Consider the following 55,201-nt stretch of genomic DNA (forward strand, 5'->3'; position numbering starts at 1 on the left):
GGCTACCGCAAGGTGGCCGTGCGCAGACTCCGCAGAGCGGCGATGAACTCCGCCGCCCGCTGGATCATCGAGCGGCAGGAGAACGACGGCTGCTGGGGCGGCATCCAGCCCCCGGCCGTCTACTCGGTCATCGCCCTGCACCTGCTCGGCTACGACCTTCAGCATCCGGTGCTGCGCGAGGGCCTCGCCTCGCTGGACCGTTTCGCCGTCTGGCGCGAGGACGGCGCCCGGATGATCGAGGCCTGCCAGTCCCCGGTCTGGGACACCTGCCTCGCCACCATCGCGCTCGCCGACGCGGGGCTGCCCGCCGACCATCCGCAGCTGGTCAAGGCGGCCGACTGGATGCTCGGCGAGGAGATCGTCCGCCCCGGCGACTGGGCGGTGCGCCGTCCCCAGCTCCCGCCGGGCGGCTGGGCGTTCGAGTTCCACAACGACAACTACCCCGACATCGACGACACCGCCGAGGTCTCCCTCGCGCTGCGCCGGGTCAGGCACCACGACCCCGAGCGCGTGGACAAGGCCATCGGGCGGGCGGTGCGCTGGAACCTGGGGATGCAGTCGAAGAACGGCGCGTGGGGCGCCTTCGACGCCGACAACACCAGCCCGTTCCCCAACCGGCTGCCGTTCTGCGACTTCGGCGAGGTCATCGACCCGCCGTCCGCCGACGTCACCGCGCACGTGGTGGAGATGCTCGCCGCCGAGGGGCTCGCCCACGATCCGCGCACCCGGCGCGGCATCGACTGGCTGCTGTCCGAACAGGAGCCGGACGGCTCGTGGTTCGGGCGCTGGGGCGTCAACTACGTCTACGGCACCGGCTCGGTGGTCCCGGCGCTCACCGCGGCCGGGCTGCCCGGCTCGCACCCGGCGATCCGGCGCGCCGTGGCCTGGCTGGAGAGCGTGCAGAACGACGACGGCGGCTGGGGCGAGGACCTGCGCTCCTACAAGTACGTCAAGGAGTGGAGCGGCCGGGGCGCCTCCACCGCCTCGCAGACCGCGTGGGCGCTGATGGCGCTGCTCGCGGCGGGGGAGAAGGACTCCAAGGCCGTCGAGCGCGGCATCCAGTGGCTGGCCGACACGCAGCGCGAGGACGGCAGCTGGGACGAGCCGTACTTCACCGGGACCGGCTTCCCCTGGGACTTCTCCATCAACTACCACCTGTACCGGCAGGTCTTCCCGCTCACCGCGCTCGGCCGCTACCTGCACGGCGACCCCTTCGAACGCGGGCTCCTCGCCCGCACGCCCCTGCCCGGGGCGAAGGGGAGCTGACATGACCCCCCGGCCCGCCCCCGTCCCGCTGCTGGTCGCCTGCGCGCTCGGCATCGAGCACCTCGCCCTGCGCAGCGGGGACAGGAGCGGGGCGGACGGGCCGGTCACCTTCCTCCGCACGGGCATGGGCCCCCGGGCGGCGGAACGCTCCGTCGTCCGGCGGCTCGCGGACCCGGCGCTCGCCGACGCGGCCGTGCTGGCCACCGGTTTCTGCGCCGGGCTCGCCCCCGGCATGCACCCCGGCGACCTGGTGGTCGCCGAGCAGACCCGGGACCCGCGCGGCAGCGTCGCCTGCGTGGGCACCGAACTGCTGGTCAAGGAACTCGTGCGCATCCTGCCCGGACGCACGGTCCACACCGGCCCGCTCACCGGCTCCGACCACGTCGTGCGGGGCCATGAGCGGTCCGACCTGCTCGCGACCGGTGCGATCGCGGTCGACATGGAGTCGGCGGCCACGCTTCTGACGGCCGTCCGCGACGGGGAGCGCCCCGTCGCCGCCGTACGGGTGGTCGTGGACGCTCCCGAACACGAACTCGTCCGGATCGGCACCCTACGCGGCGGAATATCGGCTTTCCGCGTTCTTCGTTCTGTTCTTCCCGCATTTTTCGAATGGCACCGTTCTTTGCCGCTCCCCCGGAGGTGAGCCAGATGGCCATGCCGTTGCGTCAGTCCATCAAGGTCGCTACATACCTGGCCGAACAGAAGCTGCGCAGGCGGGACAAGTTTCCGCTCATTGTCGAGCTGGAACCGCTCTTCGCCTGCAACCTCAAGTGCGAGGGCTGCGGCAAGATCCAGCACCCGGCGGGCGTGCTCAAGCAGCGCATGCCGGTCGCCCAGGCCGTGGGCGCGGTGCTGGAGTCCGGTGCGCCGATGGTCTCCATCGCCGGCGGCGAACCGTTGATGCACCCTCAGATCGACGAGATCGTGCGCCAGTTGGTGGCCAAGCGGAAGTACGTCTTCCTGTGCACCAACGCGATGCTGCTGCGCAAGAAGATCGACCAATTCAAGCCCTCTCCCTACTTCGCCTTCGCCGTGCACATCGACGGGCTGCGCGAGCGGCACGACGAGTCCGTTGCGAAGGAGGGCGTGTTCGACGAGGCCGTGGAGGCCATCAAGGAGGCCAAGCGGCGCGGCTTCCGGGTGACCACCAACTCGACCTTCTTCAACACCGACACCCCGCAGACCGTCATCGAGGTGCTCAACTTCCTCAACGACGACCTCAAGGTCGACGAGATGATGATCTCGCCCGCCTACGCCTACGAGAAGGCCCCCGACCAGGAGCACTTCCTCGGTGTGGAGCAGACCCGCGAGCTGTTCAAGAAGGCCTTCGCGGGCGGCAACCGCAGGAAGTGGCGGCTCAACCACTCCCCGCTCTTCCTGGACTTCCTCGAGGGCAAGGTCGACTTCCCGTGCACCGCGTGGGCGATCCCGAACTACTCGCTCTTCGGCTGGCAGCGCCCCTGCTACCTGATGAGCGACGGGTACGTGCCGACGTACCGCGAACTCGTCGAGGACACCGACTGGGACAAGTACGGCCGCGGCAAGGACCCGCGCTGCGCCAACTGCATGGCGCACTGCGGTTACGAGCCCACCGCCGTCCTCGCCACGATGGGCTCGCTGAAGGAGTCGCTGCGGGCCATGCGCGAGACCGTCTCCGGAAACCGGGAGTGACGCGATGACCGCCGTACCCCTGGGCGTCCCCGAGGTACCGGCCCGGCCGGTCGCACCGCGCCGGCGGTCGCGGCAGATCCACGTCGGGCCGGTGCCGGTCGGGGGCGGGGCTCCCGTGTCGGTGCAGTCGATGACGACGACCCGGACGTCGGACATCGGCGCCACCCTGCAGCAGATCGCGGAACTCACCGCGTCCGGCTGCCAGATAGTCCGCGTCGCCTGCCCCACGCAGGACGACGCGGACGCGCTCGCGACCATCGCGAAGAAGTCGCAGATCCCGGTGATCGCGGACATCCACTTCCAGCCGAAGTACGTGTTCGCGGCGATCGAGGCCGGCTGTGCGGCCGTACGCGTCAATCCCGGCAACATCAAGAAGTTCGACGACCAGGTGAAGGAGATCGCGCGGGCCGCCAAGGACCACGGCACGCCGATCCGGATCGGGGTCAACGCGGGCTCGCTGGACAAGCGCCTGCTGCAGAAGTACGGCAAGGCGACGCCGGAGGCGCTGGTCGAGTCCGCGCTGTGGGAGGCGTCCCTCTTCGAGGAGCACGACTTCCGGGACATCAAGATCTCCGTCAAGCACAACGACCCGGTCGTGATGATCGAGGCCTACCGTCAGCTCGCCGAGCAGTGCGAGTACCCGCTGCACCTGGGCGTGACGGAGGCGGGCCCGGCGTTCCAGGGCACGATCAAGTCGGCGGTGGCCTTCGGCGCGCTGCTGAGCCAGGGCATCGGCGACACGATCCGTGTGTCCCTGTCGGCCCCGCCCGTCGAGGAGGTCAAGGTAGGCATCCAGATCCTGCAGGCCCTGGGCCTCAGGCAGCGGCGCCTGGAGATCGTCTCCTGCCCGTCCTGCGGCCGCGCCCAGGTCGACGTCTACAAGCTCGCCGAGGAGGTCACCGCGGGCCTCGACGGGATGGAAGTGCCGCTCAGGGTCGCGGTGATGGGGTGTGTGGTGAACGGTCCGGGCGAGGCCCGCGAGGCCGACCTCGGAGTTGCCTCAGGCAACGGAAAGGGGCAGATCTTCGTCAAGGGCGAGGTCATCAAGACCGTCCCCGAATCGAAGATCGTGGAGACCCTCATCGAGGAGGCCATGAAGCTCGCCGAGTCGACGAGCCCCGCAGACGAGTGAATCGAGACAGCACGGCACGGACCGAGAGGGGGCCCAGCGTGACCATTCTGGAGAACATCCGGGGACCACGCGACCTGAAGGCGCTGTCGGAGGCGCAACTCGGCGAACTGTCCGAGGAGATACGCGAGTTCCTGGTGCAAGCGGTGTCGAGGACCGGCGGTCACCTCGGGCCCAACCTGGGAGTGGTGGAACTGTCCATCGCCCTGCACCGGGTCTTCGAGTCGCCGGTCGACCGCATCCTGTGGGACACCGGCCATCAGTCCTATGTACACAAGCTTCTGACGGGTCGTCAGGACTTCTCCAAGCTGCGCGGCAAGGGCGGACTGTCCGGCTACCCCTCGCGCGAGGAGTCCGAGCACGACGTCATCGAGAACAGCCACGCCTCCACCTCGCTCGGCTGGGCCGACGGCCTGGCCAAGGCCAACCAGGTGCTCGGGGAGAAGGGCCACGTGGTCGCGGTCATCGGCGACGGCGCGCTGACCGGCGGCATGGCCTGGGAGGCGCTGAACAACATCGCGGCCGCCAAGGACCGCCCGCTGATCATCGTCGTCAACGACAACGAACGCTCCTACGCCCCGACCATCGGCGGCCTCGCCAACCACCTGGCCACCCTGCGCACCACCGACAGCTACGAGAAGATCCTCGCCTGGGGCAAGGACGTACTGCTGCGCACCCCGATCGTCGGGAACACCCTGTACGAGTCCCTGCACGGTGCGAAGAAGGGCTTCAAGGACGCCTTCGCGCCGCAGGGCATGTTCGAGGACCTGGGCCTGAAGTACGTCGGCCCGATCGACGGCCACGACATCAAGGCCGTCGAGTCCGCGCTGCGCCGCGCCAAGCGCTTCCACGGCCCGGTCCTGGTCCACTGCCTCACCGTCAAGGGCCGCGGCTACGAACCCGCCCTCGCCCACGAGGAGGACCACTTCCACACCGTCGGCGTGATGGACCCGCGCACCTGCGAGCCCCTGGCGCCCGCCAACGGGCCCTCGTGGACCTCGGTGTTCGGCGACGAGATGGTGAAGATCGGCGAGGAACGGGACGACGTCGTCGCCATCACGGCGGCCATGCTGCATCCGGTGGGCCTGGGCGGGTTCGCCGAGCGCTTCCCCCACCGGGTGTGGGACGTCGGCATCGCCGAACAGCACGCGGCGGTGTCGGCGGCCGGCCTCGCCACCGGCGGGCTGCACCCGGTCGTCGCCGTCTACGCCACCTTCCTCAACCGCGCCTTCGACCAGCTGCTCATGGACGTCGCCCTGCACCGCTGCGGGGTCACCTTCGTGCTCGACCGGGCCGGCGTCACCGGCTCCGACGGGCCCTCCCACAACGGCATGTGGGACATGTCGGTCCTCCAGGTCGTGCCCGGCCTGAGAATCGCCGCACCGCGCGACGCGGGCCAGCTGCGCGCCCAGTTGCGCGAGGCCGTCGCCGTCGACGACGCGCCCACCCTGGTCCGCTTTCCGAAGGAGTCGGCCGGCCCGGACATCCCGGCGGTCGGCAGGGTCGGCGGGATGGACGTGCTGCACCGCGCCGAGCACCCCGAGGTGCTGCTGGTCGCCGTCGGCGTGATGGCCCCGGTGTGCCTCCAGGCGGCCGACCTGCTGCAGGCCCGCGGCATCGACTGCACGGTGGTGGACCCGCGGTGGGTCAAGCCCGTCGACCCCGCGCTGCCGGGCCTCGCCGCCGAGCACCGGCTGGTGGCCGTGGTGGAGGACAACAGCCGCTCCGCGGGCGTCGGTTCGGCCGTGGCCCTCGCCCTCGGCGACGCCGACGTGGACGTGCCGGTACGGCGCTTCGGCATCCCGGAGCAGTTCCTCGCGCACGCCAAACGCAGCGAGGTGCTCGCCGACATCGGCCTCACGCCCGTCGAGATCGCCGGGCGGATCAGTGGGAGCCTGGCCGTCAGGGACGCGGACGGCACAGCCAAGGAGAGTGAATGAGCACGGAGTTCGACCTCGGCGCACTGCTCGCCGAGCGCGGAGCCGAACGCTACGAGCTGCACACCAAGTACCTCAACCCGCAGCTCGCGCGCATGCTGCACACCATCGGCTTCGACAAGGTCTACGAGCGGGCCGAGGGGGCCCACTTCTTCGACGCGGACGGCAACGACTACCTGGACATGCTCGCCGGGTTCGGGGTGATGGGCCTGGGCCGCCACCACCCGGTCGTCCGCAAGGCGCTGCACGACGTGCTCGACCTGGACCTCGCCGACCTCACCCGGTTCGACTGCCAGCCGCTGCCCGGACTGCTCGCCGAGCGCCTGCTCACCCACAGCCCGCACCTGGACCGGGTGTTCTTCGGCAACAGCGGCACCGAGGCCGTCGAGACGGCCCTGAAGTTCGCCCGGTACGCCACCGGCAAGCCCCGCGTCCTGTACTGCGACCACGCCTTCCACGGCCTGACCACCGGCTCCCTGTCGGTCAACGGCGAGCGCGGCTTCCGCGACGGCTTCGCCCCGCTGCTGCCCGACACCGCCGTACCCCTCGGCGATCTCGACGCCCTGGCCCGGGAGCTGAGGAAGGGCGACGTGGCCGCGCTGATCGTGGAGCCGATCCAGGGCAAGGGTGTGCACGAGGCCCCGCCCGGCTATCTGCGCGCCGCCCAGGACCTCCTGCACCGGCACAAGGCGCTGCTCATCGCCGACGAGGTGCAGACCGGCCTCGGCCGCACCGGCGACTTCTACGCCTACCAGCACGAGGACGGCGTCGAACCCGACCTGGTGTGCGTGGCCAAGGCGCTGTCCGGCGGATACGTCCCGGTCGGCGCCACGCTCGGCAAGGACTGGATCTTCAAGAAGGTCTACTCGTCCATGGACCGGGTCCTCGTCCACTCGGCGAGCTTCGGCTCCAACGCCCAGGCCATGGCATGCGGCCTCGCGGTGCTGTCCGTCATGGAGAACGAGCAGATCGTGGCGGGCGTGCGCAGGACGGGCGAGCTGCTGAAGTCCCGGCTGACGGCACTGATCGACACGTACGAGCTGCTGGCGGACGTCCGCGGCCGGGGCCTGATGATCGGCATCGAGTTCGGCCGGCCCACCTCGCTGAAGCTGCGCAGCCGCTGGACCATGCTCCAGGCGGCCCGCAAGGGCCTGTTCGCGCAGATGGTGGTCGTGCCGCTGCTGCAGCGGCACCGGATCCTCACCCAGGTCTCCGGCGACCACCTGGAGGTGATCAAGCTGATCCCGCCGCTGATCATCGACGAGGCGGACGTCGACCGCTTCGTGGACGCGTTCACGGCCGTGATGGACGACGCGCACAGCGGCGGCGGCCTGATGTGGGACTTCGGCAAGACCCTGATCAAGCAGGCCGTGGCCAACCGCTGACCGGCCCACCTCGGCCTTTGCCCGTGAGGCAAGAAAATTGCCCTGCGGGCAAGGCTGGGGCTCAATGGAGGCATGAACGCCTCAGACTCCGGGCCACCGGCGGGCCCGGGCGACGAGCTGCCCGCCGTCGCACCTCAGCTGCGCGGACTGCGCCGGCGCGCCGGTCTCACCCTGGAGGCCGCCGCCCGCGCCGCCGGGCTCTCCCCGGCGCATCTGTCCCGGCTGGAGACCGGACAGCGGCAGCCCTCCCTGCCGATGCTGCTGGCCCTCGCCCGCATCTACGGTACGACCGTCTCCGGACTGCTCGGCGAGAGGGCCGCCGACCCGGACGCGATCGTGCGGGCCGGGGACATGGAGCCGGCCCGGGCCGGCGGCTGGACGTACGTCCAGGCCGGTGCTCCCGGCCGCGCCATGCAGGCGCTGCGCGTGCGCGTGCCGTACGGCTCGCAGGGCGACATCGTGCGCGTCCACCCCGGCGAGGAGTGGCTCCACGTCCTGCGGGGGCGGCTGCGGCTGCGGCTCGGTGACACCGCGCACCTGCTCGCGCCCGGCGACAGCGCCCACTTCGACTCGCTCACCCCGCACCGGCTCGCCGCCGAGGACCACGACGGGGTCGAGCTGCTGTTCGTCCACACCCTGCTGCAGAGCCCCACGGCCACGCTGTGCCTGGGGCCGTTGACCGGAGACCTGCCGTGAGCGACTTCGAGACCAAGTTCCCCCGTTCCCTGTGGATCCGCCTGATCATCTACATCGCCGCCGGCCATGTCCTGGCCGCGTTCCTCTTCCTGCTGTTCGCCCTGGGGGCGAAGAACTGACACGGGCGGGTGATGTTCACCGCAGTGGGCGGCGCCGCCCGTGGTCAGTCCAGCAGGCGCTCGCGCAGGCGGTCGCGGGACGCCGGGGTGAGGCCGAGGCCCCGCTCCAGGTAGGCGTCGACCCCGCCCCAGGTCTCCTCGATGGTCTCGAACGCCGCTTCCAGGTACTCGGCGCGGGCGTCGAAGAGGGGGCTGAGCAGCTCCATGACCTCCGGGGTGTACGCGGACTCCGCGCTGCCGCTGCGGCGGACCTTGTAGCGCCGGTGCTTGGCGTTGGACTCCAGATAGTCGGCGACGATCGCCTCGCGCTCCACTCCGAGGGCGAGGAGCGTCACGGCTATGGAGATGCCCGCGCGGTCCTTGCCCGCCGCACAGTGCATCAGGGCGGGCACGCTGTCCTCGGCGAGCGCACGCAGCACCCGGGAGTGCTCGGCGGTGCGCTCCTTGACGATCGTCCGGTAGGAGGCGATCATCCGGGCCGCCCCCTTGCCGCCGGCCAGGATCCCGCGCAGTTGCTCCAGGTCGCCGTCGCGGACCATCTTCCAGAACTCGGCGCCGTCCGCCGGGTCGCTCAGCGGCAGGTTCACATTGCGCACACCGGGCAGCTCGACGTCCGGGCCTTCCAGCTTGTGGTCGGCCGCGTTGCGGAAGTCGAAGACCGTGTGCAGGCCCAGGGAGGCGAGGAAGGCCGCGTCCTCCTCGGTGGCGTGCGCCAGGTGGCCGCTGCGGAACAGCACGCCGTACCGCACCCGGCGCCCGTCGACGGTCGGCAGTCCGCCCACGTCGCGGAAATTACGCACTCCGGCCCGCTCCGGCTCGGTCGACGGGACCTGCTGCGTCACGGGGGCTCCTCCCGGCTCGGGGCCCGCCGCCGCGTCTCGCCGGCGGGCGCTCTGACGACCATACGACATCGGTTTCCTGGGGCAAGGAGTTGTCCACAGGCATTGTCACCAGGGCTCCGGGGCCCAATGATGTTGGCACTTGAGCGGATCTGTTGACACCTGTGAGGTCATACGTGGTGGACATCGCCGACGACGGTCGTACCTGGCTCCTTACGGGGCCCACCAGCAGCTACGCCTTGCATCTCACCGATGCGGACGAGCTGCTCCACCTGCACTGGGGGCCGCGCATCGCGCTCGCGGACGCCGAGGCCCTCGCCGCGGACCCGCTGCCCGGCTACCGGCCCTTCGAGTCCCCGCTCGACGGCCGCGAGGAGTACCCCGTCGAGGGCGGCCCGCGCTTCGTCCGCCCCGCCCTGTCCGTGCGCACCGGCGAACGCCGCGGCACCGAGTGGCGTTTCGTGGCGTACGACACGGAGGGCGACGAGCTGCGGCTGCGCTTCGACGACGACGGCCTCGCGATCACGCTGCACTACCGGATGCGCGGCGACGTCGTCGAGCGATGGGTCACCGTGGGCAACGGCACGCGCGCGCGCGTGGAGCTGCTGCGCGCCGACGCCGCCACCTGGACCCTGCCCGACCGCGACGGCTGGCGGCTCTCCCAGCTGCACGGCCGCTGGGCCGCCGAGTCCCTCCTCACCAGCGCGCCCCTCACGTACGGCGAGAAGATCATCGGCAGCCGCCGCGGCCACACCGGCCACCAGCACCTGCCCTGGGTGGCGCTCGACACCGACGCCACCGAGGAGCACGGCGAGGTCTACGGCTGCGCGCTGGGCTGGTCCGGCTCCTGGCGCATCACGGTCGCCCAACTCCCCGACACGCGCGTGCAGATCACCGGCGGCGCCGGTTACGACGACTCGGGGCTGCTGCTCCTGGAGCCGGGGGAGTCGTACACCACGCCCGTCTTCGCGGGCCTGTGGAGCGACGGCGGCTTCGGCGGCGCGAGCCGCACCTGGCACGCCTACCAGCGCGCGTACGTCATCCCGGACGCCGGGCGGGACCGGCCGGTGCTGTTCAACTCCTGGGAGGCGACGTACTTCGACATCTCCGAGGAGCAGCAGCTCGCGCTCGCCCGGCGGGCCGCCGAGATCGGGGTCGAGCTGTTCGTCGTGGACGACGGCTGGTTCGGCGCCCGCACCAGCGACCGCGCGGGCCTCGGCGACTGGACACCCAACCCCGACCGCTTCCCGCACGGCCTGAAGCCTCTCGCCGACCAGGTGCACGGCCTCGGCATGCAGTTCGGCATCTGGGTCGAACCCGAGATGGTCAACCCGGACAGCGAGCTGTACCGCGCCCATCCCGACTGGGTGCAGTACCAACCGGGGCGAAAGCGGACGGAACTGCGCAACCAGCTCGTCCTCAACCTCGCCCGTGAGGACGTCCAGGAGTACCTGTGGGAGCAGCTCGACACCCTGCTCTCCAGCGCGCCGATCGACTATGTGAAGTGGGACTTCAACCGCTGCTTCACCGACGCCGGCTGGCCCGGCGAGCCGTACCCGCAGCGTCTGTGGGTGGACCACGTCCGCGCGCTGTACGCCCTGTTGGACCGGCTGCGCGCGGCTCACCCGCGGGTCGCCTTCGAGTCCTGCTCGGGCGGCGGCGGCCGGATCGACCTCGGGGTGCTGAGCCGCACCGACCAGGTGTGGACCTCCGACAACACCGACCCGCTCGACCGCCTGGCCATCCAGCACGGCTTCAGCCAGATCCATCCCGCCCGGGTGATGGCCGCCTGGGTCACCGACAGCCCGAACACCCAGCTCAACGGCCGGGTCAGCTCCCTGCGCTTCCGCTTCGTCAGCGCCATGGCGGGCGTCCTCGGTGTCGGCGGCGACCTGACCGAGTGGACGCCCGAGGAACTGGCCGAGGCCCGGCGCTGGGTGGAGCTCTACAAGGAGATCCGCCCGGTCGTCCAGCAGGGCGACCTGTACCGGCTGCGGCCTCCGGCCGGCGGTCTGAGCGCCGTCCAGTACGTCCTCGGGGAGGAGACGGTGGTCCTCGCCTGGCTCCAGGCGCAGAGCTACGGCGAGCCGGTGCCGGCGCTGCGGCTGCGCGGACTCGACCCGACCGCGTCGTACGAATGCCGCGAAACGGGCGAGGTCCACCGGGGTGCCGTGCTGCTGCACCACGGGCTGCGCACGGGGCTCAAGGGCGACCTGGACGCCACGGTTCTCCGGCTGCGCCGCATCTGACCTTTCTGCCCGGCCGTATTCCCGAATCGCACACGATTTAAGGGTGTCTCATCTCACGGGTAGTCAACCCTTCCTTACGGTCGCGTAGGTCACATCCGAAGGTGAATCATGGTCCGATGTGGCAGACGATTCGAAGAGTGACAACAGATCAGTGATCGGGTCGTACGTGGCGGTGGGGGACAGCTTCACCGAGGGCGTCGGCGACCCCGGGCCCGACGGGGCGTTCGTGGGCTGGGCCGACCGGTTCGCGGTACTGCTCGCCGACCGGCGGCCCGAGGGCGACTTCACCTACACCAATCTCGCGGTGCGCGGGAAACTCCTCGACCAGATCGTGCGGGACCAGGTCCCCAAGGCCGTCGAACTGGCCCCGGACCTGGTCTCCTTCTGCGCCGGCGGCAACGACATCATCCGTCCCGGCACCGACCCGGACGAGGTGGCCGAGCGCTTCGAACGCGCCGTGGCCCGGCTGGCCGAGGCGGCCGGCACGGTCATGGTGACGACCGGGTTCGACACCCGCGGCGTCCCCGTGCTCAAGCATCTGCGCGGCAAGATCGCCACCTACAACGGGCATGTGCGCGCCATCGCCGACCGGTACGGCTGCCCCGTGCTCGACCTGTGGTCCCTGAAGTCCGTGCAGGACCGCAGGGCCTGGGACAGCGACCGGCTGCACCTCTCGCCCGAGGGGCACACGCGCGTGGCGCTGCGCGCCGGCCAGGTCCTCGGCCTGGAGATCCCGGCCGACCCGGAGCAGCCGTGGCCTCCGCTGCCGCCCCGGGGCACCCTGGAGGTCCGCCGCGACGACGTCCACTGGGCCCGCGAGTACCTCGTCCCCTGGATCGGCCGCCGCCTGCGCGGCGAGTCCTCCGGCGACCACGTCACCGCGAAGGGCACCCTGTCGCCCGACGACATCAAGATGCGTATCGCCTCGGTGGCGTGACCGACACCGGCCGCCCCGCACCGTACGCCTCGCGGCGCGGGGCGGGGCCGGTCGCCGAAGGGGTCCCCAGCGTTCCGCCAACGCCGCCCGCTCCGGGCCTGCTTCGCGCGCGAGTGCGTCGTCCGCCCACTCCTGTGCGCGCGTTCGCGGACCGCAAGGGCGGCGCCGCGCGGGATCACACCGAGCGCCGCGGCCACGGCGGCGATCCTGGCCGCCGCCACACGCCGTGCCTCGATCTGCCCGAGGGCGCCGGGGGCAGGGGCACCCGGCGCGGCCGGGTTTGTTACAGGGGCCGACCATAATGGGGAGCCTCACCCACTTCACCGGGAGGTACCGTGACCGGACTGCGTTCCCCGAGCTCCGCGCTCCGTGCGCTGCGGCCCGCGGCCTTCGGCGCGGACCCGGGTGGTGAGCGCATGGCACGCATCCGCCGCTCCCCCCACTTCAAGGACGGCGTCTTCCAGAACCCGGGCGGCGCCGCACGCACCCGGCCCTCCGGTTCCGCGCTGGACTTCGCGAAGGTCTTCTTCGACAAGGAGACCCGGCCGCTGCGCGCCCCGAAGGGCACCGTCCCGGTGCACCCCACCACCTTCGCCGACCTGGCCGGACCGCCCGCCACGGGACTGCGGCTGACCTGGATGGGCCACTCCAGCGTGCTCGCGGAGATCGACGGCCACCGGGTGCTGTTCGACCCGGTCTGGGGCGAGCGCTGCTCCCCGTTCCCCTTCGCCGGACCCAAGCGGCTGCACCCCGTGCCCCTGCCGCTGGCCGCGCTCGGCGAGGTCGACGTGGTCGTCATCTCCCACGACCACTACGACCACCTGGACCTGCCCACCATCAAGGCGCTGGCCGGCACGGACACCCTGTTCGCCGTGCCGCTCGGCGTCGGCGCCCATCTGGAGCACTGGGGCGTCTCCCCGGACCGGCTGCGCGAGCTGGACTGGCACGAGTCGACGCGGGTCGGCGGCCTCACCCTCACCGCGACCCCCGCCCGCCACTTCTGCGGCCGCGGCCTGCGCAACACCCAGCACACCCTGTGGGCGTCCTGGGCCGTCGCCGGCGAGGAGCACCGGATCTACCACAGCGGCGACACGGGCTATTTCGAGGGCTTCGAGGACATCGGCGCGGCCCACGGCCCGTTCGACGCCACGATGATCCAGATCGGCGCCTACAGCGCGTTCTGGCCCGACATCCACATGACTCCCGAGGAGGGCCTGCGCGCCCACCTCGACCTCCAGGGCGGAGCGCCGCACGGCGTGCTGCTGCCGATCCACTGGGGCACCTTCAACCTGGCCCCGCACCCGTGGGCGGAGCCCGGCGAGTGGACGAAGGAGGCGGCCGAGGAGAGCGGCCAGGCGGTGGCCCTGCCCCGGCCGGGCGAGCCCTTCGAGCCGGCGGGCAAGCTTCCGGCGGAGGCGTGGTGGCGCGGTGTGTCGGGAGAGCTCCGGCGCACCTGGCGCTCGGTCGGCGCGTTCGTGGCGGAGCCGCCGGCACGGGCCTGAGACATCCGGCCGGCCAGGGCCAAGGCTGCAACGCTCCGTTACCTCGGTGGCGGTGGCCATGGGCGCTCGGAATCGCTTCTCCGGAGCGGCGGGTGGGTGGCCGGCCGAGAGTGGGCGCCTGAAGGGGTGGTGGACCGACGAGGTCCACCACCCCTCGTCTTTTCCTTCCCGACCGCTTTTGATCAGGTCTTATCGCTCCCTTTCGGCTTCAGGAGAGGCGTGCGGCCGGGTTATCGGTCTGTCGTACGAGGCTTCATACCAGAGCGGGACGCTCCTCGGGTGACTTTGTCAACTGCCCACCGCACATGATGCTGAGGCAACTACTGTGAGTGTCCGTCGCGTCGCGAGGCCGGATCCGCCGGCCCGCGGGCCGACACCGCGATGACCCATGCCCGCCTCGCGCACCGCGCGAGGAACAGGCCCGACGGACCAGTACGAGGACGCAGATGTCTGACCTGCGAGCACCGGCCACCCCTGCCGACCGCCGAGAGGGCGGCCGGCACGGGCGACCGGTCGCCCGGCCCGCTCCCGCACTGCCCGAGACGCCGATACGGCCCCAGCTCATGCGGCTCGCCGTGCTGCCGCCCCTCGCGGTGGCGCTCAGCGCCACCGCCGCGGTCCTCGTCAGCATCCGATCCGCAGGCGCCCGCACCGGCCCCACCCTCTGGGCCGTGCTCGCCGGGGCGGCCACCGTGGCCGTCGCCGGAATCCTCATCGCCGCCGTCGCCGCCGACCGGGCCGCCCGCTCGGTCTCCGACCGCGTCGACGCGCTGCGCCGCACCGCCGCACGCGGCGAGGCCGACCTGCACGCCCTGGTCGACGCGCTGCGCCAGGGCGAGGCCCCGCCCCCGCGCGCACCGCGCCGCCGGCCGCCCGCGGACGCCGACGACTTCGACCTGCTCGCCGCCGACCTGGCCCGCGCGCACGACGGCGCCGTCACCGCCGTCGTACGCGCCGCCCAGCTCTCCAGCCAGGCGGGCAGCGAGCAGAAGCTGGAGGTGTTCGTCAACCTCGCGCGCCGGCTGCAGTCCCTCGTGCACCGGGAGATCTCGATCCTCGACGAACTCGAGAACGAGATCGAGGACCCCAACCTGCTCAAGGGCCTCTTCCACGTGGACCACCTGGCCACCCGCATCCGGCGGCACGCCGAGAACCTCGCCGTGCTCGGCGGCGCCGTCTCCCGGCGCCAGTGGAGCAACCCGGTCAGCATGACCGAGGTGCTGCGCTCCGCCATCGCCGAGGTCGAGCAGTACTCCCGGGCCAAGCTGGTGCCCCCCATCGACGGCGAACTGCGCGGCCACGCCGTCGCCGACGTCATCCATCTGCTCGCCGAACTCATCGAGAACGCCTCGGTGTTCTCCGCGCCGCACACACAAGTGCTGCTCCGCGCGGGCCTCGTCACCTCCGGGCTCGCCGTGGAGGTCGAGGACCGCGGCCTCGGCATGCCCGTCGGCGAGCAGAACCGGATGAACGCCCTGCTCGCCGATCCCGACCAGGTCAACGTCGCCAGCCTGCTGGCCGACGGGCGCATCGGCCTCTACGTCGTCTCCCAGCTCGCCCGGCGGCACGGCATCCACGTCCGGCTCCAGACCAACATCTACGGCGGCGTGCAGGCCGTACTCGTCGTCCCGCAGGTGTTGCTGGGCACGGCGCCCGGTCCGAACGGCACGGTCGCCGGGGCGGGCGCGGGGACGGGCGTACACCGGCCGCAGGGGCCGGCGGACATCTGGCACGGGGCGGGGCAGGCGCGGGGGTCCGTGCCGGAGTCGCCTTCCGCGCCCGCCACGGGAGTGCGGGCGGGAGAGGTGAGCTCGGCGTACGGCGGTACCGGGCCCGGTGCCGAGATCCCGGCGGAACCGGGGCCCGAGGCCGGGGGAGGGGCCGTGGTGGCGTCATGGCATGCGGCCGGCCCCGGCGGCGAGGCCGGCGCCGGTGGCGGGCAGGCACGGGCGACCGGGCGCCGGCGGCACGCCCAGCGGGGCAGCGCACGCCACGGCGTCGAGAGCGGGACCGGGCAGCACGGTGAGAGTGGCGCCGGTCAGCATGGCGAAAACGACCCCGGGCGGCACGGTGCGGAGAGCGGTGACGGCGGTCGGAGCGGAGGCGAGCTCGCGCCGCTTCCCGTGCGCGGCGCCCGGCAGGACCGGCCCACCCCCGCCGAGGCCCTGCCCGGCATCGGCGCCGAGGACCGGGCGGCGGTCGAGGCGCACGCGGGCATCCTGCCCACGCCGCGCTCCGGCACCATGGGCAAGCCCCGGCTGCCCCGCCGCCGTGCCCAGGAGCACATCGTCCCCCAGCTGCGCGGCGGCCCCCTGCCCCGCCAGGACGGCGACACCGTACCGGGCCACGACCCCGGACTGATGGCGGCGTTCCAGCGCGGGATCGGACTCGCCGAGACGCAGCAGCACTTGGAGAGCGAGGAGCAGCCCGCCGCCCACCGGTACGCCGGCCAGCCGGAATCGGGCCACTCATGGCAGCCCGCACAGCCGGACACCACCCACACCACCACCTTCATGACGGGCCATCAGCTCCAGCCAGCTGCCCGGGAATTCACCGAGCCACAGCGCGTACAGCCGGACCACACGGGTTCGGAGCACATGGACCGCACCTCCATATCCCCAGGGCGCCGCCATGCGCCCGCCTCCGACGGTGCCCGTGGCGCCGGCCGGCCCGACGGGAGCGCCCCGGCCGGCTGACGCCCGCACCGTACCCACCCCCACCCCCGACCACGTGCCCCCCATCCCAGCGCTCCCGCAGACCTTCGTACCCCAAGGAGTCGATCCACCATGGCGAGCGATGCGCCGACCACCGCCCACGCCGACCTCGACTGGCTGCTGAGCGGCCTTGTGCAGCGCGTACCGCACACGTCCAGCGCGGTGCTGCTGTCCTGCGACGGGCTGGTGAAGTCCGTGCACGGCCTGGACATCGACAGCGCCGACCACATGGCGGCCCTGGCCTCGGGCCTGTACTCCCTCGGCCGCAGCGCGGGCGTCCGGTTCGGCGACGGCGGGGACGTCCGCCAGGTCGTCGTCGAACTCGACTCGACCCTGCTGTTCGTCACCACCGCCGGCTCCGGCACCTGTCTCGCCGTGCTCGCCGGACGTGAGGCCGACGCCGCCGTGCTCGGCTACGAGATGGCGATGCTCGTCAAGAGCGTCCGGCCGTACCTGGTGACCGCCCCCCGGCAGCACGCCGTCGAACCCACGGCGACGAGGCCTTGAGCGTGGCCGCAGCCGGCGACGGGCCCTGGCTGGACGACGCGGCCGGACGGCTGGTGCGCCCGTTCACGGTCAGCAACGGACGCACCGAGCCCAGCGTCGCCCTGGACCTGATGTCGCAGGTGATGGCCACCGGCGTCACCCCGCTCGGCTATCTCGGCCCCGAGCACGCCCAGGCGCTCGAGCTGTGCCGGGCGCCCGTCTCGGTCGCCGAGATCGCCGCGCATCTCAAACTGCCCGCCGTGGTCACCAAGGTGCTCCTCTCGGACCTCGTCGACTGCGGGGCGCTGACCACCAAACCCCCCGCCTTCCACCACACACCCACTGACCGGTCTCTGCTGGAGGCAGTGCTCGATGGACTACGACGACAGCTCTGACCCGTTCCCGACCGCGCTGAAGATCCTGGTGGCGGGCGGGTTCGGGGTCGGCAAGACGACCTTCGTGGGCGCGGTCAGCGAGATCGCGCCGCTCAGCACGGAGGAGCTGCTCACCACGGTCAGCGTCGGCACGGACAGTCTCGACGGCGTCGAGAACAAGATGGAGACGACGGTCGCCATGGACTTCGGCCGGATCACCCTCGATCCGGACCATGTGCTGTACCTGTTCGGCACGCCGGGGCAGGAGCGGTTCTGGTTCATGTGGGACGAGCTGTCCGAGGGCGCGCTCGGCGCGGTGATCCTGGCCGACACCCGGCGGCTGCAGGACTGCTTCGCGGCCGTGGACTTCTTCGAGGAACGCGGACTCGGCTTCATCGTCGCCGTCAACGAGTTCGACGGCGGATACCGGTACGAGACCGAGGAGGTGCGCGCCGCCATCGACCTCGACCCCGAGGTCCCCGTGGTCCGCTGCGACGCCCGGATCTCCAGCTCCGGGGTCCAGACCCTGCTCACCCTCGTACGCCATCTGCTCGCCCACGCCCCGGCGCCCGCGCCGAGCCACGGCGCCCACAGGTGACATCGCCCTACCGCCCACGGAGTTCCCCTATGAGGTACGCCCACAGCGACGCAGCCCGGCCAGGAGCACGGCCATGACCTACGAGCCGCCCCGGCCGGTCCGGGGTCTGCTGCTCACCCCCGAGGACAAGGAGGCCCCCGCCCGCGTCCACCGGCTGCGCCTGCTCGGCCTGGCCGACCGCCCCGACCCGGCGCTGGACGCCTTCGCGGAGCATCTCGCCCACCTCACCGGCGCGCCGTACGCCATGGTCAACTTCGTCGGCGAGGAGCACCAGTTCTTCGCGGGCCTGTGCGCCCCCGCCGTACCGCCGTTCCTGAGGGACGACGGCACCCGGCCGGAGTTCGGCCGGGTCCTGTCGCGCCGGCACGGGTTCTGCCCCCATGTGGTGGTGCGCCGCAAGGCACTCGTGCTGGAGGACGTCCGCGACTATCCGCGGTTCGCCGGGAATCCGGTCGTGGACGAGTACGGCATCCACTCCTACCTCGGCGCCCCGCTCATCGACAGCTCCGGCATGGCGCTCGGCACCGTGTGCGCGGCCGGCACCGAGCCGCGCGCCTGGGGCCGCTCGGGCCTGGAGACCATCAAGGCGTTCGCCGCCGACCTCGTCGTACGCCTCGAACGGAGCGCCGAGGACGGGTTGCCCCTGTGACGTGCCGGGCATGCCCGCGCCCGCGGCACCTGCGGCGTGAAGGAAAGCTGAGGCGGCGGTTAAGAAAAGCTCGATGGACCCGTGACCCGCGCGTACGGCAGATTGCAGGGTGATTCCACCCCTCTGACCCGGTGCGGGCTCCGTACGTCTGCCCGCGGGCCGGGACTCACCCACAGGAGCCGCACGCGTGAAGGCGCTGGTCAAGGAGAAGGCGGAGCCGGGACTCCGGCTGACGGACGTCCCGGAGCCCGAGATCGGTCCGGGCGACGTGCTGATCAAGGTCATGCGCACCGGTATCTGCGGCACCGACCTGCACATCCGGGCGTGGGACGGCTGGGCGCAGCAGGCGATCCGCACGCCGCTCGTGCTCGGGCACGAGTTCGTCGGGCAGGTCGTCGAGACGGGCCGGGACGTGACCGAGATCCGCATCGGGGACCGGGTCAGCGGCGAGGGGCATCTGGTGTGCGGCAAGTGCCGCAACTGCCTGGCAGGGCGCCGCCATCTGTGCCGGGCCACCGTCGGCCTCGGCGTCGGCCGGGACGGCGCGTTCGCCGAGTACGTCGCCCTTCCCGCGACCAATGTGTGGGTCCACCGGGTGCCCGTCGACCTGGACGTCGCCGCGATCTTCGACCCGTTCGGCAACGCCGTGCACACCGCGCTGTCCTTCCCGCTGGTCGGCGAGGACGTGCTGATCACCGGCGCCGGACCGATCGGCCTGATGGCCGCCGCCGTCGCCCGGCACGCCGGCGCCCGCAACGTCGTCATCACCGACGTCAGCGAGGAGCGCCTGGAACTGGCCCGCAAGATCGGCGTGAGCCGCGCCCTGAACGTCGCCGAGACCACCATCGCCGAGGGACAGCGCGAACTGGGACTGCGCGAGGGCTTCGACATCGGCCTGGAGATGTCCGGCCGCCCCGAGGCCATGCGGGACATGATCGCCAACATGACGCACGGCGGCCGAATCGCCATGCTCGGCCTGCCCGCGCAGGAGTTCCCGGTCGACTGGGCCCGGATCGTCACCTCGATGATCACCATCAAGGGCATCTACGGCCGCGAGATGTTCGAGACCTGGTACGCGATGTCGGTGCTGCTGGAGGGCGGCCTCGACCTCGCGCCCGTGATCACCGGCCGGTACGGCTACCGCGACTTCGAGGCCGCGTTCGAGGACGCGGCGAGCGGCAGGGGCGGCAAGGTCATCCTCGACTGGACCGCGTAACTCCCGTCATCCGCAAGCACCTTCAGGAGAGCACCCCCATGTTCGACACCGTCCGCGACGACCTGCGCGCCACCCTCGACGAGATCCGCGCCGCCGGCCTGCACAAGCCCGAGCGGGTCATCGGCACCCCGCAGTCCGCGACCGTCAACGTCACCGCCGGCGGCCGCCCCGGCGAGGTCCTCAACTTCTGCGCCAACAACTACCTGGGCCTCGCCGACCACCCCGAGGTGATCGCCGCCGCCCACGCCGCGCTGGACCGCTGGGGCTACGGCATGGCCTCCGTCCGCTTCATCTGCGGCACCCAGGAGGTCCACAAGGAACTGGAGGCGCGCCTTTCGGCGTTCCTCGGCCAGGAGGACACGATCCTGTACTCCTCCTGCTTCGACGCCAACGGCGGTGTCTTCGAGACGCTGCTCGGCGAGGAGGACGCGGTGATCTCCGACGCCCTCAACCACGCCTCCATCATCGACGGCATCCGCCTGTCCAAGGCCCGCCGTTACCGCTACGCCAACCGGGACCTCGCCGACCTGGAGGCGAAGCTGAAGGAGGCGTCCGACGCCCGGCGCCGGCTGATCGTCACCGACGGCGTCTTCTCCATGGACGGCTATGTGGCGCCGCTGCGCGAGATCTGCGACCTCGCCGACCGCTACGACGCGATGGTCATGGTCGACGACTCGCACGCCGTCGGCTTCGTCGGCCCCACCGGCCGCGGCACCCCCGAACTGCACGGCGTCATGGACCGCGTCGACATCATCACCGGCACCCTCGGCAAGGCCCTCGGCGGCGCCTCCGGCGGCTATGTCGCCGCCCGCGCCGAGATCGTCGCCCTGCTGCGCCAGCGCTCCCGCCCGTACCTGTTCTCCAACACCCTCGCCCCGGTGATCGCCGCCGCCTCCCTGAAGGTCCTCGACCTGCTGGAGTCCGCCGACGACCTTCGGGTCCGGCTGAACGAGAACACCGCCCTCTTCCGCCGCCGGATGTCCGAGGAGGGCTTCGACGTCCTGCCCGGCGAGCACGCCATCGCGCCGGTGATGATCGGCGACGCGGCCACGGCGGGCCGCATGGCCGAGCTGCTGCTGGAGCGCGGCGTGTACGTGATCGGCTTCTCCTACCCGGTCGTCCCGCAGGGCCAGGCCCGCATCCGCGTCCAGCTGTCCGCCGCGCACTCCACCGAGGACGTGAACCGCGTGGTGGACGCGTTCGTCGCCGCCCGCGCCGAGCTGGAGGGCTGAGCAGCGCGGATCCCCGGGGATAATGGAGGACATGATCGAGGCACGGCGGCTCCACATCCTCCGTGCGGTGGCCGACCACCGCACGGTCACCGCGGCGGCCGCCGCGCTCTACCTCACCCCCTCGGCCGTCTCCCAGCAGCTGACGGCCCTGGAGCAGGAGACCGGCCACCGGCTGGTCGAGCGCAGCGCCAAGGGCGTACGGCTCACCCCGGCCGGCGAGATCCTGCTCAGCCACACCAACGCCGTCCTCGCCCAGCTGGAGCGGGCCGAGGCCGAGCTGGCCGCCTACAGCTCGGGCGAGGCGGGCACGGTCACCGTGGCCGCCTTCGCCACCGGCATCGCCCAGGTCGTGGCGCCCGCCGTGGCCCGGCTGGCCCACACCGCGCCCGGCATCCGGATCCGCGTCCAGGACGCCGAGGGCGACGCGAGCCTGCCCATGGTGCTGGACCGGCAGGTCGACGTGGCCGTCGCCGTGGAGTACCGGGGCGCCCCGCCCGCCGACGACCCCCGGCTCACGCATGTCCCGCTCTACGCCGAGCCGTTCGACGCCGTCGTCCCCGTCGGGCACCGCCTCGCGGACACCGCCGAGGTCCCCCTCGCCGAGCTGGCCAAGGACCCCTGGATCGGCCCCTACCCCGGCAACCCCTGCCACGACGTGGTCGTCCTCGCCTGCGAGAGCGCCGGTTTCCAGCCCCGCCTGGAGCACTCCTCCGACGACTTCCGCGCCGTCGTCGCCCTCGCCTCGGCCGACGCGGGTGTGGCGCTCGTACCGCGCTCGGCGCTGAGCGGCATGGACCTCACCGGCGTCGTCGTACGCCCCGTCGACGGCGTGGCCCCCACCCGCCGCGTCTTCGCCGCCGTGCGGCGCGGCGCCGAGGCGCATCCGCTGATCCGCCCGGTGCTGGAGGCGTTGGGACGGGCCGCGCAGGAGGCGTGAGCTTTCCGTAACGCGCTCGTCTCGAATCAGGGATAACGTCCCGGATGTGAGAAGCGACGAGGAAGCCCTCGACACGCGGCTCGGCGCCCGGCTCGCCGAACTGCGCGCCCGGCACGGCTGGTCCCTGGGCGAGCTGGCCGAACGCAGCGGAGTGAGCCGGTCGACCCTGTCCCGGGCCGAACGCGCCGAGGTCAGCCCCACCGCCGCCCAGCTGAACCGGCTCTGCCAGGTCTACGGGCGCACCATGTCCCAGCTGCTCAGCGAGGTCGAGGCGGCGCCCGCGGCGCTGGTCAGGGCCGCCGACCAGCGGACCTGGCAGGACCCGGGCTCCGGGTTCGTCCGCCGGTCGGTGTCCCCGCCGCACGCCGGGCTGCGCGGCGAACTGGTGGAAGGCCGTCTGGCGCCCGGCGCCGACATCGCCTACGACCGCCCTCCGGTGGCCGGTCTGGAACAGCATCTGTGGGTGCTCGACGGCGCCCTGGAGGTGACCGACGCCGACCAGGTGCACCACCTGGACACCGGCGACTGCCTGCGGATGCGGGTCTTCGGCCCGACCCGGTTCCGCTGCGCCGGCCCGGTCGAGACGCGGTACGCGCTGGCGGTGGTACGACCGTGAGGATCGAGCGCTGGAACGGGGCGCGGGTACGGCAGCGGGCGGGGGAGCTGGCGGAGCTGCTGGCCGACACGGTGGCCGGCGGCGCCTCGGTCGGCTTCCTCGCCCCGCTCGGCCACGAGGAGGCCGCCGCCTGGTGGCGGGAGCGGGCGGAGGCGGCCGCGGCGGGCCGGCTCGCGGTCTGGGCGGCCCTCGACGACACCGGGCGGCCGGCCGGCACGGTGAGCCTGGCCCACCCCGACAAGCCGAACAGCCGCCACCGCGCGGAACTGGTCAAGCTGATGGTGCACCGCTCCGCGCGCGGGCGGGGACTCGGCCGCCGCCTGCTCACCACCGCCGAGGACGCCGCCGCTGCCGCCGGCATCACCCTGCTCCACCTCGACACCGAGACCGGCAGCCCCGCCGAGCGTCTGTACCGCTCGGCCGGCTGGACCCGGGCCGGCGTCATCCCCGACTACGCGGCGTCCCCCACGGGCGAGTTGCGGCCGACGACGCTGTACTTCAAGCGGCTCGGCGGGTGACTGTCAGTGGCAGCAGCTACGGTGCGTGGCATGCCGGACGCCGAAGACGTACGCCGTATCGCCCTGTCCCTGCCGGACACCACGGAGAAGACCGCCTGGAGCATGCCCACGTTCCGGGTGGCCGGGAAGATGTTCGCGACGCTGCCCGAGGACGAGACGTCCATCGCCGTGCGCTGCCCCAAGGAGGAGCGCGACGAACTGGTGCTGGCCGAACCGGAGAAGTTCTGGATCGCCGGCCACGAAGCCCAGTTCGCCTGGGTGAGAGCGAGACTCGCCGCCCTGGACGACGAGGCGGAACTGCGGGACATCCTCACCGACTCCTGGCGGCAGGCCGCCCCGCCCCGACTCCTCGACGCCCACCCCGAGTTGGGGCTGCCGCCCGGGGAGTGAAAATGCCCCGTGCGCGGGGGCCGGGCGTGGCATGATCCCGCGCGGCGCAGACCGGGGTACGGCGACGGGGAGGGAGCATCCGATGACGGGAACGGACGCACGGCACGACATCACCACGCGCGGGGCGAGCGGCGCCGGGGCCGGCGGCCGGGCCGTGTGGTCCCGGGACTTCGCCCTCTTCTTCGTCGCCCGTGCCGTCGCCCGCCTCGGCGACACCATGCTGCCCGTGGCCCTCGCCGCCGGCCTGCTGGAACACGGGTACGGCGCGGGCGCGGTCGGCCTCGCCATGGCCTCGACGGCGGCCGCGTTCGCCGGGCTCGTCGTCTTCGGCGGGGTCATCGCCGACCGGTTCAGCACCCGCAGGCTGATGATCGGCGCCGATCTCGTCCGGCTCGTCACCCAGTCCCTCGCCGCGGGCCTGTTCTTCGCCGGGCACGTGGTGCTGTGGCAGATCTGCGCGATCGGGTTCGTCAACGGCGTGGCGGGCGCGGTGTTCCAGCCGGGCGTGGCCAGTACGGTGCCCCGGCTGGCCGCCGACATCCAGGGCGCGAACGGCGCCATCCGCATCGCCGAGTCCGCCGCCCAGCTCGCCGGCCCGGCCGTCGCCGGTGTGCTCGTCGGCCTCGCCTCGCCCGGCGGGGTGTTCGCCGCGCACGCCGGCACCTACGCGACCAGCGCGCTGTGCCTGCTGCTGCTCCGGCTGCCCCCGCTGCCCGAGGGCGCCCGCGCCGCGACCGGCCGCGGGATGCGGGCCTTCAGGGCCGATCTGGTCCAGGGCTGGCGGGAGTTCAGGGCCCGGACCTGGCTGTGGGGCGTGATCGCCGTCTGGTGCCTCTACATGATCGCCGTCTGGGGTCCGACCGTCCCGCTGGTGGCCACCGAGGTCGTCCAGCGGCACGGTCCCGGCGCCTACGGCCTGGTCAACTCCGCCCTCGGCGCGGGCACCGTCGTCGGCGGCGTGCTCGCCCTGCGGCTGCGGCCCCGCCGCATGCTCCGCGCCGGTGCGCTGTCCCTGTTCGCCTTCTTCGGCTTCCCCGCGGCCGTCGGCGCCGGTCTCGGGGTGCCGGCGATGTCGGCCGGGGCGGCCGTGGCGGGCGCCGGGATGTCGTTCTGGGGCGTGATGTGGGCGACCAGCGTGCAGACCCAGGTGCCGCCCGACGTCCTCAACCGCATCCACGCCTACGACGTGGCCGGCTCCCTCGCCATGATGCCGGTCGGCCAGGCCCTCGCGGGCCCGGCCGCGGGTGCGCTCGGCGCCGGGCACGTGCTGCTGATCTCCGCCGTGACCAGCGTGGGGGTGGCGGTGGCGCTGCTCGCGGTTCCGGCGATACGGGACTTGGTGCGAGCGGATGCGGGTGCGCGGTGACTGGGGGCGCGCCCCGAAGGGGCGCGGGGAACTGCGCGACCAGCCCCACACCCGCAGTCGCGTGTGACGCTCAACCGGCCCGGCGGGCAGGCGCCACGAACCGCCCGATCCGTTCCCGCAAGCCCGCCGGGTCCAGCCCGTGCGCGGCCACGTGCTCCTCGATCGTGCCGTAGCGGCGCAGCTCGCGGCGGCCCACGCCGAGGCCCAGGATCCGGTGCGGCACGTCCGCGAGGGCCTCGCTCACCGCGCGCGTCGACGTGCCCGCGAGATACGGCTCGACCAGGACGACGTCGGTGCCGGCCGTCTCCGTGGCCCGGCGCAGACCGGCCGCGTCGAAGGGCCGTACGGTCGTGGCGTACAGGACGGTCACGTCCAGCCCCTCCGTCGCGGCGAGGACCGAGTCCAGCACCGGTCCCACGGCGACGACGACGCCCCCGCGGCCCTCGCGGACCGTGACGAGGTGCTCGCCGTCGATCGGCCGGCCCTGCCGGTTGGCCTGCACGGACAGCCGTACGTACACCTTGTCGTCACCCGCGGCGACGGCGTGGCGCAGCAGTGTCTCGGCCTCGTCCGGATGCCCCGGCACCTGCACGGTCCAGCCGTCCAGCGTGTCGAGGAGCGCCACATCGCCGGGGGCCATGTGCGTGTAGCCGCCGGCCGGCCAGTCGAAGGAGGCCGCCGCGCTCACCAGCACGGCCCCGGTGTCCTGGTGCCCGAGGTCCAGTTTGACCTGCTCGAACGGCCGCTCCACGAGGAAGCTGGCGAAGGTGTGCACCACGGGCCGCAGCCCGGTCAGCGCCAGCCCCGCCGCCGCCCCGACGAGCAGTTGCTCGCGGATGCCGACGTTGATCACCCGGTCCGGATGCCGGGCCATGGCCTCGCGGAAGGCGTCCTTGCCGATCTCGGCGAGGACCACCGCGACGCGCGGGTCCTCGTCCAGCAGCCGGGAGACGACGGGGGCGAAACGGTCACGCATGGTGTCCATGAAGGTGTGCCCTTTCCGATGAGCGGGGAGAGTCAGGCGTTCTTCGGTTCGACGCGGGCCACGACCACGTGCGGCCGCCCGGGATGCGCCACGGTGAACGCGGCGTACAGCGCGTCGTGATCGCGTCCGTCGACGCTCACCGCCGACCAGCCGGCCGCCTCGAAGCGAGCGGTGATCCCGCCGGGCCGGGAGTGGCTGGCGGAGGAGTTGTCGACCACCACCGTGTGCAGCCGCTCCAGCCCCGCGGGCCCGGCGAAGGCGATCGCCTCGTGGTTGCTGCCCTCGTCCAGCTCGGCGTCCCCGATCAGCACCCAGACCGCCGGATCGTGCAGCCCCTGCGCCCGCAGCCCCAGCGCGCTGCCCACCGCGATCGGCAGCCCGTGCCCGAGCGAGCCGCTGCCGATCTCGGCGCCGGGCACCAGCAGCCGGTCCGGGTGATGCCCGAGCGGGGAGTCGTACGAGCCGAAGCCGGGCAGCCAGTCCACCGGCACGAAGCCCTTCGCGGCCAGCACCGCGTAGTACGCCATGGGCCCGTGCCCCTTGCTCAGCAGGAACCGGTCCCGGGCCGGATCGTCCTGCCGCTCCGGTGTCACCCGGAGCACCCGGTCGTAGAGCACCCACAGCACGTCGAGGGTGGAGGTGGCCGCCGGCCCGTGCTTCTCGTCGCCGGTCATCAGGCTCATCAGGCCGGGCAGGTCGTCGTAGCCGTGTGCGTGGCGTGCGTCGCTTGCGATCTTCATGTCCCCGAGCGTGCAACCTCAACCAAACTTGAGGTCAAGCCGAGAAAGTGATGCGCGGCCACGGAGCCGAGTGCGGTATTGTTTCCCTGCGCGTTTCGACCGGGGAAACCCCAGGTCAAACGGCACCGGGACGTGGCGCAGCTTGGTAGCGCACTTGACTGGGGGTCAAGGGGTCGCAGGTTCAAATCCTGTCGTCCCGACCAGCTTCACAGCGGTCGGAGGCCGTCTTCTCGGGATGAGGAGACGGCCTTTTCGCATCTCCGGCCGGGTCAGAGCGCGGGCTCGGTGTCCCGTCGCGACACCGCCAGGAACGCCACGAACCCGACGATCGCCACCGTCCAGGACAGGGTCACCGGGCCCAGGCCCCAGCCGAGGCCGCCGCGCCTGCCCGGCAGGGCCATCCAGTCCGCGAGGGACGCGCCGAGCGGGCGCGTGATGACGTAGGCCGTCCAGAACGCGGTCACCGCGCCCAGCAGGCCGGCGCGGTGGGCGACGGCCGGAACGCAGATCGCCACGGCGAACAGGACGACCGAGCCCAGGTAGCCGAGGCCGACCGTCGCGGTGAGGTCGCCCGCGGCGGTGCCCAGCGCGAAGGTGGCGAGGACGGCGGCCCAGTAGAAGAACTCACGGCGCCGGGTGCGGATGGAGTGGATGGACAGCGTGCGCTCGGCGGCGTACCAGAGGGCGAAGACGGCGGCCAGGACGATCAGGAACAGCGGGGTGGACAGGGTGTACGGAACGCCGAGGCCCACATGCAGCACGTCCGCGGCCATCGTGCCGAAGACGCTGACCATGACGATCGCCGTCCAGTAGATCCAGGCCACGTACCGGCGGACCGCGAACTGGAGCACGAGTGCCCCCGCGAACGCCAGGCCGCCGAGGCCGACCGCCGGTATCGGACCCAGCAGACGGGCGAGGAAGTCCGAGGCGGTCTCGCCCATGCCGGTGGTGAGGACCTTGATGATCCAGAAGTAGACGGTGACCTCCGGCACCTTGTTCGCGCTCTCGCGTATGCGCGCGCGTGCGTGACCGCTCGGCCGGTGGTCGAGGACGTGCTCTGTGCTCATGGCCCGCACCCTCGCACGCCCAAATGCCGTCGTCCCAGACCCCTTTGCCAGAGTTTTGGGGCCTCTGGTGCTGCTGTTGCCACGAGCGCCGGGGAACCTGAACACAACCTGAACGCCTCGGCGGAACCCCTGGTCGGCGGCCTGACCGGCCTGGTAGACAGGCGGGTCGGGCGCCGCCCGCGTCAGTACGCCAGACCCACGTGCGCGAGCGCCTGCTTCAGCAGTACCCCGTGCCCGCCCGGCATCTCGCTCTGCAGGGCCGGGGAGGCCGCCTCCTGCGGGCTGAACCAGACGAGGTCCAGCGCGTCCTGCCGGGGGCGGCAGTCGCCGGTGACCGGGACGATGTAGGCGAGGGACACCGCGTGCTGGCGCGGGTCGTGGTACGGCGTGATGCCCGCCGTCGGGAAGTACTCGGCGACGGTGAAGGGCTGCAGCGAGGTGGGGATGCGGGGCAGCGCGACCGGGCCGAGGTCCTTCTCCAGGTGGCGCAGCAGGGCGTCGCGGACCCGCTCGTGGTGCAGCACGCGGCCGGAGACCAGGGCCCGGCTGACCGTCCCGTCCGGGCCGATCCGCAGCAGCAGCCCGATGCTGGTGACTTCGCCGCTGTCGTCCACGCGCACGGGCACGGCCTCGACGTACAGGATCGGCATCCGGGCCCTGGCCATCTCCAGCTCGTCCGTGGTCAGCCAGCCGGGCGTCGTCTCGGTCATGTCAGACATTGCTTGATCATACTTTCCGGGTGGGGAGCCCGCTGGGATCGCGGGACGGATCGGATACGGGCGGTCCGTACAGACGCAGGGCGTTGTCGCGGCCGGTCCAGGCCGCGATCCGCAGGGCGTCGGGCAGGCTGAGCTCGTCGGCGTCGACACGGGCCTGGAGCAGACCGGCGAGCCCCTGCCGGAAGCACAGCGCGCCCAGGTGGTGGAATTCGGCCACCCCGTACGCGTCGGAGCTGTACAGCAGCTTCCGGAACGGGGTGATCTCCAGCGCCTCCTCCAGCACCGCGCGGCACCGGGCCGGGCCCGTGTGGTGCAGGGCGAGACCGACGTCCAGGTACACCTGCTCGAACACCGCGGCCAGATAGGCGGCCTGACGGTGGTACGGCCAGCAGTGCAGCAGCAGTACCGGGACGGCGCCGCCGACCAGGCGCAGCCAGTCGGTCAGCAGGGCCGGGTCGGCGTGGTGCAGCCGCAGGTCGGCGTCCCCGAAACCGGTGTGCAGCTGCAGCGGCAGCCCCAGGTCCACGGCGGTCCACAGCAGGTGCCGTACCAGGACCGGGTCGGTGAGCCGCCCGCCCTGCGGAAGCCACCGCCGGGCGGCCTCGGTCACCTCCGCGTCCGCCGGGCGCGCCGGGTCCAGGGCGAAGCCGGTGCGGTAGGCGGCCACCGACTTCACCGCCACCACGCCCGGCCGGCGCACGGCCTCCTCGGCGGCCGCGCGGAAGCGGGCGGCGTACTCGCCCGGCTCCACACCCCGCGCGGCCACCGACTCCGCCACCTGCTCCAGCCGTACGACCTCGTACGCGGCGGCGCCGGCGGCCTGGGCCAGCTCGGCGGGGGAGGTGAGCGGGTGCGCGGCGTAGCCGGTGTCCACGAGGAACGCCCCGGCGTGCGCGGCGCGCAGGAAACGCCGGTTGACCTCCCGCCAGCCCAGGGCCGCGCGGCGGGCCGCGTAGTCGGCCGGGGGAGCGTGCCGGGGCAGGTCCAGCAGCGGCGCGCAGTGCCGGCGTACGGCCACGCCGGCGGGAGTGTCGAAGGGGGAGACGCCGGGCCAGGCCTCGCCCTCGGTGAGCAGCGCGGCGAACTCCTGCGGCGCGAGGTCGGCCGTCACCGCGCCGTGGCAGTGGTGGTCCACCAACTCCAGCGCGGCGAGGGCCTCGTGGACCGGTCCCGGCGCGGACACGGTCAGTACACCCAGCGGTAGGCCGCCGCCACCCGCGCGTCGTCCAGTTCCCGGACGGCCGCCGCCTCGCCGAGCCGTACGGCGGTCACCGCGTCCGCGAGGACCGGGCCCAGCGCGTCCCGCAGCACCCGGTCCGCGCGGAACGCCTCGACGGCCTCGGTCGGCGACTGCGGCAGCCGCCGCACCCCGAGGGCCGCCGCCTCGTCCGGGCCGTACCGGGCGGGGTCGCCGGTGATCTCCTCCGGCAGGGGCAGAGCGGAGCCGATCCCGTCGAGCCCTGCGGCGATGACGCAGCCGAGGGCGAGATAGGGGTTGGCGGCCAGGTCGACCGGTTTCACCTCGAGGTTGGCCTCCTGCTCCCGGCGGCCCGCCGAGCCGGTGATCACCCGCAGCGCGGCCTCGCGGGTCTCCCGGCCCCACGCGGTGAACACCCCGGCCCACCGGGAGGGCCGCAGCCGCAGGTAGCTGGCCGGGCTCGGCGCGGTGACCGCCGTCAGTGCGGGCAGGCGGGCCAGGATCCCGGCCGCGAAGGACTCCGCCTCGGCGGTCATGCCGTGGCGGCGCTCGCCGCCCGCGTGCAGGTTCGCGCCGTCGCGCCAGCAGGACAGGTGGAGGTGGCCGCCGTTGCCGACGCCCTCGGCGGACACCGCGGGCGAGAACGACACCCTCAGCCCGTGCCGCTGCGCGACCGCCCGGATCGTCTGCCGCACCAGCACGCTGCGGTCGGCCGCCGCCACCGGGTCCACCGAGCCCGTGGAGATCTCGAACTGCCCGGCCGCGTACTCGGGGTGGAGCTGGTCGACGGGGACGCCCTGGGCGTCGAACGCGGCCAGCAGATCGGCGGTGTAGTCGCTCAGCTCCACCTGCCGGATCGCGCCGTACGCCGGACCGGTGGCCGCGGGCACGAACTCCCCGGGCGGCGCCGAGTCCAGCCCCACCGCCCACTCGATCTCGATCGCGGCCTTGAAGGCGAGGCCGTGGTGCCGGGCCGCGCCGGCGACGGTCCGGCGCAGAAAGGTCCGGGCGCAGCCGGGGTGGCTCTCTCCCTCCTGGGTGATCCGGTCCACCGGCGCCCACGCCCAGCCGGGCTGCCCGGCCAGCGCCACCAGGTGGTCCAGGTCGGGGTAGAGCCTGAGGTCGCCGTCGGGGGAGCCGAGGACGTCGGTGGTGACGATCGAGTCGTCGGCGAGGAAGGTGTCGAACACCGGGGACATGCCGACCCCCCAGGACACGGCCGCTTCCAGCCGGGCCGTCGGGACCGTCTTCACCCGGCACACCCCCGCGGTGTCCACATAGGCCAGCACGATTCCGCGCACGCCCCGCGCGGCGAGGTCGGCGGTGAGCCCGGCGACCCGGCGCAGATCCTCCGGTCGCCCGCCGGGCACGGGATCGGCAAGGGTGGTCATACGTCCTCCTCGGCTCACGCCGTCCTCCGGTCCGCCCGGCGCCGGCGTCAGGGTTTCACGGCCACGGCGCCGTACTGCGGCACCGCGGCGGACTCCGTCCCGGCACGCCACTGGGAGCAGGGCACCAGGCCCGGCTCGACCAGCTCCAGGCCGTCGAGGAAACCGGCGATCTCCGCGCGGCTGCGGGCGGTGATCGGCGGGGTGGCGTTGGCGTTCCAGAACTCCATCGCGGCCCGGTTGCCCTCGCCGCCCACCTCCGGGTCGTGGGTCGGGTGGGTGAGCACCAGGTGGCTGCCCGGCGGCAGGGGCGCCAGGAGCCGCCGCACGATGTCCCGGGCCTCGTCGGTGTCCAGGACGAAGTTCAGGATGCCGAGCATCATCAGCGCGACCGGCCGGGTCAGGTCCAGGGTCTCGGCGGCGCGCCGCACGATGCCGTCGGGGTCGTGCACATCGGCGTCGATGTAGTCGGTGACGCCCTCGGGTGAGCTGGTGAGCAGCGAACGGGCGTGCACCAGCACGATCGGGTCGTTGTCGACGTACACGATCCGGGACTCGGGGGCGATGCGCTGCGCGATCTCGTGGGTGTTCTCGACGGTCGGCAGGCCGGTGCCGACGTCCAGGAACTGCCGTATCCCGCGCTCGCCGGCCAGGAACCGCACCGCCCGGGACAGGAACTCCCGGTCCGCGCGGGCCACGGTCCGGATCACCGGGAACATCCCGGCGACATGCTCGCCGACCCGCTGGTCGACCTCGTAGTTGTCCTTGCCGCCGATCCAGTAGTTCCACACCCGCGCGTTGTGCGCCACAGAGGTGTTCAGCTGTGCCGGTCCGGCCGTCGGGGAGTGCCCCTCGGTCACGTCGCCGCCCTTCTCCGCTCGCGGTTCTCCGCCGTCATTGTGCCGTCCGTTGATCGCGCTGTCCCGGGAACAGCGCAGCGCGGGCGGTTCAGGACCGCTTCGGGACGTTTCGGGAGGTTCCGGGGCATGAGGAGCGGCGGACCGGTGCGCCCGGAACGCCGTTGCGGCCATGAGGAACACTGGACCGGTACGCCGTCCCCGACCGGAAACAGGACATGCCCGCCCTCCCCACGCCCCTCGCCGACACCCTGCCCCTCCCCGCGGGCCCCGCCGACATCCGGCTGATCGTCACCGACATGGACGGCACCCTGCTCGACGACGCCAAGCGGATCCCCGGCGAGCTGTGGCCGGCGCTCGCCGAACTGCGCCGCAGGGGCGTGCTGTTCAGCCCCGCGAGCGGCCGCCAGTACGCGACGCTGGCCCGGCAGTTCGCCCGGGTCGCCGAGGGCATGGTGTTCATCGCGGAGAACGGCACGTACGTGGTCCGCGACGGCGTGGAACTCAGCTCCGACCCGATGGACGGGTCCGTCGCCGCCGAGCTGGTGCGTACGGTACGGCGGCTGGCCGCGGACGGCGTGGACGTCGGCACCGTGGTGTGCGGCAAGCGGGCGGCGTACGTCGAGCGGACCGACGAGGCGTTCCTCGCGGAGGTGCGCAGGTACTACGTCGAGCACCGGATCGTGGCGGACGCCACCGCCGTCGAGGACGACGTGATCAAGGTGGCCCTGTTCGACTTCGGGTCCGCCGAGCGCTCCACCGCCCCGGCCCTCGCCGGCTTCGCCGGCACCCACCAGGTCGTGGTCTCCGGCGAGCACTGGGTGGACGTCATGAACCGCACCGCCAACAAGGGCGCCGCGCTGCGCGGCCTGCAGCGGGCGCTCGGCATCACACCGGCGCAGACCATGGTCTTCGGGGACCACCTCAACGACCTGGAGATGCTCGACGCCGCCCACTGGTCCTTCGCGATGGCCAACGCCCACCCGGAGGTCGTCCGCCGCGCCCGCCACCTCGCCCCGTCCAACAACGACAACGGCGTGCTGCGCACCATCTCCCGCGTCCTGGGCCTGTAACCGGGTCCGGGCCGGCACAGGCGCCGGGCGGCCACCGGCTCATGCCGCGCGGCGCAGGCAGTCCTCGGCGACCTCCTTGTCGAGGGCGGCGCGCACCAACGCGGCGGCCAGGACGGCCGGTTCGGTGTTCTTGGCCAGTTTGGTCAGCTTCTCCGGGTCCTTCGGCAGGCCGAGCCGCTGCGCCCCGGACAGCGCCTTGCCGTCCAGATACGGCCCGACCTCCGGCCACACGCGCTGCGCCTCGCGCAGGAAGATGTCCGCGCCGGCCGGGCCGACGCCCGGCTCCTCCTGGAGCAGCCGCTTGAGTTCACCGGTGTCGCCGTGCGCCTCCTCGTGCAGCCGGCGCAGATCCCCGGCCCAGCGGTCCAGCAACAGCTCGGCGCCGTCCCCGAGTTGGGTGGCGGTCCGCTCGTCGTAGCGCCGGTAGCCGCCGCGGCCGAGGGCGTCCACCCGTTGCTGCCAGTCGGCGCCGGCCATGCGGCGCGGGCTGTCGAGGTGGTCCTTGTGCAGTTCCCGCGCGGCGGCCACCGCGACCGAGGCGCGGATCCGGGCGCTGAGCAGCAGGGCCAGCACGAGCAGCCGGTACAGCGGCTGCGGGGTGTCCTGCAGCCTGATGCCCGCTTCCTCGGCGTACGTCTGCCCGTACTCCGACAGCAGCGCGCGTACGACGCGTTCGTCGCGGTTCATGCCGGCGCTCCCGGCTAGGGCTTGAGCGGGTCGTGGCCCATCGACATCAGCTCGTGCCGACGGCGGGTGTCCTCCGCCTCCGGCTCGTCCTCCACGTCCACCAGCTCACCGACGGTGTCCACGACCTCCCGCATCACGCGGACGTCGTCGTCGGTGAGGTCCGTACGGCGCTTGGCGAGGATCGCCAGGACATGCTGTCCGAGCGGCGGGCCCGCCTGCTCGGGCAGCGGCTCGGTCGCCTGGCCGGAGTCCCGGACCCTCAGCCAGTCGGCGAGTTCCGCCGAGGTCATGTTCACCACGCGGTGGAAGTCGTCCCACAGCGTGTCGAGTTCGGGGGAGTCGGCCATGGGTTTCCCCTTCCGTGTACGGTTCCGCCGCCGCTGGTCAGCCGGCGTCCCGCGGCTGGTTCTCGGCCTCGAACATCCAGTGCTGCTTCTCCAGGTCGGCGGTGATGGAGATCAACAGGTCCTGGGTGACCGGGTCGGCCTTCTCGGTGGCGGCGATCCGCTCGCGCAGCCGCCCGATCGCCTCCCGAAGCGCCGAGACCATCAACTCGACGACCTCCGTGTCGCGCAGCCAGCCGTCCTTGGCGCCGGGCAGCGCGAAGGTCGCGGCGATGGTCTCCGGCCGGCCGTCCGGAGGGACGCCCAGCGCGGCGGCACGCTCGGCGACCGTGTCCGCGTGGGCCCGCGCCGTCGCCACCACCTCGTCCAGCTGGAGGTGGATCGAGCGGAACCGCGGTCCCACGATGTTCCAGTGCGCCTGCTTGCCGATCAGCGACAACCCGAGCAGATCCACCAGGGTGTCCTGCAGCGCGGTGCCGGTGACCCCGAGCGCGCTCTCGGGCAGGGTGCTCCTCACGACGGTCAAGACCTCGCCCCTTTCGTGGTCCGTCATAGTTCCTTCGGGTCTCGGGGCGCGGGTATCCACGGGGCCGGGGCGCAAACGTGCCTGATCAGCGGGGCAGCACCCGGTCCAGGAAGCCGGTCACCTCCGCGAAGACCTCCTTCTTGCAGGTCTCGTGGAAGACCTCGTGCCGCGCCCCGGCGAAGATCCGCTCGGTCGCGCGGGAGCCCGAAAGCCGCTCCACGCCGATCCGGCTGCCGGGCAGCGGCACCAACCGGTCGTCGTCCCCGTGCAGCCACAGCAGCGGCAGACCGCCCACGTCGCCGCCCTGGGCGACGGTCTGAAGGGTCCGCGCGAACGCCTCCACCGTCGGCCGCTTCATCGGCCCGTGCCACACCAGCGGATCGGCCGCGTAGGCGGCGCCGACGGCCGGGTCCCGGGAGAGGGCCGCCGGGCTGATCGGGGTGTCCGGGATCTCCGGCAGGGCCAGCAGCCGCCCGGGCAGCTCCCAGGCGCCGATCACCGGCCCGGACAGGATCAGCGCGCTCAGCCCGGCGCCGTACCGCTGGGCGTAGCGGGCCGCGATCAGCCCGCCCATCGAGTGGCCGATCAGCACCAGCGGGAGGCCGGGGTGCGCGGTCCGGGCCCGCTCCGCGACGCGGTGCACATCGGTGACCACGTCCTCGAAGTCCTCGATCAGCACCCGCTCGCCGGCCGACCGGCCGTGGCCGGCGTGGTCGGGGGCGTACACGGCCGCCCCGTGCGCGGTGAGGACCGCGGCCAGCTCGCCGTACCGGCCCGCGTGCTCGCCGTAGCCGTGCGCCAGCAGCGCCAGGTACCTCGGCGCGGGGTGCGGCCACTCGTGTACGGCGAGCGGGCCGTGGGTGCCGTCGAGGGTGTGCTCGCGGACGTGGCGCATGTCTCCTCCGGTGAGTCGGTGAAGCTCCGGGGGGATCTTCCCAGTGGGCCGGTCGGCGGTCTATAGTCCAAAACTAGCAGTGCTAATTAAGTCCCGTGTGGTCCGCCGGGCGACAGTGTCGTCGGCCGGTCGTAGGTCAGGAGTCGAAGCCGTGCGCCCCGTCCACTTCGCGGCCGCCCGCCGCACCCCCATCGGCAAGCTGCGCGGAGCCCTGTCCGCCGTCCGGCCCGACGATCTGGCGGCGACCGTCATCCGCCACCTGGTGGCCGAGGTGCCCGCCCTGGACCCCGCCCGGATCGACGACGTCTACTGGGGCGCGGCCAACCAGGCCGGCGAGGACAACCGCAACGTGGCCCGCATGGCCGCCCTGCTCGCCGGGCTCCCGGAGTCCGTGCCCGGCGCCACCGTCAACCGGCTGTGCGCCTCCGGGCTCGAGGCGGTCACCACCGCCGCCCGCACCATCGCCGCCGGTGAGGCCGACATCGTGATCGCGGGCGGCTCCGAGTCCATGAGCCGCGCCCCCTTCGTGCTGCCCCGCCCCGACGAGGCCCTGCCGCAGCGCATCGAGACCCACGACACCCGCCTCGGCTGGCGCCTGGTCAACCCGGCGATGAAGGAACTGCACGGCCTGCTGCCCATGGGCGAGACCGCGGAGGAGGTCGCCGCGCGCTACGGCGTCTCCCGCGAGCGCCAGGACGAGTTCGCCCTGCGCAGCCACCGGCTCGCCGCCGCCGCGCGCAAGAACGGGCACTTCGACGACGAACTCCTGCCCGTGGAGCGCCCGGACGGCATCGTCGTCGAGCAGGACGAGTGCGTGCGCGAGGACACCTCGCTGGAGAAGCTGTCGAGGTTGAAGCCGGTCTTCCGCCAGGGCGGCACGGTCACCGCGGGCAACTCCTCGCCGATGAACGACGGCGCGGCCGGGCTGCTCCTGGTCAGCGAGGAGGCCCTGAACGAGCTGGGCCTTGAGTCCCTGGGCCGCTATGTCGCGGGCGCCTCCGCCGGGGTCCATCCCGACGTGATGGGCATCGGCCCGGTCCCCGCCACCCGCAAGGCGCTGGCGCGGGCCGGCTGGGACATCGCCGACCTCGACGAGGCCGAGTTCAACGAGGCGTTCGCCGCGCAGGCCCTCGCCTGCGTCGACCAGCTGGGCATCGACCCGGACCTGGTCAACCCGACCGGCGGCGCCATCGCCCTCGGCCACCCGCTCGGCTGCTCGGGCGCCCGCATCCTGACGACGCTGCTGCACCGCATGCGGCGCACCGGCGCCGAGCGCGGCCTCGCGACCATGTGCGTCGGAGTGGGGCAGGGCAGCGCGGTGCTGGTCGAGCGGCACTAGCGCACATCCAACGGGGGGACCGGTCAGCCGAGCCGCAGCAACGAAACGGAGCAGCACCCCATGGCAACCCTGTCCGTCGCAGCCATCCTCGCCGAGAACGCCCGGCGCCGCCCCGAGAAGACGGCCCTGGTCGAAGGCGATCTGCGGCTCACCTTCGCCGACGTGTGGCGCAGGGCCCTGGCCCAGGCGGGCGCGCTCACCGGTCTCGGGATACGGCCGGGCGACCGGGTGGCCCTGATGGCCCCCAACACCGCCGAGTTCCCCGTCGCCTACTACGCCGTCGTCGCGGCGGGCGGAGTCGTCGTCCCCGTCCACCTGCTGCTGTCGGCCGGCGAGGTCGAGCACGTGCTGAAGGACAGCGGCGCCACCCTGCTGCTCGTCCACCCGGCCCAGGCGGCGACCGGCCGGGCCGCCGCCGAGGCCACCGGCGTCCGCGTCGCCGTCCTGGGCGAGGAGTTCGACAAGCTCGCGGCCGGCGCCGAGCCGCTGCGCTCGTACGTCACCCGCGCCGCCGACGACCCGGCGGTCGTCTTCTACACGAGCGGCACGACCGGCGTCCCGAAGGGCGCCGTGCTCAGCCACTTCAACCTCGTGATGAACGCGACCGTCAACGCCTTCGACGCCAACGACATCCGCGCCGACGACATCGCCCTCGGCGCGCTGCCGCTGTTCCACGCCTTCGGGCAGACGGTGTCGCTCAACTCCACCTGGCGGGCGGGCGCCACGCTCGTGCTGCTGCCCCGCTTCGACGCGGCCCGCGCCATCGAGCTGATGGTCAAGGAGGGCGTGAACACCTTCCACGGCGTGCCCACCATGTTCGTCGCGCTCGCCGCGGCGGCCCAGGACGCCGACGCGCTGCCCGCCCTGCGCGTGTGCATCTCCGGCGGGGCCTCGCTCCCGGTCGCCGTGCTGGAGCGGTTCGAAAAGGCCTTCGGTGCCAAGATCTACGAGGGGTACGGGCTGTCGGAGACCTCGCCGACGGCCACCGTCAACCAGCCCGTGTTCGGCACCCGCCCCGGCACCATCGGCCACCCGCTGTGGGGCATCGACGTGGAGATCGCCCGCGCCGAGGCCGAGGGCCGCATCGAAGTGCTGCCGCCGGGCGAGCTGGGCGAGGTCGTCATCCGCGGCCACAACGTCTTCTCCGGCTACCTCGGCCGGCCCGAGGCCACCGCCGAGGCCGTGGTCGACGGCTGGTTCCGCACCGGCGACCTCGGCACCAAGGACGAGGACGGCTTCCTCAGGATCGTCGACCGCAAGAAGGACGTCATCATCCGCGGCGGCTACAACGTCTACCCGAGGGAGGTCGAGGAGGTGCTGATGCGCCACCCCGGCATCGCCCAGGTCGCGGTCATCGGGCTGCCCGACGAACTGCACGGCGAGGAGGTGTGCGCCGTCGTCGTACCGGCGCCGGGCGCGGCGCCCGACGCCGCCGCGATCACCGAGTGGTCCAAGGAGCACCTGGGCCGGCACAAGTACCCGCGGCGCGTGGAGTTCACCGACGCGATGCCGCTCGGGCCCAGCATGAAGGTGCTGAAGCGGGAACTGCGGGCGCAGTACGCCGAGCAGGCGTAAAGGCGCCCCCAGCGGGCGGCGGGGGCCGCGGCAGGGGCCACCTGGCGAGACGGTCCTTACGCCGGAGGCTTGTCCGGACATAGCATCGGTCCCCGCATGAACACGATGACGCTCTGGCACATATCCGGCTGGGGGTTCGCGGCGCTCGCCTTCGCGGCCCTCCTCGTCGGCTTCTCCAAGACCGCGGTGAGCGGGGCCAACACGGTGAGCCTCGCGATCTTCGCGGCGGTCCTCCCGGCCCGCGCCTCCACCGGCATCCTGCTGCCCGTCCTGATCGCCGGCGACGTGCTCGCCGTCCTCACCTACCGGCGGCACGCCCACTGGCCCACCCTGTGGCGGCTGTTCCCGGCCGTCGCGGCCGGGGTGGTGGCCGGCACGCTGTTCCTGGTGTGGGCCGACGACGGGATCGTCCGGACCTCGATCGGCGCGATCCTGCTGCTGATGGCCGGGGTGACGCTGTGGCGGCGGCGTACGGCGGACGCGGCGCAGGCGCCGGAGGCGGTGACCACGCGCACCGGCCGCGCCAAGGCCCGCTCGTACGGCGTGCTCGGCGGGTTCACCACGATGGTCGCCAACGCGGGCGGCCCGGTGATGTCGATGTACCTGCTGTCGGCCGGCTTCCGGAAGCTGGGCTTCCTCGGCACCTCGGCGTTCTTCTTCCTGATCGTGAACGTCTCCAAGGTGCCGTTCAGCGCCGGCCTCGGACTGATCGACGGGCGCTCGCTGCTCCTTGACGCGGCGCTGGCCGTGTTCGTCGTGCCCGGCGCGTTGTTCGGCAAGTGGGCTGTGAACAGGATCAACCAGCGACTCTTCGAACAACTCGTGATCGCGGCGACCATCGTGGGCGGAGTGCAACTCCTACTGCGCTAGCCCCAGCAGCGCAGGAAGGTCCGCGAAGGAGTCCAGCACGTGGTCGGGGGTGCCGCTCGCCCGCTCCAAGGTCTCCGGGAGGAACTTGCCCGTGCGGACCAACACGCCCGTGATGCCCAGACGTTGTGCCGCCAGCACGTCGTGCTCGACATCGTCCCCGATCATCAACGCCTCGTCCGCGCCGACCCCGAGGCGCCCGAGGGCCGCCTCGAAGAACGCCCGCGACGGCTTCCCCGTGACCTCCGCCTCGACCCCGGCGGCCGCCTCCAGGCCCGCCAGAAAGGCTCCCGCGTCGAGCTGAAGGCCGTCGTCCGTCCGCCAGTACAGGTTCCGGTGCATGGCGACCAGCCGCGCGCCGCGCTGGAGCCGCCCGAAGGCGCGGTTGAGCGCCTCGTATCCGAACTCCGGCCCGGCGCCGCCCAGCAGGACGACGTCCGGTGCCTCCTCGTCGGCGTCGCCGACCAGGGTGACCCCGTCCAGGTCCTCCCCGATGTCCCCGCTGTTCAGCAGCGCCACGCGGGCCCCGGCCAGATGGACGGCGGTGGCCGCGGGGGCCGTGAGGATGTCCTCGGCGCCCACCGGGAACCCCGCGTCCGCCAGCGACCCCGCGATGGACGCCCGGGACCGCGAGGTGGTGTTGGTCACCAGCACCACCCCCAGTCCCGCGTCCCGGACCGCCCGCAGCGCCTCCACCGCACCCGGCAGCGGCTTCCAGGACACGGTGAGCACACCGTCGACGTCGATCAGCAGGGCACGCACGGATGCCACGGATTCCATGGCTCCGACCGTACCGACCCGGCTCCCGGACCGGCCCGAACCACCTCGTACGCTCACCCCTATGCCCGCGCACGTCCTCATCCTCGGCGGCACCACCGAGGCCCGCCGCCTCGCCGCCGACCTCGCCGCCCGGCCCGGCGTCCGGGTCACCACGTCCCTGGCCGGCCGGGTCGCACGGCCGGCAGCGGTGGCGGGCGAGGTACGGACCGGCGGCTTCGGCGGCGCGGAGGGGCTGGCCGGCTGGCTGCGCACCCACCACGTCGACGCCCTGGTCGACGCCACCCACCCCTTCGCCGAGACCATCACGGCGGGCGCGGCCCGCGCGGCGGCGGCCACGGGCGTTCTGCTCGTCGTCCTGCGCCGCCCCGGCTGGCGCCCCGGCCCCGGCGACCGCTGGTACGACGTCCCGTCCCTGTCCGGGGCCGCCGAGGCCCTCCCCGGTCTCGGCCGCCGGGTGTTCCTCAGCACCGGACGTCTGGGCCTCGCCGCCTTCGCCCACCTGACGGACCTGCACTTCGTCGTACGGTCGGTGGACCCGCCCGAGCCGCCCATGCCGCCGGACACCGAAGTGATCCTCGCACGCGGCCCGTTCACCGTCGCCGACGAGACGGAGCTGCTGCGCACCCACCGCATCCAGGTGCTGGTCACCAAGGACAGCGGCGGGGAGGCGACGGCGGCGAAACTGACGGCCGCGCGCGAACTCGCCCTGCCCGTGGTCGTCGTACGCCGCCCGCCGCTGCCGCAGGGGGTGACGGCGGTGCCCGACGTGGCGGGCGCACTGGAGCGGCTCGGGCTCAGCCCGGGGTGAGGACCGACGCCCGGATCCGGTCGACGGTACGCAGGACCTCGTCCCGGTGCTTCGCGCTCTTGATCCAGGCCGGGAGCCGGGCGACCAGGGAATGCCTCGGCCCGTTGGCGTCCCGGCCGGCGCGCTCGCGCAGCCCCGCGTCGACATGGCGCCGGATCAGATCCAGGTGCCGCAGGTCGTACGCCCAGAGCCAGCCGTGCCGGGTCTCCCGCTGCAGCCACAGACGGGCGCGGAAGTACGGATCCTCGGCGGGGCCCCTCGTGCCGGCCCACACGCCGATGCCCCGGCCCGCCCACGACCGCGACAGCCCGCAGGACCGGCACACCAGCCGCCGCGGCGCGAACAGCGGCCACTCCTCGGCGTGCGGCCGGCGTTGCACGCGGGCCGGGCGGTCACCTCCCGGCACCGCCCCTACTGCTCCCCGGGGTTTCTGCGCAGCAGGTACGTGTCCATGATCCACCCCTTGCGCGTCCGTGCCTCGGCCCGGACCCGCTCGATGCGCGGAGCGGCCTCGGCGATGGGACCGGAGACCAGGATCTCGTCCGGAGTGCCTATGTAGGCCCCCCAGTAGATGTCGATGTCGTCGTCGGCGTACCGCCGGAAGGCCTGGTGCGCGTCCAGCATCACCACCACGTCGTCCACGCCCTCGGGGAAGCCCTCGGCCAGCCGCCGCCCGGTGGTGATCTGCACCGGGCGGGCCACCCGGTTCAGGCCCGTGCGGTGGCGGGCGACCAGCGCGGAGACGCTGCTGATGCCGGGGATGACCTCGTACTCGAACGCGACCGCCCCGCGCGCCAGCACCTCCTGGAGAATCCCCAGCGTGCTGTCGTACAAGGAGGGATCGCCCCACACCAGGAACGCGCCGGTGCCGTCCTCGCCCAACTCCTCGGCGATCAGCCGCTCGTAGATCCCGGCGCGGGCGCTGCGCCAGTCCTCCACCGCCGGCGAGTACGCCGCCCCGCCCGCCTTCCGGTCCCGCTCCGGGTCACGGGCCTGGACCACCCGGTACGCCCCCTCGGGCAGATGCGCGTCCAGTATGTCCCGGCGGAGCTGGGTGAGATCGCTCTTCACCTCGCCCTTGTCGAGCAGGAAGAACACGTCCGTGCTCCGCAGCGCCTTGACCGCCTGCAGGGTCAGCTGGTCGGGGTCGCCCGCGCCGATACCGATGACATGAATCTTTCGCACGCCCCCGAGTCTGCCGTACGCCACTGACAGCGGGCGCACCGCCCGCACCACCGGCGACCGCCGCGGATCCGTCAGGACCGCAGCCGGGGCGCCTCGTCCGCCGCGTCCACGGGCAGATCCCCGCTCTCCACCCGGTCCGCCAGCTCCCGCGCCCACCGGGCGAGCCCGGCGAGATCGATCCCGTACGGCCGGTCCTCGCCCTCGCCGGTCTCCCACTCCGCCAGCGCCTGCGGGCCGCGCCGCAGCAACCGGGCCCCGCCGACGGCGTTCCCGCGCGCCGCGTGCGTCAGCCCCACCGCCAGCTGGGCCAGCCCCCGCCACAGCGTGCGCTCCGCCTCGGGCCCCGACTTCCAGGCGTCCTCGAACACCTCGTGCGCGTGGAACGGCTTCCCGGCGTCCAGCAGCGCCTGTGCCTCGGCGACCGTCTCCGCCGGCGCCCGTACGACACCCTCCGGCTGCCGCGGGACGCCCTCCGTGCCGTAGGGCAGCGGCCGGCCGAGCCCGTCCCGGGGCCGCGCACTGCGCGCCCGCCCCTCCGTGTCCCGGTCCCTGGCATCCCATGCGCCCGCGTTCGTCATACGACCGATTGTCCCCGGCTCACCCCGGGCCCTCTTCGGCCCACCCCCGGAGGTGGGGTAAAGTGCTGTTCGCGCGATCACACGGGTCACCGTGGGTGAGTGCATCGGGACGTGGCGCAGCTTGGTAGCGCACTTGACTGGGGGTCAAGGGGTCGCAGGTTCAAATCCTGTCGTCCCGACGTGCGGAAAACGCAGGTCAGGGGTGGTGCCGGAACAATCCGGCACCACCCCTAGATCATTTTCGGCGTCGTTCTCTTTCGCGTGCGGGGCCTCTCAGCCCTTGTTGGAGCCCAGGGTCAGGCCGCTGACGAACTGGCGTTGGAGGGCGAAGTACACGATCAGGGTGGGGATCGCGGTCAGCAGGGAGCCGGCGGCGACCAGGTTCGGGTCGGTGAAGTACTGGCCGGAGAGGTTGTTCAGGGCCGAGGTGATCGGCATGTTCTGGCCGGTCGAGATCAGTACCAGCGCCCAGAAGAAGTCGTTGTAGATCCAGATCGACAGCAGGGTCGCCAGGGCCGCCATCGCCGGCTTGCACAGCGGCAGCGTGATCTGCCAGAACAGCCGCCACACCGAGGCGCCGTCGACCAGCGCGGCCTCCGTCAGCTCGTGCGGCAGCGAGCGCATGTAGTTGCTGAGCACGAACGCGCAGAACCCGGACTGGAACGCCACATGGATGAGGACCAGGCCGAGCGCGGAGTCGTACAGCTTGCCGCTCTGGGTGATGCCCGGCAGGTTCGTCAGCAGGTACAGCCGGTACAGCGGGGTGATGATGACCTGCTGCGGCAGCAGGTTGCCGGCCGTGAAGACCAGCAGCAGCGCCAGGTTGAGCCGGAAGTCGAAGCGGGCGACGTAGAAGGCGACGCAGGAGGACAGGAACAGGGTGAGCAGCACGGCCGGCACCGCGATGATCAGCGTGTTGCCGAAGTAGTGCAGCATGTCCGACTGCTGGAACGCGTGCGTGAAGTTGTCGAACGTCAGCTTGTCCGGCCAGGAGACGTAGCCTTTGGCGCTGGTCTCGCTGTACGGCCGCAGGGCCGAGAAGATCGCCCACAGCAGCGGCGCCAGCCACGCCAGCGCCGTACCGGCGAGGAAGACGTGCAGCAGGACGCGGGCCGGGCGGATCGGGGCGCGCCGCTTCAGCGGCGCTGCGACGGTGGTGCTGCTCATGCGCGCCGCTCCTTCCGGAAGGTGGCGATCAGGTACGGGATGATCACCGCGAGGGAGATCACCAGCAGGACGACGGCGATGGCGGAGCCGTAACCGATGCGGCTGGACTCGCCGATGATGTTGTTGGTGACCAGGATCGACAGCAACTCGGTGCCCTGGGCGCCTTTGTTGAAGACGAAGACCAGGTCGAAGGCGCGCAGCGCCTCGATGATGGTGACGACCAGCACGACCGTGTTGGTCGGGCGCAGGGTGGGGAAGATGACGCTCTTGAACGTCTGCCACTCGCCCGCGCCGTCGAGCGCGGCGGCCTCCCTGAGCGAGGGGTCGACGCTCTTCAGGCCGGCCAGGTACAGGATCATCATGTAGCCGGTGTGCCGCCAGGACGCGGCGATGAGGACCGCCCACAGGTTGAGGTGCGGGTCGCCGATCCAGTCGATGTAGTGACCGGGCTTGTTCGCCCCGATGATGCTGTTGATCAGGCCGGTGTCCGGGTTGTAGACGAGCTGCCAGACGAAGCCGATGCAGGCCATCGAGATGACGACCGGCAGGAAGAACGCCGTCTGGTAGACCCGGCTGAACCGGATCCGCTTGTCCAGCTGCACGGCCAGGAACAGGCCGAACGGCGTCGGGATCAGGATCAGCACGACGAACCAGATCACGTTGTGCTGGACGGCCGGCCAGAACTGCGGGTTGTCGCTGAAGAGCTGCTTGAAGTTGTCCAGGCCCACCCACTTGATCGAGTCGAACCCGATGCCGTCCCAGGTGGTGAAGGCCAGGAAGATCGAGGCGATCGCGGTGACCCACACCAGGAGCACGTGCAGGATCGTCGGCACGCCCGCCATCAGGGCGAGCGTGACGCGGTCACGGCGGGTCAGCAGACGGCGGTGGCCGTGTGTGGCCCGCGTGCGCGCGGGCGAGGCGCCCGGAGGCGGCGCGGCGGCCGCCTCCGGGGTCGTCGTGGTCGTATCGGTCGTCATCGGGCCGCTCACTGGGACGCGAAGATCGTCTTCTTCTGGCGCTCGATGGACGACAGCAGGCTGTCCACGCCCTTGGGGTTCTGGAGGAACTTCTGCAGGCCCGGCTGCATCACCGTGGAGGTGAAGTCGGGGCGGGAGTCGCGGTCCATGAACTGGGTGAGGCTCTTGGCGCCGCTGATCATCGTGTACGCCTTCTTCTGCAGCGCGGTGTACGAGGAGGTGTCCGCCTTGCTGGAGGCGGCCACCACGCTGGAGTCGGCCTTGAGATAGGTCGCCTCGGCCTCGGGGGTGCCGAGGAACTCCATGAGCTTGACGACGCCGTCGTGGTTCTTCGGCGACTTGCTGACCATGAACCCGTCGGTGGGCGCCTCGACCGTGTCCTGGCCGTACGCGGAGTTGATCTCAGGGAAGGCGAAGAAGTCGAGGTCGTCCAGGTCGGCCTTGTTGGTGAACTGCTGGCCCACGAACGAGCCGAGGAGGTACATGCCGGCCTTCTTGGACACGAGGCTCTGCGCGGCGTCCTGCCAGGTGCGGCCCATGAAGCCGTCCTGGTGGTAGGGCAGCAGCTCGGCCCAGTGGTCGAAGACGGCCTTCACCTTGGGGTCCGTCCACGACTCCTTGCCCGCCATCAGGGACTTGTGGAAGTCGTAGCCGTTGAGACGGAAGTTGATCTGGTCGAAGGTGCCCATCGCCGGCCAGGCGTCCTTGTCGCCGAACGCGATCGGGACCAGGCCGTCCTTCTTCATCTGCTTGCACAGCGCGACGAGTTCGTCCCAGGTGGCGGGGATCTTGTAGCCGTGCTGCTGGAAGACGCTCTTGCGGTAGAACAGCGCCCACGGGTACGTGTACAGCGGAACGAAGTAGTACTTGCCGTCCGCCCCCTTGCTCAGCTGCTTCATCGCGTCGGGGAAGTTGTCCCCGATCTTCGCCCACACGTCGTCGATGGGCGAGGCCAGGTTCTTCGCCGCGAAGAACTGCATGCGGTAGCCGGCGAACCAGGTGAACACGTCGTCCGGCGTGCCCTGGAGATAGGAGTTGATCTGCTCCTGGAAGGTGTTGTGGTCCTTCGTGTTGACATCGACCTTGATGCCGGACTGCTTCGTGAAGGCGGCGTAGATCTGGGCGAAGGCCTTCTTCGGCACCGCGTCCGAGGCGTTGGAGCCGAGGGTGACGGTCTTCGGGTCCGAGGAGGAACCGCTGCCTCCGCAGGCGGACAGCAGGGGTATGCCGGCGCCGGCCAGCAGGGCGGCGCTGCCTGCTCCTCGCAGGACCGAACGGCGGCTGGGGCCCGGGACGGAGAGACCGGAGGGGGAGAGGCGCATGGCGGCTCCTGAGGAATGCAGGGCTCGGTCAAGGGGATGAGTTGATCACCGAAAGGTTGTCGAAACCGCTCAGAAACCAACTCGACCGAACATCGTGGCCGTAATAACAGCCCCATGTCCGCTCATGAGTCAATAGGCCGGGTCGCGCTGGGGTGTCTCTTGCCCGAAACGTAATCGTCACCGTCACCTGCAACTTTGTTGAAGATAAGGAGGGGTGGTTCCGTTTCAGCTCCTGACCAGCAGCTGGAAGTCGAAGGCGTAGCGGGACGCCCGGTACACATGGCTGCCGTACTCCACCGGCCGGCCCGTGACGTCGTACGCGGTGCGCCGCATGGTGAGCAGGGCGGCGCCCTCCCGCTCGTCCAGCAGGGCGCCCTCCTCGGCCGTCGCGCTGCGCGCGCCGATGGACTGGCGGGCGCTGTGCAGGACGATCCCGGCCGACCGCATCAGGCGGTACAGGCCCGTCGACTCCAGCTGGCCGGTGGGCACTTCGAGCAGGGAGGCCGGGAGGAAGTTGCACAGGAAGGCCACCGGCCGGTCGTGGGTGCCGCGCAGCCGCTCCATGGCGACGACCTCGGCGCCCTCCGCGATCCCGAGGGCGGCGGCCACCTCGGCGCTCGCGGGGATCCGCTCGTTGCGCAGCACGCGGGTGCTCGGGGCCTGTCCGGCCGTCTCCAGGTCGTCGTAGAGGCTGCTGAGCTCCAGTGGTCGCCTGACCTCGCTGTGCACGACCTGGGTGCCCACCCCGCGCCGGCGTACCAGCAGACCCTTGTCGACCAGCGACTGGATCGCCTGGCGCACGGTGGGCCGGGACAGGCCGAGGCGTACGGAGAGGTCGATCTCGTTGCCGAGGAGGTTGCCCGGGGCCAGCGTGCCGTGTTCGATGGCGGCCTCGAGCTGCTGCGCGAGCTGGTAGTACAGCGGTACCGGGCTGGTGCGGTCGAGGGCGAAGCTCAGGGAGTCGACCGCGCGCTCGCCCGGTGCCGTTCGCTGCGGGGTGCGGTGTACTGGGCTCATGCCTGACAGGTGTAGGGCGCGGAGGCGAGGGTGTCAATGATTTGTACTAACATTCGGACCTGCTTGTGAAATGATGTCTTAACAAAGTATTGACAGCAGGCTCGCCAGGGACTTGGATCCCGTGCCAACGCATCAGCGTCCCTTCCCCCGTCGCACGCACAGTGAGGTGCAGGAAAGATGGACCGCTCTTCTCCCTCCCGCTCCCGGAGACTGGCCCCGGTGGTCGCGGTGGCCGCCGCGGCGGCCCTGACCCTCGCCGGCTGCGCCAGCAGCCACGGCGGCAAGAAGGCCGAGGAGGCGGCGCAGAACGCCTCGGCGGGCAAGGCCGACACCCCGCGCATGACCGTCGCCCTGGTCACGCACCAGGCGCCCGGCGACACCTTCTGGGACACCGTCCGCAAGGGCGCCGAGGCCGCCGCCGCCAAGGACAACATCAAGCTCGTGTACTCCGCCGACCCCAACGCCGGCAACCAGGCGAACCTGGTGCAGAACGCGGTCGACCAGAAGGTCGACGGCATCGCGATCACCCTGGCCAAGCCCGACGCGATGAGGAGCGTCGTCGGCAAGGCGCGGCAGGCCGGCATACCGGTGGTGGGCCTGAACTCGGGCCTGAGCGACTGGAAGAAGCTCGGCCTGCTGGAGTTCTTCGGGCAGGACGAGAGCGTGGCGGGCGAGGCGTTCGGCGACAAGCTGAACAGCACCGGCGCCAAGAAGGTCGTCTGTGTGATCCAGGAACAGGGCAACGTGGGTCTGACCCAGCGCTGCGACGGCGTGAAGAAGACGTTCAAGGGCACGACTGAGACGCTGTACGTGAACGGCACGGACATGCCGTCCGTGAAGTCGACCATCACGGCCAAGCTGAAGCAGGACTCCTCCATCGACACGGTCGTCACCCTCGGCGCGCCGTTCGCGCTGACCGCCGTGCAGTCGGTGTCCGACGCGGGCAGCAAGGCCAAGGTCACGACCTTCGACCTGAACAAGGACCTGGTCAAGGGCGTCCAGAACGGCTCGATCGAGTTCGCGGTCGACCAGCAGCCCTATCTGCAGGGTTACCTCGCCGTGGACGCCCTGTGGCTCTACAAGTACAACGGCAACTACAGCGGCGGAGGGGTCCAGCCGGTGCTGACCGGTCCGGCCTTCGTCGACAAGTCCAACGTCGACAAGGTCGCCCAGTTCGCCGCGAAGGGCACCCGGTGATGAGCATGGCGCAGCAGGCTGAGCCGGCGGTGAGCACCCCGCCGGGCTCCGGAGGAGGCAGGGACGGCCGTACCGCACGGCGTCCGCTGGCCCTGCGGATGCTGGCCCGCCCCGAGGTGGGCGTCTTCCTCGGCGCCGCCGCCGTACTGGTCTTCTTCCTGATCGCCGCGCCCACGGTCCGCCAGGGCAGCTCGATGGCGACCATCCTGTACCAGTCCTCGACCATCGGGATCATGGCCCTGCCGGTCGCGCTGCTGATGATCGGCGGCGAGTTCGACCTCTCCTCCGGCGTCGCCGTGATCTCCTCGGCGCTGACCGCGAGCATGCTCAGCTACCAGCTCACCCTGAACGTGTGGACCGGCGTGATCGTCGCGCTGCTGGTGTCGCTGGCGATCGGGTTCTTCAACGGCTGGATGGTGGTGAAGACCGGCCTGCCCAGCTTCCTGATCACCCTGGGCACCTTCCTGATCCTGCAGGGCGTGAACCTGGCCGTGACCAAGCTGGTCACCGGCAACGTCGCCACCGACGACATCAGCGACATGGACGGCTTCGACCAGGCCAGGAAGGTCTTCGCATCGAGCTTCGACGTCGACGGGGTCCAGGTGAAGATCACCGTGGTGTGGTGGCTGGTCTTCGCGGCGCTGGCCACCTGGGTGCTGCTGCGCACCAAGTACGGCAACTGGATCTTCGCCGTCGGCGGCAACAAGGAATCCGCCCGCGCCGTCGGCGTGCCGGTGACGTTCACGAAGATCTCGCTGTTCATGCTGGTCGGCTTCGGCGCCTGGTTCGTCGGCATGCACCAGCTGTTCTCCTTCAACACCGTGCAGTCCGGCGAGGGCGTCGGACAGGAGCTGATCTACATCGCCGCCGCGGTCATCGGCGGCTGTCTGCTGACCGGCGGCGCCGGCTCGGCGATCGGCCCGGTCTTCGGGGCGTTCATGTTCGGCATGGTCAACCAGGGCATCGTCTACGCCGGCTGGAACCCGGACTGGTTCAAGGCCTTCCTGGGCGTGATGCTGCTCGGCGCCGTCCTGATCAATCTGTGGGTCCAGCGCACGGCGACCCGGAGGTAAGCGATGACATCCAACGGAACGGGCACCCACGGCGCGATCGTCAAGGACGCCGGACCCCGGCGGGACGGCCTGCTGGTCGAGCTGCGCGGGGCGGGCAAGTCGTACGGCAACATCCGCGCGCTGCACGGCGTCGACCTGACGGTGCACGCCGGCCAGGTGACGTGTGTGCTGGGTGACAACGGCGCCGGCAAGTCCACCCTCATCAAGATCATCTCCGGGTTGCACCAGCACACCGAGGGCGAGTTCCTCGTGGACGGCGAGCCGGTGCGCTTCTCCACCCCGCGTGAGGCCCTGGACAAGGGCATCGCCGCCGTCTACCAGGACCTGGCGACCGTGCCGCTTATGCCGGTGTGGCGCAACTTCTTCCTCGGCTCGGAGATGACCAAGGGGCCCTGGCCCGTCCGGCGTCTGGACATCGAGCGGATGAAGAAGACCGCCGACGAGGAACTGCGCAACATGGGCATCGTCCTGGACGACCTGGAGCAGCCCATCGGCACCCTCTCCGGCGGCCAGCGCCAGTGCGTGGCCATCGCCCGCGCCGTCTACTTCGGCGCCCGCGTGCTGATCCTGGACGAGCCCACCGCGGCCCTGGGCGTGAAGCAGTCGGGCGTGGTGCTGAAGTACATCGCCGCCGCCCGCGACCGCGGCCTGGGCGTCATCTTCATCACCCACAACCCCCATCACGCCTACATGGTCGGCGACCACTTCAGCGTCCTGCGCCTGGGCACCCTGGAGCTGTCCGCCTCGCGCAGCGAGATCACCCTGGAGGAGCTGACCAACCACATGGCCGGCGGCGCCGAACTCGCCGCCCTCAAACACGAACTGGCCCAGGTACGCGGCGTCGACACCGAGGGACTCCCCGAGGCCGAGGACCTCACCGCACCCGTCGCGCCCTCCGCGGAAGGAACACCCTGACCATGGCCACCCCCACCCCCCTCGACCGCATCCGGGTCGGCTCGGCACCCGACTCCTGGGGCGTCTGGTTCCCCGACGACCCCCGGCAGGTGCCCTGGGACCGCTTCCTCGACGAGGTGTCCGAGGCCGGCTACGAGTGGATCGAACTCGGCCCCTACGGCTACCTGCCCACCGATCCCGCGCGGCTCGGGGACGAGGTGGCCCGGCGGAACCTGAAGGTCTCGGCGGGCACGGTGTTCACCGGCATGCACCGGGGCCCGTCCGTCTGGGAGGAGACCTGGGCCCATGTCAGCCAGGTCGCCGCGCTCACCCAGGCGATGGGCGCGCGGCACCTCGTGGTCATCCCCTCCTTCTGGCGGGACGACAAGACGGCCGAGATCCTGGAGCCGCCGGAGCTGACCGCCGAGCAGTGGGCGCACCTGACCAAGGGCATGGAGCGGCTCGGTCACGAGGTCAAGGAGACGTACGGCCTCGACATCGTGGTCCACCCGCACGCCGACACCCACATCGACACCGAGGACCACGTCGAGCGCTTCCTGGACTCCACCGACGGCGAACTGGTCAACCTGTGCCTGGACACCGGGCACTACGCCTACTGCGGCGGGGACAGCGTCAAGCTGATCGAGACCTACGGCGAGCGCATCGGCTATCTGCACCTCAAGCAGGTCGACCCGGACATCCTCGCCGAGGTGGTCGCGAACGAGGTGCCGTTCGGGCCGGCCGTGCAGCGCGGGGTGATGTGCGAACCGCCGTCCGGGGTGCCCGAGCTGGGGCCCGTCCTGGAGGCGGCCCAGCGGCTGGGCGTGGAGCTGTTCGCGATCGTCGAGCAGGACATGTATCCGTGCGAGCCGGACAGGCCCCTGCCGATCGCCGTACGGACGCGGCGGTTCCTGCGGTCCTGCGGGGCCTGAGCGCATCGCCGAAGGAACCGGGCCTCCTTCGTGGGGCCCGGTTCCTTCGTGTCCGCTGCCCGGTTCCTCTGCGACTGCTGCGGATTCGGCCGGGGCACGGGCGGGAACTACCGAGGGCACGCGGGCGTTGAGCCGATGACGGGGGATGCCCGCGCAGACGGGAGGACGAGATGACGCAGCGCACCGAACCCGGGGGCGACACCCAGGACCTGAGCGAGGCGGCGGAGCGCCGCCGCAGCCGTTTCGGCACCCTGCCCGAGCGGATACGCCCGCAGGACATGGTCGAGACCAGCCCGGCGACCCTTCCCGACCCGGCGCGGAACGCCTACAACCCGGACGAGTGGCTGATCCGGTACTGCGGCTGATGACAAGGGTGCGGCGCCGGGCGGACCCGCCCGGCGCCGCACCCACGACGTCTCAGGCCTGGCGCACCTCGGCGAGGGTCACCGGCCGGTGCTCGTGGAGGGACAGGGTGCAGGCCTCGGCGATCCAGCCCGCCTCCAGGGCGTCCTCGACGGTGCAGGGGGAGGGGCGGGCGCCGGCCACGACCTCGGTGAACGCGGCGAGTTCGGCGCGGTAGGCGGCCGTGAAGCGGTCCATGAAGAAGTCGTGCGGGGTGCCGGACGGGAAGGTCACACCGGGCTCGACCGAGCGCAGCGGGAGCTTGTCGTCCAGACCGACCGCGATCGAGTCCCGGAAGCCGTGGAGCTCCATGCGGACGTCGTAACCGCGCGCGTTGTGGCGGGAGTTGGACACCACCGCGAGGGTGCCGTCGTCCAGGGTGAGGACGGCACCGGTGGTGTCGGCGTCGCCCGCCTCCCTGATGTAGTCCGCGCCCCGGTTGCCGCCGACCGCGTAGACCTCGGTGACCTCGCGGCCCGTCACCCAGCGGATGATGTCGAAGTCGTGCACGGAACAGTCGCGGAAGATGCCGCCGGACGCGGCGATGTACGCGGCGGGCGGCGGCGCCGGGTCCAGGGTCGTGGAGCGGACGGTGTGCAGCGTGCCCAGCTCGCCGGCCGATACGGCGGCCCGCGCGGCGGTGAAGCCCGCGTCGAAGCGGCGGTTGTAGCCGATCTGGACCGGCACCCCGCCGTCCCGTACGGCCTTCAGCACCTCGACGCCCTCGGCCATGGTGCGGGCGACCGGCTTCTCGCAGAAGACGGGGACGCCGGCCTCGACGCCGGCCCGGATCAGCGCCGGATGGGCGTCGGTGGCCGCGGCGACGACCAGGCCGTCCACCCCGGCCGCCAGCAGCGCCTCCGGCGAGTCCGCGACCTCGGCGCCGAACCGCTCGGCGGCCGCCTTGGCGGCGTCCGCGAGCGGGTCGGCGACGACGAGCGACTCGACGGCGTCCAGTCCATGGAGGGTCTCGGCGTGGAAGGCGCCGATGCGGCCGAGGCCGAGGATTCCGATGCGCATGTGCTCCGCTGCTCCTTGTGTGTGGTTGCTGCCCGTTGCCGGGGCTTTGCCCCGGACCCCGATCGAGCTTCGGGTTCGTCCCCGATCGCCGGACGGGCCGGTTTCCTTCAGTCCAGCCCGCCGAGCACGTTCTGGTCCCAGTCGATCACCGACCCCGTGACCACCCCGGACCGGTCGGACAGCAGGAACACCACGAAGTCGGCGATCTCGTCCGGTTGGCCCAGCCTGCCCATCGGCAGCCTCGCCGCGGCCTGCTCCCGCCAGTCGTCGCCGGCGCCGTGGAAGGCGCGCTGGGTGGCGTCCTCGCCCTCCGTCGCCGTCCAGCCGATGTTCAGGCCGTTGATCCGGATCCGGTCCCAGCGGTGGGCGTGCGCCGCGTTGCGCGTCAGGCCGGCGAGGCCCGCCTTGGCGGCGACGTACGGCGCGAGGAACGGCTGCCCGCCGTGCGCCGACGAGGTGATGATGTTGACGATCGTGCCGGGCGCCTTGCGGGCCACCATGTCGGCGACCGCCGCCTGCATCGCGAAGAACGGCCCCTTGAGGTTGACCGCGATGTGCGCGTCGAACAGCTCCGGCGTGGTGTCCAGCAGCGTGCCCCGGGAGGTCAGCCCCGCCGAGTTCACCAGGCAGTCGATCCGCCCGCAGGCGTCCACCACCTCGGCGACCGCCGCCTTGGCCTGGCCGGCGTCCGCCAGGTCGGCGCGCACGAACATCGCCTTGCCCCCGGCCGCGGCCAGCTCGGCGACCAGCGCCTCACCCGGCTGCGTACGACGGCCGGTGACCGTCACGACCGCGCCTTCCCGGACCGCCGCCCGCGCGATCGCCGCGCCGACCCCCTGACTGCCGCCGTTCACCAGCACGATCTTGTCGTCGAGAAGTCCCATGACTGTGCGTGTCCCTTCCTCTCCTCAGCTCTTCCGGCGTTCCGCGCCGGCCCGCAGCTCCGCCCGGAGCCGCTCGGGGTCCCACGCCTCACGCACCGCCCGCCGCAGCACGTCCGCCTGGGACGGCGGGGCCAGCCCGTCGACCGGCGGGTCGCTGTCGAGGTTGGTCGGGAAGGGGTAGCCCTCGGCGCTCGCCGCGATCACGTTCTCCAGCCACCGCTCGTCCGCGCCCTCGGCGGCGCGCCGCAGCAGCACTGGGAACACCGCGTTCGCCACCGCCTCGCGGTCCACCGTCTCCATCGCGCGCCCGAACGCGGAGGACACCTGGAGCAGATTGGCCGTGCGCCGCACGTCCGCCGTGCGGTTGGTGCCGGCGGCGTGGAAGAGCGCCGGGTTGAAGAAGGCCGCGTCGCCCTTGGCGAGCGGGAGCTGGACGTGGTGCCGCTCGAAGTACGCCCGGAACTCCGGCAGCCGCCAGGCCAGGTAGCCCGGCTCGTACAGCTGTGAGTACGGCAGATACAGCGTCGGGCCCGACGCCACCGGCATGTCGCAGTGGGCGACCGCGCCCTGGAGGGTGAGCACCGGGGAGAGGCGGTGCACATGGGCCGGGTAGGCGGCCGCGGCCGCATTGCTCAGGAAGCCGAGGTGGTAGTCCCGGTGCGGACTCTGCCCGGCGCCGCCCGGGTTGACCACGTTGACCTGCGAGGTCACCTGGTAGCCGGGGCCCAGCCAGGCCGAGCAGACCAGGGCCAGGACGTCGTTCGCGTAGTAGTCGGCGAACGCCTCGGCGTCGTACCGGGCGGCCTTCTCCAGCGCGTTCCACACCCGGTCGTTGGCGCCCGGCTTGGCGAAGTGGTCGCCGGCCGTGGCCCCGGACGCCCGCTGCCCGGCGATCAGCGCCTCGAACACGGCCGTCAGCCGGTCCACGGCCGGCAGGTCGGGCCAGGCGCCCTTGACCACGACGATCCCGGGGCCCTCGGCGAACGCCCGCACCAGCTCGGCCCGCAGGGCGCCGGGGTCCTCAGGGTCGCGCAGCCGCTCACCCTCGTACACCAGGACGTTCTCGGCCACCGAGGCGGCGTGCGGATAGTCCGTGAGGCGGGTCGTGCGGTCGGTCAGGGCGCGGAAGGCGTCCAGGTCGCAGTCCTGCTCGGACAGCCAGGCATGGCCCGGCACGGAGACGACGGACATCGGTGTCCTTTCGGCCGGCTACGGCTTTCGGCCACGGCGGCGACGCGGCCCTGTCATTCTTGTCAGTACAAACCCCTCGAACAACCAGCAGCAGGCCATCAAAAACCCCTCAAGGAGCAGGCCCATGGGCCATCCGTTCCCGATCCGCGAGATCGCACGTCAGGCGGGCCTCAGCGAGGCCACCGTGGACCGCGTCCTCAACGGCAGGGGAGGGGTGCGCGAGAGCACCGCGCGGGAGGTGCACCGGGCCATCGCCGACCTCGACCGGCAGCGCACCCAGGTGCGGCTGGTCGGCCGCACGTTCATGGTCGACATCGTGGTGCAGGCGCCCGAGCGGTTCAGCACCGCCGTACGCGCCGCCCTGGAGGCCGAACTGCCCTCCCTGCACCCGGCCGTCGTCCGCTCCCGCTTCCACTTCCGCGAGACCGGCCCGGCCGCCGAGCAGGTCAGGACGCTGGACCGGATCGCCCGGCGCGGCTCCCAGGGCGTGATCCTCAAGGCGCCGGACGTCCCCGAGGTGACCGCCGCCGTCGGCCGGCTCACCGCGGCCGGCATCCCGGTCGTCACCCTGGTCACCGACCTGCCCGCGAGCGGCCGGGTCGGCTACGTCGGCAGCGACAACCGGGCCGCCGGCGCCACCGCCGCCTATCTGACGGGCCAGTGGCTCGGCGACCGGCCCGGCAATGTC

The 55,201-nt window shown here is 72.1% G+C and carries 57 protein-coding genes and 2 tRNA genes (2 of these 59 only partly in view); 36 read left to right on the forward strand and 23 right to left on the reverse strand.

Annotation, left to right across the window (positions count from 1 at the left end):
• The 8 genes from shc to AB0950_RS08335 form a co-directional block, all read left to right on the forward strand.
• On the forward strand, positions 1-1,266 hold the 3' portion of the coding sequence (shc, locus tag AB0950_RS08300; protein ID WP_366778114.1) for a squalene--hopene cyclase. Its footprint begins 759 nt before the window's first position; 1,266 of the gene's 2,025 nt are visible here — the last part of the coding sequence; the start codon falls outside the window, past its left edge; it ends in the stop codon at positions 1,264-1,266.
• A 1-nt stretch (position 1,267) separates the two neighbouring features.
• Positions 1,268-1,909, forward strand: coding sequence for a 1-hydroxy-2-methyl-2-butenyl 4-diphosphate reductase (locus tag AB0950_RS08305; protein ID WP_360156781.1), 642 nt, complete (start codon positions 1,268-1,270; stop codon positions 1,907-1,909).
• Positions 1,910-1,914: 5 nt separating this feature from the next.
• Complete coding sequence (gene hpnH / locus AB0950_RS08310) at positions 1,915-2,937, forward strand: adenosyl-hopene transferase HpnH (RefSeq protein WP_360156778.1); 1,023 nt, start codon at positions 1,915-1,917, stop codon at positions 2,935-2,937.
• Positions 2,938-2,941: 4 nt separating this feature from the next.
• On the forward strand, positions 2,942-4,069 hold the full coding sequence (ispG, locus tag AB0950_RS08315; RefSeq protein WP_360574196.1) for a flavodoxin-dependent (E)-4-hydroxy-3-methylbut-2-enyl-diphosphate synthase: 1,128 nt from the start codon (positions 2,942-2,944) through the stop codon (positions 4,067-4,069).
• A gap of 38 nt (positions 4,070-4,107) precedes the next feature.
• Entirely contained in the window at positions 4,108-6,006 is a 1,899-nt protein-coding gene (gene dxs / locus AB0950_RS08320; protein WP_360574194.1) for a 1-deoxy-D-xylulose-5-phosphate synthase, read from the forward strand.
• Positions 6,003-7,388, forward strand: a complete 1,386-nt coding sequence (locus tag AB0950_RS08325; RefSeq protein ID WP_360156769.1) for an aspartate aminotransferase family protein — start codon at positions 6,003-6,005, stop codon at positions 7,386-7,388. The genes dxs and AB0950_RS08325 overlap by 4 nt, the downstream gene beginning before the upstream one ends.
• Before the next feature lie 72 nt (positions 7,389-7,460).
• Complete coding sequence (locus AB0950_RS08330) at positions 7,461-8,084, forward strand: XRE family transcriptional regulator (protein ID WP_360574190.1); 624 nt, start codon at positions 7,461-7,463, stop codon at positions 8,082-8,084.
• On the forward strand, positions 8,081-8,203 hold the full coding sequence (locus AB0950_RS08335) for a DUF6126 family protein (protein WP_351807035.1): 123 nt from the start codon (positions 8,081-8,083) through the stop codon (positions 8,201-8,203). Before AB0950_RS08330 ends, AB0950_RS08335 begins: the two co-directional genes overlap by 4 nt.
• A gap of 44 nt (positions 8,204-8,247) precedes the next feature.
• Here AB0950_RS08335 and AB0950_RS08340 read toward each other — a convergent pair whose 3' ends face one another.
• Positions 8,248-9,045, reverse strand: a complete 798-nt coding sequence (locus tag AB0950_RS08340; RefSeq protein WP_366778115.1) for a tyrosine-protein phosphatase — start codon at positions 9,043-9,045, stop codon at positions 8,248-8,250.
• A 173-nt stretch (positions 9,046-9,218) separates the two neighbouring features.
• Between AB0950_RS08340 and AB0950_RS08345 the strand changes: the two genes are divergently transcribed.
• From AB0950_RS08345 to AB0950_RS08415, 15 genes are all read left to right on the forward strand, one after another.
• The gene (locus AB0950_RS08345) at positions 9,219-11,291 is read left to right on the forward strand and encodes an alpha-galactosidase (RefSeq protein WP_366778180.1); all 2,073 of its coding nucleotides are present in this window, start codon (positions 9,219-9,221) and stop codon (positions 11,289-11,291) included.
• Positions 11,292-11,442: 151 nt separating this feature from the next.
• Positions 11,443-12,228 (forward strand): SGNH/GDSL hydrolase family protein, encoded by a 786-nt coding sequence (locus tag AB0950_RS08350; RefSeq protein ID WP_366778116.1) that lies wholly within the window; start codon positions 11,443-11,445, stop codon positions 12,226-12,228.
• A 335-nt stretch (positions 12,229-12,563) separates the two neighbouring features.
• On the forward strand, positions 12,564-13,730 hold the full coding sequence (locus tag AB0950_RS08355) for an MBL fold metallo-hydrolase (RefSeq protein ID WP_360156759.1): 1,167 nt from the start codon (positions 12,564-12,566) through the stop codon (positions 13,728-13,730).
• A gap of 446 nt (positions 13,731-14,176) precedes the next feature.
• Positions 14,177-16,426, forward strand: a complete 2,250-nt coding sequence (locus AB0950_RS08360) for an ATP-binding protein (protein WP_366778117.1) — start codon at positions 14,177-14,179, stop codon at positions 16,424-16,426.
• 90 nt (positions 16,427-16,516) lie between these two features.
• The gene (locus AB0950_RS08365) at positions 16,517-16,951 is read left to right on the forward strand and encodes a roadblock/LC7 domain-containing protein (RefSeq protein ID WP_360156753.1); all 435 of its coding nucleotides are present in this window, start codon (positions 16,517-16,519) and stop codon (positions 16,949-16,951) included.
• 2 nt (positions 16,952-16,953) lie between these two features.
• Positions 16,954-17,325 carry a DUF742 domain-containing protein gene (locus AB0950_RS08370; RefSeq protein ID WP_360156750.1) on the forward strand — a complete coding sequence of 124 codons (372 nt, stop codon included), beginning with the start codon at positions 16,954-16,956 and terminating at the stop codon, positions 17,323-17,325.
• Entirely contained in the window at positions 17,303-17,902 is a 600-nt protein-coding gene (locus tag AB0950_RS08375) for an ATP/GTP-binding protein (protein ID WP_366778118.1), read from the forward strand. Before AB0950_RS08370 ends, AB0950_RS08375 begins: the two co-directional genes overlap by 23 nt.
• 73 nt (positions 17,903-17,975) lie before the next feature.
• Positions 17,976-18,551, forward strand: coding sequence for a GAF domain-containing protein (locus AB0950_RS08380; RefSeq protein ID WP_360156744.1), 576 nt, complete (start codon positions 17,976-17,978; stop codon positions 18,549-18,551).
• 187 nt (positions 18,552-18,738) lie between these two features.
• Entirely contained in the window at positions 18,739-19,767 is a 1,029-nt protein-coding gene (tdh, locus tag AB0950_RS08385) for an L-threonine 3-dehydrogenase (RefSeq protein WP_360156741.1), read from the forward strand.
• 38 nt (positions 19,768-19,805) lie between these two features.
• Complete coding sequence (locus AB0950_RS08390) at positions 19,806-20,999, forward strand: glycine C-acetyltransferase (protein WP_360156738.1); 1,194 nt, start codon at positions 19,806-19,808, stop codon at positions 20,997-20,999.
• Between the two features lie 31 nt (positions 21,000-21,030).
• The gene (locus tag AB0950_RS08395; protein ID WP_360156735.1) at positions 21,031-21,936 is read left to right on the forward strand and encodes a LysR family transcriptional regulator; all 906 of its coding nucleotides are present in this window, start codon (positions 21,031-21,033) and stop codon (positions 21,934-21,936) included.
• Positions 21,937-21,982: 46 nt separating this feature from the next.
• Positions 21,983-22,552 (forward strand): XRE family transcriptional regulator, encoded by a 570-nt coding sequence (locus AB0950_RS08400; RefSeq protein ID WP_366778119.1) that lies wholly within the window; start codon positions 21,983-21,985, stop codon positions 22,550-22,552.
• A gap of 2 nt (positions 22,553-22,554) precedes the next feature.
• A complete protein-coding gene (locus AB0950_RS08405; RefSeq protein ID WP_360157191.1) occupies positions 22,555-23,070 on the forward strand; it encodes a GNAT family N-acetyltransferase in 516 nt (171 codons plus the stop codon).
• 30 nt (positions 23,071-23,100) lie between these two features.
• Positions 23,101-23,460, forward strand: a complete 360-nt coding sequence (locus tag AB0950_RS08410) for an MmcQ/YjbR family DNA-binding protein (protein WP_360156729.1) — start codon at positions 23,101-23,103, stop codon at positions 23,458-23,460.
• An 82-nt stretch (positions 23,461-23,542) separates the two neighbouring features.
• Entirely contained in the window at positions 23,543-24,826 is a 1,284-nt protein-coding gene (locus AB0950_RS08415; RefSeq protein ID WP_360574180.1) for an MFS transporter, read from the forward strand.
• Between the two features lie 70 nt (positions 24,827-24,896).
• On the opposite strand, the gene AB0950_RS08420 is transcribed toward AB0950_RS08415, so the two are convergent.
• On the reverse strand, positions 24,897-25,811 hold the full coding sequence (locus AB0950_RS08420; RefSeq protein ID WP_360156723.1) for a transketolase: 915 nt from the start codon (positions 25,809-25,811) through the stop codon (positions 24,897-24,899).
• 32 nt (positions 25,812-25,843) lie between these two features.
• The gene (locus tag AB0950_RS08425; RefSeq protein WP_366778120.1) at positions 25,844-26,551 is read right to left on the reverse strand and encodes a transketolase; all 708 of its coding nucleotides are present in this window, start codon (positions 26,549-26,551) and stop codon (positions 25,844-25,846) included.
• A gap of 126 nt (positions 26,552-26,677) precedes the next feature.
• Between AB0950_RS08425 and AB0950_RS08430 the strand changes: the two genes are divergently transcribed.
• Positions 26,678-26,754 (forward strand) — tRNA-Pro (locus tag AB0950_RS08430).
• Positions 26,755-26,820: 66 nt separating this feature from the next.
• Here AB0950_RS08430 and AB0950_RS08435 read toward each other — a convergent pair.
• The 5 genes from AB0950_RS08435 to AB0950_RS08455 form a co-directional block, all read right to left on the reverse strand.
• Positions 26,821-27,618, reverse strand: a complete 798-nt coding sequence (locus AB0950_RS08435) for a hypothetical protein (RefSeq protein WP_360156717.1) — start codon at positions 27,616-27,618, stop codon at positions 26,821-26,823.
• Between the two features lie 182 nt (positions 27,619-27,800).
• Complete coding sequence (locus tag AB0950_RS08440; RefSeq protein ID WP_360574334.1) at positions 27,801-28,328, reverse strand: NUDIX hydrolase family protein; 528 nt, start codon at positions 28,326-28,328, stop codon at positions 27,801-27,803.
• 16 nt (positions 28,329-28,344) lie between these two features.
• Positions 28,345-29,520 carry an amidohydrolase family protein gene (locus tag AB0950_RS08445; protein ID WP_366778121.1) on the reverse strand — a complete coding sequence of 392 codons (1,176 nt, stop codon included), beginning with the start codon at positions 29,518-29,520 and terminating at the stop codon, positions 28,345-28,347.
• Between the two features lie 2 nt (positions 29,521-29,522).
• On the reverse strand, positions 29,523-30,926 hold the full coding sequence (locus AB0950_RS08450; RefSeq protein WP_366778122.1) for a glutamine synthetase family protein: 1,404 nt from the start codon (positions 30,924-30,926) through the stop codon (positions 29,523-29,525).
• Positions 30,927-30,973: 47 nt separating this feature from the next.
• Positions 30,974-31,783 (reverse strand): SAM-dependent methyltransferase, encoded by an 810-nt coding sequence (locus AB0950_RS08455; protein WP_360156708.1) that lies wholly within the window; start codon positions 31,781-31,783, stop codon positions 30,974-30,976.
• A gap of 215 nt (positions 31,784-31,998) precedes the next feature.
• On the opposite strand from AB0950_RS08455, the gene AB0950_RS08460 reads away from it, so the two are divergent.
• A complete protein-coding gene (locus tag AB0950_RS08460; protein ID WP_366778123.1) occupies positions 31,999-32,853 on the forward strand; it encodes a Cof-type HAD-IIB family hydrolase in 855 nt (284 codons plus the stop codon).
• A 39-nt stretch (positions 32,854-32,892) separates the two neighbouring features.
• Here AB0950_RS08460 and AB0950_RS08465 read toward each other — a convergent pair whose 3' ends face one another.
• From AB0950_RS08465 to AB0950_RS08480, 4 genes are all read right to left on the reverse strand, one after another.
• Positions 32,893-33,540 (reverse strand): endonuclease, encoded by a 648-nt coding sequence (locus AB0950_RS08465; protein WP_366778124.1) that lies wholly within the window; start codon positions 33,538-33,540, stop codon positions 32,893-32,895.
• 14 nt (positions 33,541-33,554) lie between these two features.
• Positions 33,555-33,887, reverse strand: a complete 333-nt coding sequence (locus AB0950_RS08470) for a DUF3140 domain-containing protein (RefSeq protein WP_360156699.1) — start codon at positions 33,885-33,887, stop codon at positions 33,555-33,557.
• A 37-nt stretch (positions 33,888-33,924) separates the two neighbouring features.
• Entirely contained in the window at positions 33,925-34,410 is a 486-nt protein-coding gene (locus AB0950_RS08475) for a DNA starvation/stationary phase protection protein (protein ID WP_360156696.1), read from the reverse strand.
• Between the two features lie 85 nt (positions 34,411-34,495).
• Positions 34,496-35,305, reverse strand: a complete 810-nt coding sequence (locus AB0950_RS08480) for a lysophospholipase (protein ID WP_366778125.1) — start codon at positions 35,303-35,305, stop codon at positions 34,496-34,498.
• Positions 35,306-35,456: 151 nt separating this feature from the next.
• Here AB0950_RS08480 and AB0950_RS08485 point away from each other — a divergent pair, with 151 nt between their 5' ends.
• From AB0950_RS08485 to AB0950_RS08495, 3 genes are all read left to right on the forward strand, one after another.
• Complete coding sequence (locus AB0950_RS08485; protein ID WP_366778126.1) at positions 35,457-36,644, forward strand: thiolase family protein; 1,188 nt, start codon at positions 35,457-35,459, stop codon at positions 36,642-36,644.
• A 60-nt stretch (positions 36,645-36,704) separates the two neighbouring features.
• The gene (locus AB0950_RS08490) at positions 36,705-38,219 is read left to right on the forward strand and encodes a long-chain fatty acid--CoA ligase (RefSeq protein WP_360156687.1); all 1,515 of its coding nucleotides are present in this window, start codon (positions 36,705-36,707) and stop codon (positions 38,217-38,219) included.
• Between the two features lie 96 nt (positions 38,220-38,315).
• The gene (locus AB0950_RS08495) at positions 38,316-39,089 is read left to right on the forward strand and encodes a sulfite exporter TauE/SafE family protein (protein WP_360156684.1); all 774 of its coding nucleotides are present in this window, start codon (positions 38,316-38,318) and stop codon (positions 39,087-39,089) included.
• On the opposite strand, the gene AB0950_RS08500 is transcribed toward AB0950_RS08495, so the two are convergent.
• The gene (locus AB0950_RS08500) at positions 39,078-39,857 is read right to left on the reverse strand and encodes an HAD-IIA family hydrolase (protein WP_360157185.1); all 780 of its coding nucleotides are present in this window, start codon (positions 39,855-39,857) and stop codon (positions 39,078-39,080) included. The genes AB0950_RS08495 and AB0950_RS08500 overlap by 12 nt on opposite strands.
• 70 nt (positions 39,858-39,927) lie before the next feature.
• Here AB0950_RS08500 and AB0950_RS08505 point away from each other — a divergent pair, with 70 nt between their 5' ends.
• Positions 39,928-40,674, forward strand: coding sequence for a cobalt-precorrin-6A reductase (locus AB0950_RS08505; protein ID WP_360574164.1), 747 nt, complete (start codon positions 39,928-39,930; stop codon positions 40,672-40,674).
• Here the strand turns inward: AB0950_RS08505 and AB0950_RS08510 are convergent.
• From AB0950_RS08510 to AB0950_RS08520, 3 genes are all read right to left on the reverse strand, one after another.
• Positions 40,661-41,053, reverse strand: a complete 393-nt coding sequence (locus AB0950_RS08510; RefSeq protein WP_366778127.1) for a hypothetical protein — start codon at positions 41,051-41,053, stop codon at positions 40,661-40,663. The two genes, AB0950_RS08505 and AB0950_RS08510, sit on opposite strands and share 14 nt — an antisense overlap.
• 32 nt (positions 41,054-41,085) lie before the next feature.
• Positions 41,086-41,859 carry a precorrin-6A synthase (deacetylating) gene (cobF, locus tag AB0950_RS08515; RefSeq protein ID WP_360156675.1) on the reverse strand — a complete coding sequence of 258 codons (774 nt, stop codon included), beginning with the start codon at positions 41,857-41,859 and terminating at the stop codon, positions 41,086-41,088.
• A gap of 71 nt (positions 41,860-41,930) precedes the next feature.
• Positions 41,931-42,437 (reverse strand): DUF309 domain-containing protein, encoded by a 507-nt coding sequence (locus AB0950_RS08520; protein ID WP_366778128.1) that lies wholly within the window; start codon positions 42,435-42,437, stop codon positions 41,931-41,933.
• 105 nt (positions 42,438-42,542) lie between these two features.
• On the opposite strand from AB0950_RS08520, the gene AB0950_RS08525 reads away from it, so the two are divergent.
• Positions 42,543-42,616: transfer RNA gene (locus AB0950_RS08525), tRNA-Pro, on the forward strand.
• Between the two features lie 94 nt (positions 42,617-42,710).
• Here AB0950_RS08525 and AB0950_RS08530 read toward each other — a convergent pair.
• The 4 genes from AB0950_RS08530 to AB0950_RS08545 all read right to left on the reverse strand — a co-directional run bounded on the left by AB0950_RS08530 (position 42,711) and on the right by AB0950_RS08545 (position 46,920).
• Entirely contained in the window at positions 42,711-43,604 is an 894-nt protein-coding gene (locus AB0950_RS08530) for a carbohydrate ABC transporter permease (protein WP_366778129.1), read from the reverse strand.
• Complete coding sequence (locus tag AB0950_RS08535; RefSeq protein WP_360156666.1) at positions 43,601-44,581, reverse strand: sugar ABC transporter permease; 981 nt, start codon at positions 44,579-44,581, stop codon at positions 43,601-43,603. The genes AB0950_RS08530 and AB0950_RS08535 overlap by 4 nt, the downstream gene beginning before the upstream one ends.
• 8 nt (positions 44,582-44,589) lie before the next feature.
• The gene (locus AB0950_RS08540; protein WP_360156663.1) at positions 44,590-45,903 is read right to left on the reverse strand and encodes an ABC transporter substrate-binding protein; all 1,314 of its coding nucleotides are present in this window, start codon (positions 45,901-45,903) and stop codon (positions 44,590-44,592) included.
• A 225-nt stretch (positions 45,904-46,128) separates the two neighbouring features.
• A complete protein-coding gene (locus AB0950_RS08545) occupies positions 46,129-46,920 on the reverse strand; it encodes a GntR family transcriptional regulator (protein WP_366778131.1) in 792 nt (263 codons plus the stop codon).
• 177 nt (positions 46,921-47,097) lie between these two features.
• Between AB0950_RS08545 and AB0950_RS08550 the strand changes: the two genes are divergently transcribed.
• The 5 genes from AB0950_RS08550 (at position 47,098) to AB0950_RS08570 (ending at position 51,381) form a co-directional block, all read left to right on the forward strand.
• Positions 47,098-48,117, forward strand: coding sequence for a sugar ABC transporter substrate-binding protein (locus AB0950_RS08550; protein WP_360574155.1), 1,020 nt, complete (start codon positions 47,098-47,100; stop codon positions 48,115-48,117).
• Entirely contained in the window at positions 48,117-49,190 is a 1,074-nt protein-coding gene (locus AB0950_RS08555) for an ABC transporter permease (protein ID WP_360156654.1), read from the forward strand. Before AB0950_RS08550 ends, AB0950_RS08555 begins: the two co-directional genes overlap by 1 nt.
• 3 nt (positions 49,191-49,193) lie before the next feature.
• Complete coding sequence (locus AB0950_RS08560; RefSeq protein WP_360156651.1) at positions 49,194-50,105, forward strand: ATP-binding cassette domain-containing protein; 912 nt, start codon at positions 49,194-49,196, stop codon at positions 50,103-50,105.
• Between the two features lie 2 nt (positions 50,106-50,107).
• Positions 50,108-51,016, forward strand: coding sequence for a sugar phosphate isomerase/epimerase (locus AB0950_RS08565; protein WP_360156648.1), 909 nt, complete (start codon positions 50,108-50,110; stop codon positions 51,014-51,016).
• Between the two features lie 170 nt (positions 51,017-51,186).
• Positions 51,187-51,381 carry a hypothetical protein gene (locus tag AB0950_RS08570; RefSeq protein WP_360156645.1) on the forward strand — a complete coding sequence of 65 codons (195 nt, stop codon included), beginning with the start codon at positions 51,187-51,189 and terminating at the stop codon, positions 51,379-51,381.
• 52 nt (positions 51,382-51,433) lie between these two features.
• Here AB0950_RS08570 and AB0950_RS08575 read toward each other — a convergent pair whose 3' ends face one another.
• From AB0950_RS08575 to AB0950_RS08585, 3 genes are all read right to left on the reverse strand, one after another.
• Positions 51,434-52,438, reverse strand: a complete 1,005-nt coding sequence (locus tag AB0950_RS08575) for a Gfo/Idh/MocA family oxidoreductase (RefSeq protein WP_360156642.1) — start codon at positions 52,436-52,438, stop codon at positions 51,434-51,436.
• Positions 52,439-52,545: 107 nt separating this feature from the next.
• The gene (locus AB0950_RS08580) at positions 52,546-53,322 is read right to left on the reverse strand and encodes an SDR family oxidoreductase (RefSeq protein ID WP_360156639.1); all 777 of its coding nucleotides are present in this window, start codon (positions 53,320-53,322) and stop codon (positions 52,546-52,548) included.
• A 24-nt stretch (positions 53,323-53,346) separates the two neighbouring features.
• Positions 53,347-54,513, reverse strand: a complete 1,167-nt coding sequence (locus AB0950_RS08585) for a phytanoyl-CoA dioxygenase family protein (protein WP_360574151.1) — start codon at positions 54,511-54,513, stop codon at positions 53,347-53,349.
• Positions 54,514-54,637: 124 nt separating this feature from the next.
• Between AB0950_RS08585 and AB0950_RS08590 the strand changes: the two genes are divergently transcribed.
• Positions 54,638-55,201, forward strand: partial view of a LacI family DNA-binding transcriptional regulator gene (locus tag AB0950_RS08590; RefSeq protein WP_366778132.1) — the 5' portion only. Its footprint extends 468 nt past the window's final position; the window shows 564 of its 1,032 coding nt (coding positions 1-564); its start codon is at positions 54,638-54,640; its stop codon lies beyond the right edge, outside the window.

The organism is Streptomyces sp. NPDC007189 (genome assembly GCF_040703635.1).
In the GTDB taxonomy this organism is placed as follows: domain Bacteria; phylum Actinomycetota; class Actinomycetes; order Streptomycetales; family Streptomycetaceae; genus Streptomyces.

Excerpts from the sequence above, each read along its gene's own strand:
- AB0950_RS08540 (WP_360156663.1), bottom strand. The coding sequence starts at position 45,903 with ATGCGCCTCTCCCCCTCCGGTCTCTCCGTCCCGGGCCCCAGCCGCCGT.
- AB0950_RS08325 (WP_360156769.1), top strand. The coding sequence starts at position 6,003 with ATGAGCACGGAGTTCGACCTCGGCGCACTGCTCGCCGAGCGCGGAGCC.
- AB0950_RS08425 (WP_366778120.1), bottom strand. The coding sequence starts at position 26,551 with ATGAAGATCGCAAGCGACGCACGCCACGCACACGGCTACGACGACCTG.
- AB0950_RS08580 (WP_360156639.1), bottom strand. The coding sequence starts at position 53,322 with ATGGGACTTCTCGACGACAAGATCGTGCTGGTGAACGGCGGCAGTCAG.
- AB0950_RS08565 (WP_360156648.1), top strand. The coding sequence starts at position 50,108 with ATGGCCACCCCCACCCCCCTCGACCGCATCCGGGTCGGCTCGGCACCC.
- AB0950_RS08415 (WP_360574180.1), top strand. The coding sequence starts at position 23,543 with ATGACGGGAACGGACGCACGGCACGACATCACCACGCGCGGGGCGAGC.
- AB0950_RS08440 (WP_360574334.1), bottom strand. The coding sequence starts at position 28,328 with ATGACCGAGACGACGCCCGGCTGGCTGACCACGGACGAGCTGGAGATG.
- AB0950_RS08535 (WP_360156666.1), bottom strand. The coding sequence starts at position 44,581 with ATGACGACCGATACGACCACGACGACCCCGGAGGCGGCCGCCGCGCCG.
- AB0950_RS08410 (WP_360156729.1), top strand. The coding sequence starts at position 23,101 with ATGCCGGACGCCGAAGACGTACGCCGTATCGCCCTGTCCCTGCCGGAC.
- AB0950_RS08460 (WP_366778123.1), top strand. The coding sequence starts at position 31,999 with ATGCCCGCCCTCCCCACGCCCCTCGCCGACACCCTGCCCCTCCCCGCG.
- AB0950_RS08560 (WP_360156651.1), top strand. The coding sequence starts at position 49,194 with ATGACATCCAACGGAACGGGCACCCACGGCGCGATCGTCAAGGACGCC.
- AB0950_RS08575 (WP_360156642.1), bottom strand. The coding sequence starts at position 52,438 with ATGCGCATCGGAATCCTCGGCCTCGGCCGCATCGGCGCCTTCCACGCC.
- hpnH (WP_360156778.1), top strand. The coding sequence starts at position 1,915 with ATGGCCATGCCGTTGCGTCAGTCCATCAAGGTCGCTACATACCTGGCC.
- AB0950_RS08305 (WP_360156781.1), top strand. The coding sequence starts at position 1,268 with ATGACCCCCCGGCCCGCCCCCGTCCCGCTGCTGGTCGCCTGCGCGCTC.
- AB0950_RS08550 (WP_360574155.1), top strand. The coding sequence starts at position 47,098 with ATGGACCGCTCTTCTCCCTCCCGCTCCCGGAGACTGGCCCCGGTGGTC.
- AB0950_RS08450 (WP_366778122.1), bottom strand. The coding sequence starts at position 30,926 with ATGACCACCCTTGCCGATCCCGTGCCCGGCGGGCGACCGGAGGATCTG.
- AB0950_RS08435 (WP_360156717.1), bottom strand. The coding sequence starts at position 27,618 with ATGAGCACAGAGCACGTCCTCGACCACCGGCCGAGCGGTCACGCACGC.
- AB0950_RS08480 (WP_366778125.1), bottom strand. The coding sequence starts at position 35,305 with ATGCGCCACGTCCGCGAGCACACCCTCGACGGCACCCACGGCCCGCTC.
- AB0950_RS08390 (WP_360156738.1), top strand. The coding sequence starts at position 19,806 with ATGTTCGACACCGTCCGCGACGACCTGCGCGCCACCCTCGACGAGATC.
- AB0950_RS08545 (WP_366778131.1), bottom strand. The coding sequence starts at position 46,920 with ATGAGCCCAGTACACCGCACCCCGCAGCGAACGGCACCGGGCGAGCGC.
- AB0950_RS08365 (WP_360156753.1), top strand. The coding sequence starts at position 16,517 with ATGGCGAGCGATGCGCCGACCACCGCCCACGCCGACCTCGACTGGCTG.
- AB0950_RS08585 (WP_360574151.1), bottom strand. The coding sequence starts at position 54,513 with ATGTCCGTCGTCTCCGTGCCGGGCCATGCCTGGCTGTCCGAGCAGGAC.
- AB0950_RS08470 (WP_360156699.1), bottom strand. The coding sequence starts at position 33,887 with ATGGCCGACTCCCCCGAACTCGACACGCTGTGGGACGACTTCCACCGC.
- AB0950_RS08490 (WP_360156687.1), top strand. The coding sequence starts at position 36,705 with ATGGCAACCCTGTCCGTCGCAGCCATCCTCGCCGAGAACGCCCGGCGC.
- AB0950_RS08375 (WP_366778118.1), top strand. The coding sequence starts at position 17,303 with ATGGACTACGACGACAGCTCTGACCCGTTCCCGACCGCGCTGAAGATC.
- AB0950_RS08380 (WP_360156744.1), top strand. The coding sequence starts at position 17,976 with ATGACCTACGAGCCGCCCCGGCCGGTCCGGGGTCTGCTGCTCACCCCC.
- AB0950_RS08360 (WP_366778117.1), top strand. The coding sequence starts at position 14,177 with ATGTCTGACCTGCGAGCACCGGCCACCCCTGCCGACCGCCGAGAGGGC.
- AB0950_RS08530 (WP_366778129.1), bottom strand. The coding sequence starts at position 43,604 with ATGAGCAGCACCACCGTCGCAGCGCCGCTGAAGCGGCGCGCCCCGATC.
- AB0950_RS08495 (WP_360156684.1), top strand. The coding sequence starts at position 38,316 with ATGAACACGATGACGCTCTGGCACATATCCGGCTGGGGGTTCGCGGCG.
- AB0950_RS08395 (WP_360156735.1), top strand. The coding sequence starts at position 21,031 with ATGATCGAGGCACGGCGGCTCCACATCCTCCGTGCGGTGGCCGACCAC.
- AB0950_RS08465 (WP_366778124.1), bottom strand. The coding sequence starts at position 33,540 with ATGAACCGCGACGAACGCGTCGTACGCGCGCTGCTGTCGGAGTACGGG.
- AB0950_RS08555 (WP_360156654.1), top strand. The coding sequence starts at position 48,117 with ATGAGCATGGCGCAGCAGGCTGAGCCGGCGGTGAGCACCCCGCCGGGC.
- AB0950_RS08505 (WP_360574164.1), top strand. The coding sequence starts at position 39,928 with ATGCCCGCGCACGTCCTCATCCTCGGCGGCACCACCGAGGCCCGCCGC.
- AB0950_RS08420 (WP_360156723.1), bottom strand. The coding sequence starts at position 25,811 with ATGGACACCATGCGTGACCGTTTCGCCCCCGTCGTCTCCCGGCTGCTG.
- AB0950_RS08570 (WP_360156645.1), top strand. The coding sequence starts at position 51,187 with ATGACGCAGCGCACCGAACCCGGGGGCGACACCCAGGACCTGAGCGAG.
- AB0950_RS08330 (WP_360574190.1), top strand. The coding sequence starts at position 7,461 with ATGAACGCCTCAGACTCCGGGCCACCGGCGGGCCCGGGCGACGAGCTG.
- ispG (WP_360574196.1), top strand. The coding sequence starts at position 2,942 with ATGACCGCCGTACCCCTGGGCGTCCCCGAGGTACCGGCCCGGCCGGTC.
- AB0950_RS08520 (WP_366778128.1), bottom strand. The coding sequence starts at position 42,437 with ATGACGAACGCGGGCGCATGGGATGCCAGGGACCGGGACACGGAGGGG.